The sequence below is a fragment of the Nonlabens dokdonensis genome, assembly GCF_002162835.1.
GTDB classification, from domain to species: domain Bacteria; phylum Bacteroidota; class Bacteroidia; order Flavobacteriales; family Flavobacteriaceae; genus Nonlabens; species Nonlabens dokdonensis_B.
The window spans coordinates 1-41,602 of record NZ_MAAX01000018.1 but is presented as its reverse complement, the minus strand read 5'-3'; the positions used below and the strand labels follow the sequence as shown (position 1 = coordinate 41,602).

Genomic DNA, 41,602 nt, shown 5'->3' with positions numbered 1-41,602 from the left:
TCAATTTGATCTATAATGGCCGCTACTAATTCGCCTACATATATTAATTTTAAATTGCCATCGATTTCAATTTTGGGTGTCTCGTTATGTGTTACTTGATGGGCAAATGTAGCCACTACAGAATTATAATAAGGATCACCGAATGGTCCATAAACATTAGGAATTATCATTCCTGTAAAAGTAGATTGTCTCGCTTTCGCGAAAGCGGAAAACATCTCACGACCTTCTTTTTTAGATTTGCCGTAAAGGTTATCTCTTTCTTCTTGAGATGAGGAAGAGAATATTACATGAGGAGCACTCTCTGTGCGCTCAAATGAGTCAATAAGCTTTTTAACTAAAGAAGTGTTTGTGTTATAAATTACATCAGGATCATTATGTCTATTTAATGCCGCTAGATGCACTACAACATCACACTTTTTTACAAAATCGTCTAATTGTGCTTCATTTTCAAAGTGTGCCCTTTCAAATGGGATCACGTTATATTTTTTAGGTTCTAAAAGTAATGTGTTTTTCAAATGAGATCCTACAAAACCTTTATTACCTGTAATTCCTATGTTGATCATATATTGTTAATTATGACTTAGAGAAATAATCTAACTCTAGTCTGTATTCATCATCTATTTCTTTGAGAAAGTAGTCTGCAAAAACCATCAAAGAGCCTTTTATGCTTACTTGCTCAATTCGAGTTACATGTCCTTCAGGTACATAAAGTACGTCTGCATTATTCTCTAACGTAAAAGAAGAAGGATTTTGATCTCTATTTATTAATGGCCAATCTCTTATTGCAGCAACATTTATCTTAAAAACACCATCTACCGCCATAAACCATCTTTTTTCTATCAGATGACCTTGCCATCCTCTTACATTATTGATTTGACTATTAGAAATACTATAAACTCTCTTTACTCGAGTGAGGTCAAAATCATTATTAAATTTTAATACACCGCGAGAATCAGAATGGGAATTTCCTTTTATTATAAATGGTTCTTTTAAATACACTAGTGTGGATATTGTGTCACATCTTCACCATAAACTTCCTTACGTATTAAAGGTAACTTTGATAAAAGCATTTTCATACCTTCTACGTCTTGCTGCTCTGTGTTGTGACTGTTGTAATCCTCTACTTCAGATATAGCGCTTTCTCCTTCAGAGAAAAATTGCGCGTAGTTAAGATCACGATTATCAGCTGGGATCCTATAAAAATCTCCCATATCTTCTGCTTTTATCATTTCTTCTCTAGTACACAACGTTTCATACAACTTTTCACCATGTCTAGTTCCTATAATCTTAATCTCATTATCAGACCCAACCATCTCCTTTAAAGCTTGAGCAAGGTCTCCTATGGTACCTGCAGGTGCTTTGTTTACAAATAAGTCTCCTGCATTACCATTTTCAAAAGCAAACAATACCAATTCGACAGCCTCCTCTAATGACATCAGAAAACGAGTCATTTTAGGGTCGGTAATAGTAATGGGATCTCCGTTTTGAATTTGCTTTAAAAATAAAGGGATTACAGAACCTCTTGATGCCATGACATTACCATATCTTGTTAGACATACCGTAGTATCCTTGTTATTACGAGAAGCAGCGACAGCAACTTTTTCCATAAGCGCTTTTGAAATACCCATTGCGTTTATAGGGTATGCAGCTTTATCTGTACTTAAACAAATTACCTTTTTAACCTTATTGAATGCAGCAGCATCGATTACGTTTTGAGTACCCAGCACATTAGTACGTGTCGCCTCGAGAGGGAAAAATTCGCATGATGGCACTTGCTTTAATGCAGCAGCATGAAAAATGTAATCAACACCTCTACAAGCTCTTTCTACACTATCATAATTACGAACGTCACCTATATAAAATTTTAATTTATCATTATTGAGACTGTTACGCATATCGTCTTGCTTCTTCTCATCCCTTGAAAAGATTCTGATTTCACCAAAATGATCAGTATTTAAGAATCTTTGTAGAACGGCATTCCCAAAGGAACCTGTTCCTCCGGTGATTAAGAGTTTTTTATTTTTGATTTTCATAATTATTGGCATAAGTCGTTAAAACCAAACCCTAGTTTGTCTAGGTCCATTTTCAACATTTGATTGTGCATTTCAATTTCCTTTTCGGTAAACCTATCTTTAATAAATTTAGCGGGATTACCTCCATATATTTTATAAGGTGGGACGTCTTTAGTTACAGTGGAATTAGCAGCTATAATTGCACCATCACCTATTTCTATTCCAGTTAAAACTATGGTACCATATCCTATCCACACATCCCTACCAATTTTGGTAGTTTCTAAATTCCCTCTACCGGAAAAAATACTAGGTTTACCTGAAATATCATATTTGTGATCTCCTCCTATAATTTTCACTTTAGGTGCTAACATTGTATATTTTCCAATTGTCACTTTGTCATAGATTAAACAATCGTCAGCAATAAAAACATATTCTTCAGCTACTAATGATTTTGAAATAATTGATTTACCAGCGAAATAAGTTGTCGAGTGAATATACTTATAGCCACGAAGCTTCCTAATTAGAAGCATCCTAGTTTTTCGATATATTTTTCTAATTACTGTTCTCATCAATAATTTGTTTTATAATTTTAAATTGATATTCAGGATTATACTTAGATTCAATAGATTTTCTACAGTCTTTCCTAACAACATCTCTATCTGTATGATTTTCCAACCATTGTACAACTTTCAAAACTAAATTTTGGATATTATTTTCCTCGAAAAAGTCACCGCTCTTACCTGAAATTATAGATTCAAATTCGGGCATTTGATTTTGAAAATTTCCATGTGTGATAATAGGAGTACCATAAACCAACGAGTGCATAGCTGTTAAACCTACATTACCAGGCGAAACACATAAATCAGAATCAAATAGTAACTGGCCGATCTTTTCTTCATCATATAAGTGACCAAAAAACCAGACTTGTTCATTAATATCCAACTCAACAGCTAGCTCTTCCAATTCAGCCCGTGATTCTCCTTCTCCTACTAGGACCAAATTATATTCTTGATCTTGATCTTTCATAATAGAAATAGCTTGAAGAATCATGCTAATTTTTTTTCTATGTTGCAATCTACCAATATATATTAAAGTTTTATTTGAATTTTTAAAATGATCTTTTAATAAAGTGGAGCTTTTTAGATCAGAAAAAATACGAGACTGCTTTACAAAATCTAAAGAATTGTATATAACTTCCAATTTATGATCATTTATACCATCCTTTATCATTAAGTTTCTAGCATACTCTCCATAAAGTAAGTTGGAAGTCCCCAGTGAAAAAAATAGCCGTTTGATTCTTTTTTTAAAATAACCTTCATTTCCATAATAGCCGTGACTCCACAAATAGGTTTTTTTACCAGCAATTTTATTTAGGATTAACAATGCCCATGTACTCAAACAAAAGTATTCACCTAAAACAATAAAATGAGTATATGAACGGAGTTTCGGTGATAATGATCCTTTCAACCAATAAAAAGGTTTTATAAGATAAATAGGTTCTAATTCTCTTTCAAAGTTTGAAAGCAAATTATAATTAAACCCTTTAATATCACTACTATTCTTTCCAAAATAAAAATGTACACCCAGCCGATCATTCAGTAATTGAAAAATAGGTAAACGATAGTGTTGAGCATAATTATATATGCAACAAATTTTATTATTTGATCTCATACTTCTGTTTTACATTATAATTCATCAGACCTAAAGAAACAAAAACAAGAATAGCGCTCCATAATGCCCCACTAAACATATGTTGACAAAAACTATTAATAAATAAAACGAAAATCATATGTTTATTTACACTTTGAATTTTGGAAAAATTAATCAAAGTGATGCTAATCGAAATGAGAAAAATAAATAGTCCTAAAAAACCAGTTGCCATTAATATTTCCAAAAAAAGGTTATGTGGATAAATACCTGAAACTTCTATATCTCCACCAAAAAATGGGGAGTTTAAGAATTCAATCCATGCATCATTCCATAAGGAATCCCTTCCACTATTATCTCCTTTATCAATTGAACTTTGTGTCCTTTCTAATAAATTACTGCCCGATAAGTTAAATAAGTAAACAAGTACTGGGGCTAGAAAAACCCCTGAAATCAAATATTTAACCTTACTGATTCCTTTTCGAGTAATTAATAAATATAAAAGTGATAATGCAAGTGCTAATAATGCTCCTCTCGTTGATCCAATGAAAAATATAAAAAGACTGAGTATTAAATTGATTAAAATATAAACTTTAAAATTTATATTCTTCCACTTCAAATCAGATATATAACAGAATATTAACGATAAGTTCAGGGCTGCTCCGTAAGCCAGAGATAAAGGACTCACAGTTGATAAATTATCAACTGTTGAATTTGTTAAACGGCCAACTCCAGAAAATATAAATTCACGATAAAGAAAGATAGTAGCTACACACATTAAAATTCCTGAAAACATTACAATATGGAAAAAATGTTTCCTGATATTAATATGCTTGAGTCCCCCAAAAAATAAATAAGGAAACAAACAAAATGCTAGATAGTAAAATACATATTCATACCACGCTTTGCTCAAGTTTGCATTAAACGCTTCAGATATAAATATTTTTAATATATATAAGAATGTGAATCCTATTATTATTAATTCACTTAAGTTCAACTTCGAATTATTAAGTCGTATTCCAAATAGCAAAGAAATGACTAATAATAGTCTTAACGGAATGGAGTAAAATCGGCTCATTTCCCCACCAAAAAAAGCTAGGATAGCAATTAGCCCCACATAATATCCCGAGAACAAGAAAAATGCATTCAATTGAACAATATAATTTGACAATTTAGTTTCCAATTCTGAATATTAAAATTGTTTTAAATAATCTATCCATCTTTTACCCCAAATGTCATATGAAAAACTTCCTATCACTGTTTCATACGCATTAGTAGATAAAACATCTAGTAAACTTCTATTTTCTAGTAAATACTCAATACTCTGTACAAAATCTTTAGCATTTGGCTTACACAGAATACCGTTAAATCCATTCAAAATGATGTTTGTCATTCCACCAACGTCAGATGCGATTGGAACCGTCCCACAAGCCATTGCTTCTAACAATGAAAAAGATGTACCTTCACTTCCATATGTTGGAATTAATGAGATATGATGAGATAAATTGTATACTTCAGACTCCCCAATTCCAAAACTTGTAATAGTCACCTGATTAAACTTACCAAATTTTTTAATTAAAGACTTTTTATACGGGCCATCCCCACAGAAAGTAAATTCTACATCATCGTGAGAATTTAATATGGTTTCCACAACTTCAAACATGATTTCCATACCTCTTTCAAAAGAAAATCTTCTAGCAAATAAAATTTTTATTTTTTCTTTATCGACTTTATTAATATTTAATTCTGTTGAAGGAATAGAGTAATTTGGAATAACTTGAATTCTATCGCTCAAGTTTCTCGGTAGCTGAGTCCTTACCCAATTTTGATAATTATAATCAACACAAACTATTTTTTGTGGAATCTGAAAACTTTTACGTGCTTTGAGGCATTGTAATTGTTTATATACTTTACCAAAAAAGTTTTTTCTCCAAAGTCCACGTAGATTATTGTAATAAATTAAATCAAAAGTTATCCCATGTTGAATAGCGATAACATTTTCAAATTTTACAGGAATGGCCAATGTATCAGAACCCCAAATAATAATATCATCTTCTTCAAAACCTTGAGAAAATTTATCAAAAATAAATTTCATCGCTTTTTTAACATTGTTGGAATTTCTATACTCTAAAGAGTGAATTGAAATATTTTCTATAACCGTTTCAAAAGTTGTATTACCATACTGATATATATTACAATTATAACCTGCCTTAGAAGTAACCGAATGAAGAGATTTAATATAATTCTGTATGCCTCCAATTAAAATTTCATCGCCTATTTCGTTACAAAAAGCGATATAAAATATCCTGATATTTCTCATTTATTTGCTATTTGTTTATATAATGCCTCAAATTGAAAATGAGCATTCTTTTTGTTTTCCAAGGTTTGATGATGAACATTCTCGACGTAGGTTGAATAATTTTCATCAATTTCCTTAACAAGTTTTAAAACATTTCTTTTCTCAAAAGGCATATTCCAGCAATGACTACCTTCGGAATATAACGAAGAAATCATTTCCAATTTCGGCTCAATTCCAATTGTAATAAAAGGTTTACCTATTAACGAAGTAAAAACAGCTCCGTGAAACCTGGCGGTAATTACCAGATCAAATTTATAATGACTTTCAATGAATTTGTCAATAGTGTTGTTATTTGGATCCCATTGTAGAATGTTTTCCCTCTGATCTTTGAAATATTTTAACCATGTCAAGTCTGAATACATATCATACGATACATATGTGATATTATACCCTAGAGTTCTCAAATCTTTAACCGCATCCATAATTGAGTTATAATATTCTTTACCTTCAATGTTATGGTTCCAGTCTCTCACAATTATCGCAATATTTTTAACACTTGAATTATGTTCCTTTTGCACGCCGACATCCAATCCATAACAAATATCAGGAGACTTAATAAAATGTTCTATTCCCCAGCTTTTACATTTACCTTCTGCAAATTCATCCCGTACGCTAATAAATTCAGCACTTTTAAACAATCTTTTTGTTTTATTTTCGATGGTAGTATCATTTGCAGAAAAAGGACCTAAACCTACACCCAACAAGTGATGATGATTAACATTGGTTGTAATTTCAAATTTATTTTCTAAAAACTTATTAGAAACAAAGAGGTTACGAGCTTTAAAAAAGGCATTTTTCAAAGTTCTTTTTGGATGATTTAAAAACTTTTCAATTTTACTTTCTTTAATTGGATCAAAAGAATAAAATTGTGTTCCACCCCCATAAATTAAATGATTAATTTTTAAATCTTTAGGTAAATAATTATAATTAAGAACATTTACATCAATCAATAACTTATGTAAATATGCCTCATTTCGGCATAATAGAACCACTTTTTTTGGGTCAATACCTTTATCCTTTGTTAAATAATTAAAGAGAGAATGTATGAGAGCGTCATCTCCAAAATTATAAAGTCCGTAGCCTCCTCTTATTGCTATATCAATATTTTTTACCATGTGTAGTTGTATAATTTAAAAACCATTTATATAAGATGTAAGCGATCAGAACCACACTTAACAATAAAATAATTATTCTAGGAAATACAGAAGATAGATTAATGAAGCTGAATAAAATGGAACTTAATATCATTAAAATAAATAAATTAAATTTATTAAAAATTAATTTGGGATCTACGAGTCTTTTTCTAATATAAAACGGAACAAATAAGAGAAAATTTAACAGATAAGCAGAAAAATAGGATAGTGCTCTTCCTATAGCTCCATAGTCTACAAGAATATAACTTAAAAGTAATACCAGAATACCCCAAAATAAATTACTAAAGACACTGTACCACATCAAATTTCCGGCAGCAAAATTTCTACCTATTCCAACCTTTAAAGAATTAACTATAGTAAAACTGCCGATTAAAATTGTTGTCAAATACATGTCGTCATTACTATACTTATTTCCAAATAGTTGAGCAAAAATATCAGGTAATATTAAAATAGGAATGACCAAAAACAAACCTATTGCGAAAGGATGGACGATATTAATAAAATCAAAAACTTTATTTGATTTACCAAAATTACGCATGGCTAAAGGATAAAACACTTGACCTACTATCCCAATTAAAAGAGTAACTATTTGAGAAAAGTAAAAGCTAGCATTATAAATACCGAGATGATAGTATCCATTTAAATTATATTTTGTCAAAATTACATTAGTTGATAATATTATAGGACTAATCATCAAACTACTAACAAAAGCCGGCAGACTGAAATTGTATAATATAGATTTATGCTGAAAAAGACCAGTAAAAACAATTTTAATTTCTGCTTTCTTCAACTCCTGATGGAGTAATATCTGTGAACATATCCAAGTTGAAAGATTGGTTATTGCAATAGCAACTACAACTCCCAAAATTCCAAAATATTTAGTTCCGAAAAACATTAACGGTAGGACACATATGCCATTTACAATATTGACAATTGATATCTTTTTAAAACTTTCTAACCCAGCCAATGCCCCTACCTGAAGACCGTTTAAAGAAGCAAAAAATATAGCAGCTATACAAACTAATAATTCAAAATAAAGGCCATTTCTGCCGATTACAAAAGACTCTAATTGATTTATAAATACGATTGATAAAATTAACACTAACAAACTAATTGACCATACGAATAAACTAGTAAGGGATAATATTTCACTAGCTTTAACTTTGTCTGTTTTACTGTATTTAGCTAAATATTTAGTAGCAGTTACACCAAAACTAGCCAAACTGAAAAGTGTAAAGGTATTGATAAAAGATTGAAGTAATCCAATCAATCCATAATCGTCAACAGAAACCATTCGAGCGACTAAGAACATACCTAAAAAAACAAATCCCTTAGAAATAAATGTCCCTAAAAAAGACCAAATTACACTTTTGATAATTTTGTTTTTAAAGAGAGTTCTAATAAAATATTCTCCTTTTTGAAGGGAATTGATCATTTACTGGATTGATTTAATAAAATCCACAATTCGATCACATGCATTACCATCTCCGTAAGGATTATGGAGTTTGCTCATTTTAGCAAAGCGCTCTGAATTATCAAGCAAATCTAAAGTTTCTGACACAATTAATTCTTTATCTGTACCAACTAAGATTACCGTACCTGCTTCTACGGCTTCTGGTCGTTCTGTGGTATTTCTCATGACTAAAACTGGTTTACCCAAACTAGGTGCCTCTTCTTGAACTCCTCCACTATCAGTAATAATGAGCTTCGCTTTATCCATTAACCAAATAAAGTCTTGATATGCTAAAGGGTCTATCAGCATTATATTTTTAACATCCGCAAGAATTCTTTTAACAGGCTCTTGTACTTTAGGATTTAAATGAACTGGATAGATGATTACACAATCGGGCCTTAGAGTCGCTATTTCCTTTAGAGCTTGACAAATCTGAACAAAACCTTCACCATGATTTTCTCTACGATGTCCCGTTACCAATAACACCTCTTTATTATTAATTTTCGAATCTAGCGTTTTAACAAGATCGCTTGGATTAATATTTACCTTTTCAACACTTTTTATTAAAGCATCAATTACGGTATTTCCGGTGACTAATATTTTTTCAATGTCTATATTTTCATTGAGCAAATTATTTTTTGATGTTATAGTTGGGGCAAAATGTAAATCTGCTATCCTTCCTGTTACTTGTCGATTGATTTCTTCTGGAAAAGGAGACCATTTATTGTTAGTTCGTAACCCTGCCTCTATATGACAAACTTTAGACTGATTATAAAAGGCTGCAATACTAGCCGCCATAGTTGTTGTAGTGTCTCCATGGACAAAAACATAATCAGGATTAAAAGTTTCTAACACTGGCTTCATACCAGCAATAATATCTGTTGTCAATGAATTAAGATTTTGACCAGCTTTCATTATATTTAAGTCATAATCTGGTTGAATTTCAAAAAAATCAAGAACCTGATCTAACATTTCTCTATGCTGAGCTGTTACACATACAGCGGTCTCAAATGAAACTAATTCATCCTTAAAAGCCTTTACTAAAGGCGCCATTTTAATAGCCTCTGGTCGTGTTCCAAAAACTATTAAAATCTTTCTCTTTCTTGACATTCCCCTAAAATTATTCATTGCTTCACATTAAAAATTTAAATATAAGCTATTTAACAAACAAAAAATTGAAAACCATTCTATTAAGCAATAAAGAATCACCCCTTACCGATACCATAAAAATCAAATCCTAAATCCTTCAGTTTATTTTCATCTAATATGCGACGACCATCAAACAAAAAAGCAGGTTTAAGCATTTTATCATTTATCGTTTCCCAATCGTAATCAATAAACTCATCCCATTCAGTTAATATTGCTGTTGCATGAGCATTATTTACTGCCTCCATTGGGTCATTTACTACTTTTAACAAATTTCTATTTTCCTGACTTGATCTGGTACCTAAATAATCGAGGTCACTATATATTTGATCAACCGTAACTTTAGGATCATATATGACTACTTCTGCTTGCTCATTTAACAAATAATCTGCAACGTAAATTGCTGCCGACTCTCTGGTATCGTTAGTATCTTTTTTAAATGCCCAACCTAAAATAGCTATTTTTTTGCCTGACACTGTATTGAATAAGGTTTTTACAATTTTTTTCGCAAACCTTCTTTTCTGATGATCATTCATTATAATTACCTGTTCCCAATAATCAGCGACTTCTTTTAGTCCATAACTTTGTGCTATGTAAACTAAATTTAGAATATCTTTTTGAAAACAAGAACCACCAAAGCCAACAGATGCCTTTAAAAATTTAGAACCTATTCTAGAATCAGATCCTATTGCTCTAGCTACTTCGCCTATGTCTGCCTCAGTTACCTCACATAGTTCTGATAAGGCATTAATACTACTTACACGCTGAGCCAAAAATGCATTTGCCGTAAGTTTAGATAATTCTGAAGACCAAACATTGGTAGTCAAAATCTGATCCTTAGGAACCCAATTAGAATAAACATCAACTAAGGCTTGTTGTGCTGCTCGTCCTCTTTCTGTATCTTCTCCACCTATCAACACTCTATCAGGGTTTAACAAATCAGATACTGCTGTTCCTTCTGCTAAGAATTCTGGATTAGAGAGTATATCAAAATTAACTCCGTTTCCAGTGTTATCTAAGATGCTTCTCAAAGCTTCTGCTGTTCTGACCGGAAGTGTAGACTTTTCCACAATAATCTTATCACTCTTAGCAACAGAGGCTATTTGTCTAGCGCAAAGTTCGATATATTTTAAATCGGCTGCCATACCTTTTCCTACCCCATAAGTTTTAGTTGGAGTATTAACAGATATAAAGATCATATCAGCTTCGGTAATAGCCTTATTCACTTCAGTTGTAAAAAATAAGTTTCTTCCCCTAGTTTCTGCAACTAATTCAGATAGCCCAGGTTCATAAATAGGAATATTATCTACGTTAGGATCATTCCAAGCCGCAATACGCGCTTCATTGATATCAACCACATTAACTCGTATACTAGGACATTTTGCGGCTATCATAGTCATAGTTGGTCCTCCTACATAACCTGCACCTATACAGCAAATATTCTTAACTTCCATATTATAATTTTTGATGAGCAAAATTACCTAAAATACCCTTAACATCGTATATCACACCATTGTAATTTAAAAGATTACCTAAATCAATATCTTTATATTCAGAATGAGCAACCGTTAAAACTATTGCGTCATATTGATCACTAGGTAATGATGTAAAACATTCTATCCCATATTCATTTTTAACATGTTCTGGATTTGCAATAGGATCGCTTACAGTAACAACCGTTTCATAGGTTTGTAAATCTCTTACAACATCAATGACCTTAGTATTTCTAACATCTGGACAGTTTTCTTTGAAGGTAATTCCTAAAACGAGAATTTTACTCCCCTTTACTTTAATATCATTTTTAATCATGAGCTTCACAACCTCGCTAGAAACATAAGAACCCATGCTATCATTAATACGTCTTCCCGCCAAAATTACCTCTGGATTATAACCCAATTCTTGAGCTTTATGGGCTAAATAATAAGGGTCTACTCCTATACAATGTCCTCCTACTAATCCTGGTTTAAAATTTAAAAAATTCCATTTAGTACCAGCAGCTTTCAGTACATCATTGGTATCGATTTCCATCAGGTTAAAAATCTTTGCAAGTTCATTTACAAATGCTATGTTAATATCACGTTGGGAATTTTCTATAACTTTTGCAGCCTCTGCAACTTTGATAGAAGGCGCTAGATACGTTCCCGCCTCAATAACACTACTATAAAGATTATTTACTAAAACTCCTGTCTCAATTGTACTACCAGAAGTTACTTTCAATATCTTTTCAACCGTATGCTTCTTATCTCCTGGGTTGATTCTTTCTGGAGAATAACCTACAAAAAAATCTTCATTATACTTTAATCCACTGTGTAACTCTATAATAGGCACACAATCCTCTTCAGTAGCTCCAGGATAAACAGTTGATTCATAAACAACTATATCATTTTTAGTCAAAACTTCACCTACTGTTTCACTTGCTTTATATAATGGTAGTAATTCTGGTTTATTATTGTTATCAACCGGAGTGGGGACAGTAATTATGTATATATTAGAATCTTTTATCTCGTTAACGTCTGATGTACAAAATAACCCCTCGCCATTAGAATTTTTTTCCTTCAGAACTTCTTGCAATAAATTTTGCTCCACTTCTAAGGTTTTATCAATTCCCGCTTGTAACTCTTCTACTCGAGTCTTGTTGATGTCAAAGCCTACAACCGCATATTTGGTAGCAAACAGCCTTGCTAATGGTAGCCCGACATAGCCCAGTCCTATTATGGTAATTTTATCTTTTTTCATTTTTTGATTAGTTTCTCGCTTTCGCGAAAGCGGTTATACTTACAGATTTTCCCAATACCAATCTACTGCAAGGTTCAGACCTTCTTCTATATGAAAAAGCGGCTCATAACGTAAAATCTCTTGAGCCTTTTTAATAGACGCTAATGAATGTGGAATATCACCATCTCTATGTGGTCCATAAATTATTTCTACATCAGCGATTGATTCATTATATTTTATAAGTGCTTTCCTCAAAAGTTTTACTAATGAATTAAGATTCGTTTGATCACCACAAGCTACGTTAAAAACATTGTTTTCAGATCTGGGGTCAGTAGATAGCATGGCTTTCTCATTAGCCTGAATGACGTTATCAATATAGGTAAAATCTCTAGAGAAAGAACCATCACCATTTATTACCGGCGATTCTAAATTCATGAGTTTTTTAGTAAAAAGTGGAATAACCGCTGCATAAGCACCTTCTGGACTTTGCTTTCTACCGAAAACATTAAAGTATCTTAATCCGATGGAATTGAAACCGTAAGACTTATAAAAAACATCAGCATACAACTCATTTACAAATTTGGTTACAGCGTATGGGGAAAGTGGTCTGCCGATTTTACTCTCCACTTTGGGTAATTCTTTAGAATCACCATAGGTTGAGGAACTAGCTGCATATATCATTTTTTTTACACCTGCCTCTTTACATGCTACAAGCATATTTAAAAATCCTGATACATTAACTTCATTTGAGTTAATAGGATCCTTCAATGATCTAGGTACGCTTCCTAATGCTGCTTGATGTAAAACGTAATCTACCCCATTAACTGCAGCACGACAAGTTGCTTGATCCCTGATATCTCCTTCAATAAATTTAAAGTTGGAATAACTCTCTAAATGCTCTATGTTTTTATAAAATCCTGTAGAAAGGTTATCTAAGGCTACAACATCATAGCCTTTATCGCAAAAATACTCAGATAAGTTACTACCTATAAAACCTGCGGCTCCTGTTATTAGTAATTTGTTTTTCATTCAAGCAAAAATATATGTATTAAAACTTCAAATATGACAAAATGAAGTTTAGAATTTTTGATAATTAAGTTCATAAACTTTTTACATAGTCATAATAATCACCTTTTAGATCTTTGACTTGCTCAAATAATGTTTTTTTGTTAATCCATCCATTTTTTAATGCGATCTCTTCTATACAAGCTATTTTTAATCCTGTACGTTTTTCAACAGCTTTAACAAATTCTGTGGCTTCGGTAAGAGCTTCATGTGTTCCAGTATCTAACCATGCAAAACCTCTACTCAACATTTGCATTTCTAAAACTTCTTGACTTAGGTATTCTTGATTTACAGACGTGATCTCTAATTCACCTCGTTTTGATGGTTTTAATTGCTTAGCTATTTCAATGACAGAATTAGGATAAAAATATAGTCCTACTACTGCATAATTAGATTGAGGTAATAAAGGTTTTTCTTCGATGGAAGTTACTTTACCATTTGAGTCAAAAGATGCAACTCCATAGCGTTCTGGATCTTTAACATAATTACCAAATACAATGGCTTTTTCTTTTGAAGTCACATCATGTACAGCGTTTTGTAATTTTGCTTGAAAACCAGCGCCGTAAAATATATTATCGCCTAAAACTAAAGCAACAGGATCTTCACCGATGAAATCTTCACCTAAAATAAATGCTTGTGCCAGACCGTCTGGACTAGGTTGTTCTTTATAAGACAATTTTAAACCTACCTGACTTCCATCTCCCAAGAGCCTTTTAAAGTTAGGTAAGTCGTGAGGCGTTGAAATAATAAGAATTTCCTTAATACCAGAAAGCATAAGCACCGACAGCGGATAATAGACCATCGGTTTATCATAAATAGGTAATAATTGCTTACTTACTGCTAAAGTTAAAGGATGTAATCTTGTTCCTGAACCTCCTGCTAATATAATTCCTTTCATTATTGTAGGTATTGCTGGTTGTAATAATTTAAATATTCACCACTAGCAACATTCTTTAACCATTTTTGGTTTTCTAAATACCACTTGATCGTTTTATCAAGACCTTCTTCAAAACTTAAAGATGGTTTCCAGTTTAAATTTTGATTGATTTTTGTCGCATCAATAGCGTATCTAAGATCGTGACCTGGTCTATCCTTTACAAAGGTTATCAACATTTCACTTGCTCCCTGTTTACGATCCAAATAAACATCCATTTTGCTACAAAGCAATCTAACTAAATCTATATTTTTCCATTCATTATGACCTCCTATATTATATGTCTCTTGATTTTCACCTTCATGAAATACAACATCAATTGCATTTGCATGGTCTTCCACATATAACCAATCTCTTGTATAATTACCGTCTCCGTATACAGGTAGAGGAAGATTATTTATAATATTATTTATAAATAATGGTATAAGTTTTTCAGGAAACTGGTAGGCACCATAATTATTTGAGCAGTTAGAAATAACATAGCGCATGCCATAAGTTTCTCCATATGCCCTTACAAAGTGATCTGAACTTGCTTTAGAAGCAGAGTATGGCGAATTGGGATCATATGCAGTTTGCTCAGTGAATAAACCTTCATTTCCTAAACTACCATAAACTTCATCTGTACTGATATGATAAAATAATCCGTTTTGAAAGTCGCTAAATTTCTTAAACGATTCCAGTAGATTTAAAGTTCCAAAAACATTAGTTTTTGCAAAAATTAACGGATCTTTTATAGAGCGATCCACGTGAGACTCTGCCGCTAGATGAATTATACTGTCAAATCTGTACTTCTTAAACAATAAATTCATTGACTCTGCATCTGTTATATCACCTTTAATAAAATGATAATTAGAACAGCTTTCTATGTCCTTTAAATTTGACAAATTCCCTGCGTATGTCAAAGCATCTAAATTGTAAATGTTATATTCAGGGTATTTTCTCACAAAGTTCCTTACCACGTGAGATCCTATAAATCCAGCACCACCAGTAATTAAAATTTTTTTTGCCATGTAATTTTTAATAACAGATAACAAACTTACAAACATGAAAACAAAAAAAAGCTGTATAGGATAAAAAAGAACTTACAACTTCAAAAACATCTCATAATGAAACGATTAAGTTTCATTATTAAGAAACTAATAAATCAATTAATAATTATAAAAATTACTTAATAAAGAGTGAGTCTTTTTAATTAATTTATATCTTTGCCCTGAAAGCAAGAAATATACTTATGAAAAAATTAATTACATTATCGTTTTTAGCATTAGGCCTAATGGTAAATGCACAAACAACAGAAGAGGCAGAGTCAGACTCAAAACAGTACAAGCAATGGGCACTAGACTTTGGTGCTGGTGTACACAAACCTGTAAGGCCAGTTGCTGCAGGTTATTTTACTAACACTCCAGATCTTTTTCAAGTTGATCTAGGTGTGAGGTACATGTTCAATGAGAAATTTGGTCTGAACCTAGATTTAGGTTACAATTCAATTGAATCAGATGATGAAAGCCTTGATTTTTCTTCTAACTATTATAGAGTAACATTAGAAGGGGTAGTAAACGCAAGAAATTTTTTCGGTCTAGAAGCTATAGGTGATAGATTTGGTCTATTGTTACATGGTGGTATGGGAGCTTCTGCATTAGACTTCGAGGAGCCATTAGACGATAGAGACTGGATGTTAAACTTTCAAGCAGGTATTACACCTACGTATAGACTAACGAATAGTTTAGCCATTTTTGGTGATCTTTCAGCTATAGGTCATGTACGCCAAGACAGAACTTTTGATGGTTCTAATCAAGTTGTTCTTCGTGGATTTGATGGTTTCTTAGTAAATGCATCCATTGGACTGACTTTATATTTAGGTGAAGGTACAATGCCTATCGATTATGCACCAAATGCTTTAGAAGCTAAAGTAGATGAGCTTGCAGCTCAAATGGAAAAAATGGCAATGGAGAATGCTGATGATGATCAAGATGGTGTACCTAATTATTTAGATAGAGATAATACTACAGAAAGTGGTGTACGTGTTGATAATAAAGGTAGAGCTCTTGATTTAAATAAAAATGGTATTCCTGATGACATGGAAAGTGGTTTAGATTCAAGATATGTTACTTCTTCTGATCTTCAAGCTGCTGTCGCAGGTGATAACGGAGCAAATGGTGATTTGATTAAACAACTAATCAATGAAGGTTATGTGAATGTTTACTTTAAATTTAATAGTACTAAACCTGCTACTTATTCTTTAAGTGCAATGAATACTATTGTAAAGTATATGAAAGACAATCCTTCAGCAAATGCAACATTAACAGGTTATGCTGATGAAATCGGTAGTCCGGAATACAACAAAAACCTTTCTGAGCGTAGAGCAAAAATGGTTTATGATGTATTAATTGCTGCTGGTATAGATGCAGGTCGTTTATCTCACAATGGTGATGGTGAAGATGCTTCTGTAGATAAAAGTAGTGCTGAAGCTAGACAATTAGTAAGACGTGTTACTTTCAGAGTAAACTAATTCTAAGGAAATAATATTTACAAAGGGTCGCAGTTTGCGACCCTTTTTTTATGTTCTTATTTTAACATGTTTGCATAATAGTAGACCTTTAATAATAGCACTATAACAACAAGACTCAAAAGTCAACATCCTTAATAATATGTTGACTCAATTGTAAGTTCGTTATTTGGTTAAGTTTGACCTAGAATACTTATATTTCTGATATGAACAGTCATCAAACAGTTGCTATTAGAAAACAATTTTTATTTGACTAAAATCATGAGGTTTAAAACGGGAAATTAAAGGTTTTACGACAATAAATTCACCATTGACTTATGATACTTCATTTCTTATTGTAAGGCTCATTAAGGTTGATTCCAATTAATTCTAGACTGCATTAAGTTTCAAAGAGTAGTAATCTCTAAGTGAATCGGAAATACTTTCAACGTGATTTTAAAATATCTGCAAACAATTATAAAAAAATCACATTGTTTCGAATTTAAAATGGACTAACAATTTTTGAAAATTGGTTATAGACTTTTGTATTTAAACTAAATGAAGAAAATAAAAAACCGACTTCTTACAAAGTCGGTTTTTTATTAAACTTTAAAATTTATTTAATCTACGCCATTTCTGAGCCAAGCCTCATAAATATCAACCTCAGGAGTGTAATCTATAGGTTTTCCTATATCATTACCTTTAGAATCTTGAATGACATAAAGCGGTTGGGCAGCAGTTGCATAATTATTTCTTTGAAACTCCATCCATTTGTCACCAATTGTTCTCACTTTTTTTCCTGTCACCTCTGAAATATACTGTTCACTTTCGGGCAGGCGATTTCTATCGTCCACATAAAGTGATATGAGAACAAATTCATTTTTAAGCATATTTAATACTTTGGGATCACTCCATACACGCTCTTCCATCTTACGACAGTTCACGCAAGCCCATCCAGTAAAATCTATTAATATAGGTTTATCAACTATTTGAGCATATGCAAGACCTTTTTCATAATCGTGGAAAGCTACGATATCATGAACTGCTAAGTGAGCTCCTTCAGGCAACTGTTTAGTAGATTCAATTTTAGTATATCCAACACCATAAGGTGATTCAGCATAATTTAATGGTGGTGGAAACCCTGAAATAATCTTCAATGGCGCTCCCCAAAGACCAGGAATCATATAAATAGTAAAAGTGAGAACTATTAAACCCATAATTAGCCTACCTACTGAAATACTATTTTCTGGACCATCATGAGGCAACTTTATTTTACCCAATAGATATAAAGCGAGCACACCAAAAATCGCTATCCATAAAGTTATAAAGACTTCTCTTTCTATCAAATGAGTTTGATAAACTAAATCTGCAGCAGATAAGAACTTAAGCGCTAGAGCAAGCTCTAGAAATCCTAAAACTACTTTTACAGTGTTCAACCATCCGCCAGATTTAGGAAGTGAATTCATCCAACCTGGAAAAATCGCAAACAGTGCAAAAGGTAATGCAATCGCAAGTGAAAACCCTAACATCCCTATAACCGGTGCAATTCCTCCTTTAGATGCTGCTTCAACAATAAGCGAACCTACAATAGGTCCAGTGCATGAGAAAGAAACTATCGCAAGAGCTAGTGCCATGAAGAAAATTCCCGCAATTCCACCACGATTAGCTTTTTCATCGGCTTTATTAGCCCAAGATTGTGGTAATCTAATCTCAAATGCTCCAAGAAATGATATTGCAAAAATCACCAAGATTATAAAAAATGCAACATTAAAATAAACGTTGGTACTCAATTCGTTCAGTGACTCAGAACCAAATATTGCTGTGACAACAGTTCCCAATAAGACATAAATAACTATTATAAAAACGCCATATAAGATAGCATTAGAAATTCCCTTTGCTCTATTTTTACTCTGCTTAGTAAAAAAACTCACCGTAAGAGGAATCATTGGGAAAACACACGGCGTTAACAACGCCGCAAAACCTGATAAAAAAGCAATAATAAAAATAGTCCAAAGACTTCTATCTTTATCATCATCAACAACTATATCGTCTTCTTTATCTTTTTTTTTTGAAGATTCTACTTCCTTATCTGAAGATTTATTTCCTTCTTTAAATGGTATTTCTGATGCTGGAGCTCCCTTTGCTACCAGAGGTTCACGCTCTTCGTCTAAATAACGCTCTATTATATTTTCTGCACCTTCTGGAATTTGAGCACTAGAATTTATTTTATAAAACAAAGGTTTACCTGTAGGTCTTAAACATCTTTCTTCATCACAAGTCATAAAAAAAGCCTCTCCCACAATATATTGTAAATCAGTGTCTAATAACTTAATTTTCTGTTTAAATACCGCTATATCTGAAAATTGATACACGTTAAATTCCCATACTGGAGAAAACTCTGCATAAGAACCTATTTCCTTATTTACCCCAATGAGCTCAATCTTCTCTTCTACTTCATAGAAACTTATAGTGGTCGCAACTGGTCCTAGATCATCACCTACAGAAGTTTGAGAGTATAGATGCCATCCAGGCTCTAGAATCGCCGTAGTAACTAGCTCATATTCTGTGTCAGAAATTTTATTAACTTCAGTGGTCCAAGATGCAGGATCTTCTTGCGCATATAGGTGTAATGAAATAATGGCTGTTAATACAAAAAGAAGCTTTTTCATAATTCAATAGTTATTTCTAAAATAGTTGTTGTCTTTTCTGTAACAGTATAATGTTTGCTTGTCCTTATTCCTAGAAGCCAGATGATGTCGCTATCACATGTCAATACTAAGGATTTTTCTCGTTTTAATGAAGTAATTTTAAGATCTGTTAAAAAATCACTTATTAATTTAGTTCCTTTCATCCCATAAGGACTCATGCGATCACCTTTTTCCCAGTTCCTAAGTACTAATGGGCCAGCAATACCATCACTATCGATAAGTAATTTGTTTTTATCAGGTAATACTGATTTTAAATAATCTAAAGGTTCCTGCGTTTTCACTAGTTGAACTTGAAGACGACCTTCAGGAAGCTGTAATGATCCATTTTTTACATCTATTTTTTCATACAAATTCTGGTGTGTTACCATCTTAGTTAGTTCTAAATCAGAGTTATTCTTAATTAATTTTACGTCTCCTGACTTAATAAATTTACCGTTTTCACCATCTAAAAGATTCATTGCATCATCGATATGAAATGAGTATTCTCTAAGTAACTCAAAAAGATAAGCACGAGGCTGGACGGTAGCTTTTAACTTTTCAATATTTATAAAGAGATTACCATTATTAATTGTAGTTCCGCTTTCGCGAAAGCGGGCTACCTCAACATCTAATAATACTTCTGAATCTTTTAGATAACTAAGAGTTTTTGAAAAGTTATTATCTAGATGAGGCAAAACATCCTTAAGTAAAGGAATTAAGTCGTGACGTAGTTTATTGCGCAGGTATTTTGTTGAGGTGTTGCTACTGTCTTCTCGCCATTTGATTTTGTTTTGAAGTGCATACTCCTCAATTTCCTTACTAGAAAAATCTAATAAAGGGCGTAAGATGATGCCATTGCGATCTCTTATACCGGTTAAACCATGAATTCCAGCGCCACGACCTAAGTTAATTAGAAAAGTTTCTAATTGATCGTCCATATGATGCGCTACTAGCACATGCTTTATATCGTTCTCTATAGCTATTTCTTCAAAAGCCTCATATCTCAAATCTCTAGCTGCCATTTGAATACTTATTCCTCGTTGTTGTGCAGCTTTTTCCGTATCAAAATGTAAGGTGTAAACTTTATTCTCTAAGTGTATTGCTAGTTCAGTTACGAAGTCTTCATCTTGATCACTCTCTGCTCCTCTTAAATTAAAATTACAATGTATGATATCAAACTTAAGCTGGCAGGCATGTAATAAATGTACTAGAACAGTACTATCCTTTCCTCCACTGCAAGCAACAGCTACTTTTCTTGAAAGAATCTCGGGATAGTTCTTTTTAATATGTTCTTTGAACCTTTCTAACATTACACCTTTTCTTCAAATTCAAAACCTTGTTTTGCTAGCACCTCAAAAAGAGCTTTTGCTTTAAGCAAGCATTCTTCATATTCTTTCTCTGGACTTGCAGCAGCCGTAATAGCACTTCCCACAGAAAATGAAAGCGTATTCTTTTCTTGATTATACAAAATGGTTCTAATGACTACATTGAAATCAAAGTCATCATCAGGTGTAAAATAACCTATAGCACCACTATACAAACCTCGTTTAAACGATTCATTTTGTTCAATGATTTCCATAGCACTAATCTTGGGTGCTCCAGTCATACTACCCATAGGAAACGTGCTTTTTATCGCATCAATTGCGGTATATTTTTCATCTAACTCAGAAACTACAGTACTGATCATTTGGTGTACTTGCTTAAACGTATAGATTCCAAAAAGTTCCTCAACCTTAACAGAGCCTTTCACAGCTGTTTTTGAAAGATCATTTCTTACTAAGTCAACAATCATTACATTTTCTGATCTTTCTTTTGGATCATGATAAAGTTGATCCTTGAAAATATCATCTTCAATGATGTGAAAAGATCTTTTTGCTGTTCCTTTGATAGGTTGAGAAATGAGTTGCTTCCCTATCTTTTTTAAATACCTCTCTGGACTTGCACTCATTATATGATAGGAACCTAATCGAGCATAAACAGCAAATGGTGGTTCACTAATATCATTAAGGTCGTAGAATGCCTGTTGCGGATTTAAAGAAGCCTCTCTTGCATAAAACTGAGTACAAAAATTTGCTTCATAGATATCTCCTCGATGAATATGATCTAGAAACCTTTGCGCTTTTGCAAGATAAGCTGCTTTAGAATCTCTAGCAATCAACAGTCCTTGCTCTGGAAAATTTGCATCAACTGGAACTTTATAATTCTTAATATTCTCAATAAGTCTATTTGCCGCTGGTTGAGATGTGATATAACTATGAATCTTTACTTGAGATTCTGTAAATTCAAAAACCAGTTCTGGGACAAAAAAATACAAATCTGGAAACTCAGTAACATCTTCATGAACACTTTTTAATTGCTCTAGTTCATTTTTAAGATCATAGCCTAAAAATCCAAACATCCAGTCTTGATATTCTTTCCTAAACACCTCTAAACGTTCAAAAGCATTACCAGAGTCACACTTTATGTAATCTATGGCTCCTACAGCAATAAGCGCAGAATAAGTATCGTTCTTCAGGTTTCCATGATTACTTTCAAGGTATATCAAATGTTTTTCTGAAGCATAAAAAGCCAGCAATTTCTTTTTAAAAATCGCTGGCTTTTCAATTGTACAACTATGAATTTGTCTTTGCTTCATGATCTCAAAGGTAATATTTGTGAAGAAAGCAAAATGCTATTTTAATTAAAAAATAGCACTTCAAAGAACTTAATTATTAAAACGAATACTGCAAAGTACCTCTTATGAAAAAAGGAGTTCCCGGAGTAAAATGTATTTCTTCTACAGACTGTGATTCATTTGCCAGTCTAGACTCTGTAGCAAATTGAGTTTCATTCCATTTTACATCAAAAAGGTTTTGTACTGCAATTCCTAATCTTAAGTTATTAGATAAATCATAGTTGACATTGAAGTCTGTCACAAAATAGCCTTCAGCAACAATAGAATTATCTTCGTTTGCAGCTCGATCTCCTATATAGCGATATCTTAGACCTGCATTAAATTTTTTATAATTTTTTAGACTTATTCCACCTACTAGAGTAAGCTCAGGAGCCAGTGGTATAAAATCTTCATCATCTGGTTCTTCAATTGCTCTTGCATGAGCATAATTGATGTTACTGTCTAAGAACAAATACTCTGATAGTTGATATTTAAAACCTAGATCAAATCCATAACGTTCCGTCTTGCCGCTAGGCTCTACAATTCCTGCGTCACCTACATAGACAAATTCTTGTTCTAAAAACAGATACCATATTGCACTGTTTAAAATGAATTTATCACTTACTTTCCAGATAGAGCCTAAATCACTTCCATATGATTTTGGTAATATCTTATCGGCACTATTTTCTAATACTACTCTTGTATCATTACTGTGCAACCCTACTCCATTTCTCAAGTACAACTTTAAGCTATTACTAACTTCGTAATTAAAATTTAATTTAGGTAATAAAGCTTCAGCAGTTTGTGATTGAGTATCGTATGTAGCTGCTAGAGCATCCTTGTAATTAAACTTAAATCGTTCAAATCTCAGACCAGCATCTATCATTAAATTGTCAATAAACCACTCTGCTCCTACAAAAGCTGATGCATTTGTTTCATTAATATCACCTAACTGTATATTTTCAAGAGTTTCTCTTCTGTTTAAAGTTCGTGATAATCCAGAAGATTCAGTTCTATCATTACGCAATCCTAGACCAGCTTTAATATTGAATCGATTACCTGCAAGCTCTGTTTTATATTTGTAATTTGCTTTGAAACCTAGTATGTCACGAGATTCTTGTTGTCTTATTTGATCGCCATTAATAGGGTCTTCAAGAAAAAACGTGAAGTTAGAAAACAGCAAGAAGTCGTAGTGAGAATAGTATAGCGTAGTTTGCAACTCTTCCTTATCGCTTACATCCATGTCGTAATTAAGTACTAAACTTGTTCTAGAGGTCTCTCCACCTTCTGTATCATCAATAGCACCAAAACGATTAATTATTCCCTGATCAACTGCTCTTTGAGGAATTTGTCCACTAGCGTCCCATTCACTGTCAAAATGAGAAACACTCATACTGAAACGGTCTCCATTATCTGCAGTATGTTGAAGCTTTCCAAAAAGATTAATCCTATCAAAATTCTGCGGACTTTCAAAAGGACCGTCAAAGGTTAAATACTCAGTAGCCACAAAAGCTGAAGTATGTGAGTTATCAACTAATTGCACTAATCCTAAATAACGTTGATAATTGAAATCTCCTATTTCAAATGTAATATTGCTTTTATCTAAATAATTTTTAGTTCTAAAATCTACATGTCCTGCAGTAGCAAAATTTCCTACCGTTTCATCATAACTTCCTATACCGTATGAAATGTTATTAATGGTCTCTGGTATTACAAAGTGAAGATCTGCATATCCTTGTCCGTGAGCATGAGATACCATATTTACTGGCATTCCATCTACGTTAATAGCTACATCAGTACCATGATCGATGTCAAAACCTCTCAGAAAAATTTGTTCTGCTTTCCCGCCACCAGCGTGTTGACCAATAAAAAGTCCTGGTACCGTTCTCAGTAATTCTTGAGTAGAAGTTACTGGATTAATTTTTAAATCTACATTAGCAAGTACATTAAGCGTTTCTACGTCATTACTAATAGTTATAGCGTCTAAGTCTAGAGAAGCTAAGGAAAGGACAATTTGTAAAACCTCGTTCTCCTCTTGCACAATGGTGCTGCTCGCTTCATAACCGATGTGAGAAAAGCGTAATTCATCCCTACTTTCAACATCGACTAGTGAAAAATATCCTTTTGCATTAGTATGTGTGTGGTTGCCAGATTCTACATGTAACACATATACATCCTTAAGGGGTTTACCTGATTCGTCCTTTACAAAACCGGTAATGTTATGTGCGATTGTAGCGTATGAAATGAAGAAAAAGATTGTTGTTAATATCGCTTTCGCGAAAGCGGAACATTGAAAAGGTGTTAGCATGTTTAAAGTTTTGTTAGTCGCTCTAGATACGTAAACATGAGGAGTAAAAGATGTAAATAATATGTTAACAGAGGAAAAATTTAGAAACAAAAAAACCGACTTTCTTAAAGAAAATCGGTTTAATAGTATATCTAAATGATATTACACGTGAAGTGCTCTGTCTTCAGTCGCAGCAAGTGCTGCTTCTTTTACTGCTTCAGAATAGGTAGGGTGAGCGTGAGACATTCTTGCAATATCTTCTGCACTAGCTCTAAATTCCATTGCGGTTACTCCTTCTGCAATAAGGTCTGCTGCGCGAGCTCCTATCATGTGAACACCTAGAACCTCATCAGTAACTTTATCTGCCAGGATTTTTACAAGACCGTCTATATCTCCAGAGGCACGAGATCTTCCTAATGCGCGCATAGGGAAAGATCCTGCTTTATATTCAATTCCTGCTTCTTTTAATTCTTCTTCGGTTTTACCTACGCTAGCAACTTCTGGCCATGTGTATACTACGTTAGGAATTAAATTGTAATTAATGTGTGGCTTTTGACCGGCGATCGTTTCTGCTACAAAAACACCTTCTTCCTCTGCTTTATGTGCTAGCATGATTCCTCTTACTACGTCACCTATTGCATAGATATTAGAAACGTTAGTTTGCATATGATCATTAACTTCAACCTGACCACGTTCATTTATCTTTACACCTGCTGCAGTTGCATCTAACTTATCTGTATAAGGTCTTCTTCCTACAGAGACTAAACAGTAATCTCCTTCAAAAGTAACTTCTTCTCCTTTTTTGTTTTTGGCAGTTACAGTTACGGTATCACCGTTGCGTTCAACCTTATTAACCGCGTGAGATAAGTGAAATTTAATTTTTTGCTTTTTGAGAACTTTCATTAATTCTTTAGAGAGAACTTTATCCATGGCTGGCGTGATGCGATCCATATACTCGATTACAGTAACTTCAGCTCCGAGTCTTTTGTATACCTGACCTAATTCAAGACCTATAACTCCACCACCTATCACGATCATGTGCTTAGGAATTTCTTTTAAAGAAAGTGCTTCTGTAGAAGTGATAACTCTTTCTTTATCTAGGGTAATAAAAGGAAGTGAACCTGGTTTTGAACCAGTAGCAATAATTGTATTTGTTGCTTCAATAGTTTCCGTTTTCTCTCCTTCTATTTTTATGTGTGTAGCATCTACAAAAGATCCCATACCGGTAAAAACATCTACCTCGTTCTTTTTCATTAAGAAATCGATTCCTGCGCAAGTCGTATCAACCACTTGCTTTTTGCGAGCAATCATTTTCTCAAAATTGATTTTCACCTCTCCAGGAATTTCTATACCATGCTCTTCAAAGTGCTTCATAGCATCATCATAATGATGTGAAGAGTCTAAAAGTGCTTTAGAAGGTATACATCCTACATTAAGACATGTACCACCTAATGTGTTATATTTTTCAATAATGGCAGTTTTCATACCTAATTGTGCGCATCTAATTGCGGCTACATATCCACCAGGACCTGATCCTATTACTGCAACATCATACTTACTCATAAGAGTTGTTTTTTATTATACAAATTTGAATTACAAAGGTAAGAAAACAGTCGCTATTTGTTGAGATGATTGTATTTTAAATGATATAGAATCCTATGGAATTCTTCTTGATAAGATAAACAGTTTGCTCTCTTTATTATCCACAAATCAAAAACTGTTTCTATCTCAAACAATACACTACAACTGCGACTGTAATTCTATAACTTTTTGTAAGGTCTTATGATTAAACGTGCAGCACGATCAAAATTGAAGTAATTATAAATCCAATTTAAAAATACCACTAATCTATTTCTCACACCTACTAAAAAGTAAAGGTGCACACCTAACCAAGCAATCCATGCAAGGAAACCACCTAGCGTATAAGATTTAATATCTGCGACGGCTCTATTTCTACCTATGGTAGCCATACTTCCTTTATCAAAATAACTGAACTCTTTAAGAGACTTATTTTCTAGAAGTCTTTTAAAGTTTTTGATCAGTAGTTTACCTTGTTGTATAGCAGGTTGTGCTACCTGTGGATGACCTTCTGGGAACTCTGGAGTTTTCATGAGCGCAATATCTCCGATGGCAAATAGATCCTCATAGCCTTCTACTCTATTCATTCTATCTACTATAAGTCGCTGTGATTTTTTATCAACACTTTCTTCACGTATTCCTGCTACAGGACTACCTATTACTCCAGCACTCCAGATAAATGTGAGTGCCTTAATTTTTAAATCAGTATTGGTGATAACAGTTTCATCTTTATATTCTTTAACCATGACATTAAGATGGACATTCACTCCTAACTCTTTCAAGTATTTTTCGGCTTTTTGAGATGCCTTTTTACTCATACTTGCGAGCACTCTATCAGATCCATCAAGAAGATGAATTTCCATATAATCTGGATTAAGGTCTGGATAGTCGTTAGGTAAAACACCGTTTTTAAACTCTGCAAATGCTCCGGCAAGCTCTGCTCCTGTAGGTCCAGCTCCAGAAAGAACAATGCGCATCAACTTTTTTTGTTCTTCCACATCACTAGTAAGAGTCGCTTTCTCTAAGTTTTGCAGCATGTAACTTCTTATATTAAGCGCTTGAGGGACGCTTTTCATTTTCAATGATGCTTTTTCCAGCTCTTCATTGCCAAAGAAATTAGTCCTAGTACCAGTAGCTAGAACTAGATAATCATAACTCACTTCACCTATTGAGGTCTTAAGTTTTTTAAGTACAGGCTCTACGGACTCTACTTCAGCCAGACGAAATATGAAGTTTTTACGGTTTTCTACCAGGCCTCGTAAAGGAAATGCGATGGAATCTGGTTCTAATCCACTTGTAGCCACTTGATACATAAGAGGCTGAAAATTGTGATAATTATGACGATCTATAAGTACGACTTGATATTTTTGATTGGTAAGCTTTCGCGAAAGCGTAATACCACCAAAACCACCGCCTACAATAATTACTCTAGGTAGGTCTGACTGCGGTATATTCATTAGATTTTCTTTTAACAAATATAAATTTAACACCTCTAATTATCGAGTAGTTAACATTCTTTTCTAAGTTGTGTAACGTTTCTAAAAAACGAATGACTTATCGTTTAACCATTCCATTAAAAAGTGAGTAAAAAACTCGAAAAAGAATTTGTAAAACAGTTAAATGAGAATCAGAATATAGTGCATAAAATATGCCGCCTATATACTAATGATCAACATGCGCACAATGATTTATTTCAAGAAGTCACGGTGCAGCTATGGAGAGCGTATCCAAAGTTTAGAGGAGATTCAAAATTTAGCACCTGGATGTATAGAGTTGCTTTAAATACAGCAATTACTTTATATCGCAAATCTACAAGACGAGTTAAAACTCAAGACTATGATTCTGTTCAATTTAAAATTGAAGATCAACAAGAAGATGATGAGCAAATGGAGCAGCTTACTTTACTCTATGGTGCAGTTAAACAACTCAACGATATAGAAAAAGCACTTGTCTTTTTATATCTAGAAGACAAAAACTATAGAGAAATAGCAGAAACCATGGGAATCACTGAAGTTAACGCGAGAGTGAAGATGAACAGAATCAAAACTAAATTAACTAAAATTATTAATCCATAAAGTCATGGATCAACTAGATATACTTAAAAAGAACTGGCAATCGCAAACTAGCGATACACCACACTTCTCTACGGAGCAGTTAAAAGGCTTACTTGCTCATAAATCAACAGGTATCGTTAAATGGTTATTCATCATAGCGATGATTGAATTTTTTGTATTTATAATTTTAGGAGTGATTTCTCACTTCTACAATCAAAGTAGCGATATAGATGTGATAGGAATTATGGGGAAACCATTTTATTACGGTACTTCCATTTTACATTACACTGTAATCATAGGGTTTATTTATCTGTTTTACAGAAATTACAGAAATATATCTGTGGCACAACCTACTAGGTCGCTTATGAAAAATATCTTAAAAACGAGACGTACTATGAAATGGTATATCTGGTACAACCTTATTTATATAATGGTTGTAGGGATGATAGGTATGACTTTAGTAATTCCTAATGATCCACAAATTGTAGCTTTAATGAATAGGCCTGAAATGGCTGGTAAAGAAACACTTATGTATTTTGTGTTCTTAGGAGTTTCGTTTGTAGTGTTTTTATTGATATGTATAGTAATGTACCTTATCTATTTACTGATTTACGGTATTTTATTAAAAAGGCTCAACCGTAATTATAAAGAACTAAAGCGCATGGAAGTTTAATCATTTCCTTTTTATTAACGCATCAAATCCCTAATAGCTGTTAATGCATTAGGGATTTTTTTGTAACTAATAAACAAAATATTTTAATTTATTACTGAATAAAATCTTTACTCTCGCTTTAGAATAATAGCGTTATTTTCTGTAAAATCTATAGGTCTTTGATTATTGAAATTCATCGCAAATAACATCTCATTGTCATTTATAAATCGAGCAATACAAAGTAACTTCTTTTGCTCTCCTGACTCTAATTTAGTCACAACAAGGTCTATTTTTATAGGAAGAACCTCATCACTTACTACATAAGTCATACTTCCTTTTTTACCTCTTAAGGTAAATTCTTTTCCTCCCATAACTTTATTACCGATACCTAATGCAGCATATCCTTCTTCTTGAAATTCAATAAAGCCTATTTCTTTTCCATCATCTGCCGTCCATTTACCTACAAATTTATCTTGAGCAACTGCGCTTATAATAGAAAGCATTTGTACTAGTACTGTTATTACCAAAAGTTTTTTCATTGATCTTTTTTAAATATTAATATCATTCAAAAAAAAATGCACCTTAACGAGTGCATTTTCAAATATATAAAAGCTTGATTAGTACCTTAGAACTTATAACCTACTGATAAATGAACTGTACCTGGTAGTTGAGATCTATCTTCTCCATCAGTTACATTATCTATAATATCAGAAAATCCATAAGTAAGCGTTCCTTTAAGGTATAAGTTATACTCTCTCAAGTCATAGCCTAAACCAAAAGTTCCTGCAAAACTTGTATTTACTGTGTCTTCAATTTCTTCATAATCTGCATCGTCAATTGAAACGTCTCCTTTAAGTAAAAAACCTATTTGTGGTCCAAAGTGTATGCTTAGATTTTTGTAAGCATAATATTTGAACTGAAAAGGAACATTGATATACTGAAGTCTCACGTCTGAATTAACGCCACTTGTTTCAAATTCTTCTCCTTCTACAGAATATAGTAGACTTGCTTCATAAGACCATTTCTCTGCAAAAGGTAATTCGGCTACCGCTCCTATATGAAAACCTAATCGGGCATTTTCAAATAGACCATCTTCACCAGAGCCAAAATTATCAATTTTTGAAAAGTTAACTCCACCTATAACCCCATAGGAAAAGTCTTGAGCTGTTACAGTAAAGCTTGCTAGAAATAAAGCAACTAAGGAAAAATAAATAGTTTTCATTTTTATGTTTTTGGTATAGATGTCAAATATATAAAAATGCTTTTGTTTATTAGTTTTTTATTTTAATAGATGTTAAAGTTTAAAAATACAGATATTTTGAACAAAAATTAATATTATGTTAAAATTTTTAGTTTTTAGTTTTTAGTTTTATAAGGAACTTAAAATTAAATAATTATGGTAAATTTACTTTTCTTTTTATCCTTTTTCTTTCAAAATGATTATAAATATTGCAATTGTGGCAATTTTGAAGATGGAATTGTAACTTATCAAGTGATTGGTGCAGAAAGCGGTTGCTGTAGTGGTGAAGCTGGCGAATTTGGACAGATAAGCTATTATGAACCTTCTGGAGGAGCTTGGAAACTTGTTGGTTTTACTGCTGTAGGTGGTGCAGGTGGTCAAGAAATATGTTGTCAAAATCAAAATTCTTAAAACTTATTAAACATGAAAAAAATAATATTTTTACTTATCGCAATTACATTAATAGGATGTACTTCAGAAAATGATAAAGCTTCAAACGAAGCTCCACTGACAAAAGAGGCTTTTAAAACCCCTTTAGATTCTAATGTATGGAAAGCTTTATCAGGAAATCAATTCAAAAATGCAAATGAAGTTTTTTTAGCCTATGAGAAGGAAAAAAAAATGTATAACAGTCAATTACATTTCGACAATACAATGTCCATGTGGCACAAAGCACTGTTCAATTATTCTAAAGATTTGAAAATAGAACAAGTTAATGTAATTCTTAATGATATGGATTCAATGGAATTTAATTCTGTTTCTTTTAGGACTTATTATAGATTACTTTATCATCATAACAAAGAAATTACAAACTACCGAAGTAAAGTAAATGATTTCTACAAAAAAAATATTAACTATTTAACTTCAGCTGATTGGAAAAATGTAGAATTGAAGGAACAAATTATCAAAAATTTAAATAAGGAACATTTTGTTTTTAAATAATTAAACCTATGAAAAATTTAATATTATTGTTTTTTCTTACTTACGGAATCTCGCTAAATGCTGTCGAAAACCATTCTTGTGGATGCGGGAGTTTTGAAGATAGTATTGTCCACTATCAAGTACAGGAAGGTCAAGGTTGTTGTGGAACTTTATCAAGTGATACCGCTTTAGAAGGATTTTATGAACAAAATGAAGGTCAATGGGAATTGGTTGAAGTAAATTCTATTTCAGCTTCAAGTGCTCAAAAACGGTGTTGTCCTTAATTTATAACGTTAAAAAGACTGAAATAACCTTTTAAAACTATTTCAGTCTCTTTTTTCTATTCGCTTCGTAATCGGTAAAAATCATTTCGCCTAATCCCTGAAGTCCCGTAAAAAATGCCTTTCCTTGATTTGCTTCGGTAAAATTATCTACAAAACGCTGTAAATAGGGATCGTTTGCGATCATAAAAGTTGTAATAGGAATATGCAACCTTCTAGCTTGAGCAGCCATGGTATAACATTTATCTACTATATATTCATCGAGCCCGTTTGAATTTTTGTAATAAGTTCCATCTTTTAAACGCAGGCAGCTAGGCTTTCCATCTGTAATCATAAAGATTTGCTTATTGGTATTCCGTTTTCTTCTTAAGATGTCCATTGCTAGTTGCAATCCAGCGACTGTATTTGTATGATAAGGACCTACTTTAAGGTAAGGAAGGTCAGCTATTTTAATGGGCCAAGAATCATTACCAAAAACAATAATATCCAGTGTATCTTTAGGATATCGAGTTGTAATTAATTCTGCTAACGCCATTGCTACTTTCTTTGCTGGTGTGATTCTATCTTCTCCATAAAGAATCATGGAGTGCGAAATGTCAATCATTAAAACGGTGCTCATTTGAGCTTTAAATTGAGAATCTTCTACCACAAGATCATCTTCCGTCAGGTTAAAATTACCCATTCCATGATTGATTTGAGCGTTGCGCAAACTCTCTGTCATTGAAATACGATCCAGTCCATCACCAAACCTATATGGACGGTAATCACCGCTATGCTCATCTCCTTGACCTAATTTTCCTGTCTTGTGGTTACCGCTCGCACCTTTACGCATATTACCAAAAATCTGATCTAGTGCATGCTTACGAAGTAACTGTTCTGTTTTGGCAGTAATAGAAAATCTTCCAGGTCTATCTCCATCACCTTCTTCTCCTTCTTGATTCTCATCATTAGGATCAAATTCTTCCCGTATATAACCTCGAGCTTTTAAATCTTCAATAAAATCGTCTATTGTGTACTCTGGAGTGGTAAGTTTATATTCCTTATCTAATTCTCTTAACCAATTAATAGCCTCGTCAAAATCGCCCGATGTATGTGTTATAAGCTCTTTAAATATTTCAAATAATTTATCAAAAGGATCTTTCTCTTCTGGATTATAATATTCAAACTTAAAACCTAATCTTTCTTGTGCCATGATTTAAAAATAAATTACAAAAGCTTTAGTGCCATTGTAATTTCCACATTTAACATTGGTTTGTGTTTAAATAGATAGATTTACCGACTTAGAATGATTGTTTACCATAAGTTAATGCTGTTTCGCTTTCGCGAAAGCGGAATAGAACTTATTTTTGCAGCCGCTAAAAAAACAAAGAAGATGAATAAACATGCTTGGCACGATGTAAGTTATGGAGCAGATGCTCCTGGTCATGTAACTGGAATAATAGAAATCCCTAAAAATACTAGGGCAAAATATGAATTAGACAAAGAATCTGGAATGCTTATTCTTGATCGAGTAATCTATTCTTCTATGTATTATCCTACTAATTATGGTTTTATTCCTCAGACTTTTTGTGATGATCAAGATCCACTGGATATTCTTGTGTTATCGCAAATAGAAATAGTACCTATGTGCCTTGTAGAAGCTAAAGTTATAGGCGTGATGCAAATGCTAGACGGTGGTGAAATGGATGATAAGATTATCGCTGTAGCTGCAAACGATATGTCTGTAGCTCATTTTAATGATGTAAGTGAATTACCAGAATACTGGAAAAAAGAAATGCGTAACTTTTTTCAAGATTATAAAAAATTAGAAAATAAAACGGTGGAAGTAGAAGAGTTCCAAGGTCGTGACAAAGCACTTGCTATCGTAAATCAAGCAATTGAAGATTACAAAAAAGAATTTAATAAATAATTCTAAAGTCATACGTACACATTATTTAAACTATTACTTAAAGCTGACTCATCATGAGATGAATCAGCTTTTTTTTTGCTAGTCATTGAAAACTGTGATTTGTTAATATTGCTTTAACACAATCCATAATTGAGCTCGTAGTGATTATATTTATTACATAAAATTTAATATATGATTAGTCAAAAAATTAAGTGGTCTTTGGGTTTATTGTTAGTGGTAGCTTTAATTATCGCTACTAATTTTATAGATAGGAATAACTATCAACGCATACAGGATTCTGTTGCCTCGATATATGAAGATCGATTAATTGCAAAAGACTACATATTTGATATGCAAATAGAAGTGCATGAAAAAGAATTATTGCTGGCAAAAGGTAATGACTCTACATACCTTAAACAAGGTAATGGCTCTAAAAACAGAATTAATGAATTGATTGATGGATTTTCTGAAACGAAGTTAACTAGGGAAGAACAACGTGTTTTTACAAATCTTCAAGAAGAAATAGAAGCCCTATTTGCAATAGAAGCTTCCTACGCTACTACTCCAGAAAAACTTTCGATTTCTTCACGATTAAGCGCACAATTGAATAGTATTAATAATAACCTTCTACAACTAGCCGATATTCAAATTAACGAAGGAAAAAGACAGATGCAAGTAGGTAAAAAAGCCATGGAATCTGTAGATTTATTGACACAACTAGAAATATGGATAGTTATTATTATCGCTATTATTATTCAAATTGTAATTCTCTACCGTCCTACCTCTACTGACTAATACGTTATCACTTAATAACTCTATTTACTTTGAATTTGTTGCAAAGAATCATGAGCTGTTCCTGTAACGCTTCTTTCTATCTCATTTACTTTTACGTTATAAGATTTCAACCTGTACTGCAACCAGTTAGCTAGACGTTGTTTGATGTCAAGCCTTCTCTCTACTGCTAGCGTTGTATCGTTAAAAACTATATTATAAACAGATATAGTATCTGTTCTTTGCGTTATAAAGTCCTTGTTTACAGACTCTGCATAACTCATACTAGCTATCTCTGGATAATTGAAACGTACTTCTTTACTGATAATATCAAAGTCTTTACCTTGCTGACTTAATCTACGTAATTCATTTTCTAAGGCCGCAATACGTACATCTTTATTTTGAATTTGCTTCATTTGACCTATGAGTTCTTCTTGAACTAATTCTACGTCATCATTATTATTAGATAGAATTTTAGAACCCTGAAAAAACTCAATCTCGCTTCCTTCTAGTTCTTCAATAGTATAAAATTTATTTTTCCATGCTTCAATGGTAGGTTGTGGAACTATTTCTCCTAACATTACTATGTCAAGTTTATTAGTCTCTTTATTCCATTCTTTTGTAGGACGCATCCCTACATAATCTATCGTATTTTTAAAATATTCATCTACGGCTATTTCTTTTACTTGTGCAGAGTAAAGCTGGTAAAATAAAACTACTGAAGGTAATAATACAAAAACTCCAATTGCTGTTGCCCATCTAGAAACACGTTTACGCTTAGCTTGATTTGCATATTTTACCATAGGAAACTTAAGTAGTTTACAAACTACAAAAGTGGCTAATGCTATAAAAACCGCATTAATACAGAATAAATACATCGCTCCTCCAAAAACTTTTAAACTACCAGTAGCAATCCCAAAACCGGCTGTACACAATGGTGGCATTAATGCAGTTGCGATAGCTACACCTGCGATGGCATTTGAGATCGTACCTTTCTTTGCTTTAGCAACTATTAACGCGAGTCCACCAAATATTGCAATAAGTACATCTAAAATGGTAGGAAATGTTCGAGCATCAAGCTCACTGGTAATTTCTTTTATAGGTGTAATTAAAAAATATAACGAAGCGGTAAGCAAAGATAAACCTACCATTACTAGCAGGTTAGTCCAAGAACGACGCATCATAGTGTCATCATTAATAGCTGTTCCTAATCCCATTCCTACGATAGGTCCCATAAGAGGAGATATTAACATGGCTCCTATTACGACCGCGGTAGAGTCAGCATTTAATCCTATAGAAGCTACAAAAATGGAGAAGATAAGAATCCACGCATTATGACCTTGAAACGAGATATCTTTTCTTACGGCTTCAATGGTTTCATCTCTATCAGAATCTTGTCGTATATCCAGTAAATCGTGCAAAAACGCCATCGTACTTTCCCATATTCCCGAAATGCGTTGTTGATTTGTATTCAGGTTATTATCTGAAGATGTTTCACTATTAGTTTGTTGCGTCTCCATTACCCTATATTATTACCGTACTTTGCCATAGCTTGATTGCGTATTTCTTTTATTTCTTGTTCAGCGGTAATAGGTATGATCATTAGAACATCGTCTTCATCTACAATAATATAATTCTCTAATCCTTGCACTATTACTTTTTTTCCAGCAGCGGTTCTTATCATATTACCACAAGATTTAAATGACATCAAATCTGCATTTACCACTGCACTTTTATTATCATTTTTATCAAGCTTGTCATATAGAGAACCCCAAGTCCCAAGATCGTTCCAAGAGAATCTTGCTGGTAACACATAAACAGCATCACTTTTTTCCATTATGGCATAATCTACTGAGATGTTTTCAGCATTTGGGTAATTTGTTTCTAACCACTCTTTTTCCTCACTAGTATTAAATACAGGTAATCCATTTTTAAAGTGAGAAGTTAATTGAGGTTGCGCTTTCGCGAAAGCGGAAACAACACCATCTACATTCCATATAAAAATCCCGGCATTCCATAAAAAGTTACCTGCTTGTATGAAGCTTTTGGCCGTTTCAAGATCTGGTTTTTCTCTGAATTGTGAGACTTTTTTAAGTTGATCATCTTCTTGATTATATTCAATATACCCAAAACCAGTATTAGGTGAAGTAGGTTGTATACCTAATGTTAACAAAGCATTCTTATTCTTATCACAAAAATCAAATGCCGTTGTAAGGTCTTCATTAAAAATATCTTCTTCCTCAATATAATGGTCACTAGGTGCTACGATCATATTTGCAGTAGGATCCATTTTCTGAATTTTCAAAGCAGCAAGTAAAATACACGGTGCTGTGTTGCGCATAGCTGGCTCTGCCACTATGTTTTCAATAGACACTTTAGGTAGTTGTTGTTTTACTAACTGGACATAGTCTGCATTTGTAAGAACGAGAATTTGTGAAGGTGGAATTTGTTCTTTTAAACGGTCATAAGTCATTTGCAATAATGATCTCCCTAAACCTAACATATCATGAAATTGTTTAGGAAATGATTGTTTACTCACTGGCCAAAATCTAGATCCTACTCCACCAGCCATGATGACTGCATAATTATTACTTTTCATACTTTGCTTACTTAATCTACTGTTTAAAATAGAAACGTTTAGAACCTTAAGTGTCCACCACTCTAAGTTTTAACTAATACCACTTGTGCATTAGGCTGAAATAAATAAATCTTACCAGAATCTATTTCAAGGCAATTATAACGCTTACGTAATTTACTTCCTTTTTGATATTTCTTACCGTTAGAATGTAAAAAAATTGCGCCTTCTTGCAATTCAAAGATATAGCTTTTATGAGTTTCTGGATCATAACTTTTTAAGGCTACACTCATCATTGCATCTGTATCGCTACTGGCCTTGGGGTTTTTAAAATGCCTCGCAAGGATAGGTAATAAGTCTGTAGGGAAAATTTCTGGTCTTAAAAATGGTAACATGAGTTGCTGGAATGTATACTTCCACTCTACTCCATGTGGTTTTATCGATCTACCATATTTTTGAAACGCAATAAGATGAGCTATTTCATGAATTAAGGTAATAGTAAATCTATACTTATTTAAATTTGCATTAATGGTGATAACATGTGAGCCATCTTGATTCTTACGATAATCACCATGTCTAGTCTTTCTTTCATTAACTATTTTTAAATGAATATTATTTTGCTCTATTAAAGCAGTCAACGGTGAGACAGCTACTGGAGGCAAATATTTATTTAAAACACTCATATAGTAAAAATTCAAAAAAGATGGAATATATTAAAATCTAGGCAACTGAGCTAGACTCTACAGGTGCAATTTTACATACAAATTTTTTTATAAAATTTACGATTCTTAATTCATTGTCGTTATGTTTGTAAGCTTGATATAGATTGATAAAAAAGTACTAAAATATTATTGTAGTAGAGAAAATATGAGAAAAGAAGCTAGAGAAAAAGGATGGAATGAAAAGAAGACTAATGATAGCTGGGCTACCTTCAAAATATTATCTGAATTTGTAATGGGGTTTGAGCGCATGAGCCGTATAGGTCCGTGTGTTTCCATCTTTGGAAGTGCTAGATTAAAACCTGAAAATGACTACTATAAACTAGCGACAGAAATAGCTGGTAAAATAGTAGATAACGGTTATGGTGTTATTACTGGTGGTGGACCAGGTATTATGGAAGCAGGAAATAAAGGAGCACACCTTGCTGGTGGTACCTCAGTAGGTTTAAATATCACTTTACCTTTTGAACAACATGACAATCCATATATAGACAGTGATAAAAGTCTTGATTTTGATTACTTTTTTGCTCGTAAAGTTATGTTTGTAAAATACTCACAAGGCTTTGTAGTGATGCCAGGTGGTTTTGGGACTCTGGACGAATTATTTGAAGCTATAACTTTAATCCAGACTAACAAAATAGGAAAGTTCCCTATCATCTTAGTAGGTACTGACTTCTGGAGTGGACTTTTAGACTGGATCAAGAACACACTTGACAAAAAGTTCTTCACTATTTCTCCTGAAGATATAGATTTATTGCACGTAGTAGATACGAGTGATGAAGCCGTAAACATCATCAACGAGTTTTATGCTAAATACAGCTTAAGTCCTAATTTCTAAAAACCACATATACTTTAAGTACGTTTATATAGTTATGTTATACATACTGTAACGTTAAGTGTTATAAATGTCATAACTGTACAACCGATAGTATCCAACTTTCTGACCAAAGGCAAATCAATTTTTTATATGATTAAGAAGTTAGCACTTATTTTGCTTTTGTTTTCTTGTTGCATAAATGCGCAGCATACCACTAATATTATCGCTACCCTAGATAGTGAGAACGATCAATTGAATATCAAACAGACATTGATAATTAATAATGAAAGTAGCACTACATGGGACCATATAATTCTTTTAGATTGGGCAAATGCGTTTTCTTCAAATCAAACGCCGCTTGCCATAAGATTTGCAGAAGATTTTAAAAATAGGTTTCAATTCTCAAATGTAGAAGAGCGAGGTTACACGTCCATAGATGCTAGTAGTAAACTCAATGAAGATATTAAATTAACTCGTTTACCTGAGCAACAAGATATTATCAAACTTGCTTTCACAAATCCTATTAAATCTGGTGAAACACGCACGGTAGAATTAAATTATGTTACTAAAATACCAGAAGATAATTTCACAGAATACGGTAAGAACAGTAAAGGAGAATACAACCTTAAATACTGGTATTTACATCCTGCACCGTTTATAGATGGTGCCTTCCAGTACTATTCTCATAAAGATTTAGATGATTTTCATGGTGCTCCATTGAATTTTTCAGTTTCATTACACTTACCAGCGTCGCATCGTGCAATTAGTAACCTTACCAAAAAAATTGAAGCACCTCAAAACAATGGAAATAGTTACCTCTTTACAGGTGAAAATTATTATGAGGCTGTTCTACACATCCTTAAAGACGTAGATGTTTATAAAACCTATAGCGTGCCAGGTATAAATATTGTTACCGATATTGAAGATAAAAGTGTACCGTTAGAAATTAAAGTTGTTTTTAACGATCGCATAGCTAGTTTTCTACAGAATAAATTAGGAGGCTATCCTCACGATAACTTATTTGTGTCAGATCGTTATTACCGAGAAAACCCAGTTTATGGATTAAGTTCATTACCTAGTTTTATAAATCCCTTTCCTGCTGGGTTTACCTATGAGATAAAAGTACTTAAAGCCTTAACTCGTAAATGGGTAGAAACTGGAATCCACGTAAATCCTAGAGAACAGGCGTGGATAGAAAAATCTCTCATTACTTATTTAATGATGGAGTATCAAAAAACATATTATCCAGATCTTAAAATAGGTGGTAAATTAAGTAACATTTGGGGTATACGAGGTTTTAATGCTGCAAACCTAAAGTTCAATGATAGTTATGCGCTTCTTTATCTCAATAGCGCAAGACAGAATCTCGACGAGGCTATCAACACTCCAGCAGATAAGCTGGTTAAATACAATCAGCAAATCGCAATTCCATTTAAAGCAGCTATAGGCTGGAGATTTCTAGATGATTATTTAGGAGAGTCAAGCGTTGAAAAATCTATTCAACAATTTTACGTTGCAAATCATCTTCAATTTACAGATACAGAAGATTTTAAGCAAATTTTAAGCAGTAATACTTACAAAAAAATAGACTGGTTCTTTGATGATTATATCACGACACATAAAAGGCTAGATTGGAAATTAAAAAAAGTAAAAAAGAATAAAGATTCTGTCACCTTTGAAATAAAAAATAAGTCATTATTAGAAATTCCAGTACCTATTTACCTCTTAAATGAGGATAGCATTGTGACTAAAAAATGGATAGAAGGAATTAAAAGTGATAGTATGATATCGCTTTCGCGAAAGCGTGCTACAAGAATAGCTATTAATCATGAAGGGCTTATCAGTGAGTTTAACCCTAGAGATAATTACAAAACTCTTAAAAGTTTTCCATCATTGAACAGGCCTTTAGAGTTTAGGTTATTTAAAGACATTGAAGATCCAGAAAGATCTCAAGTATTTCTTATGCCTGATGTTGAGTTTAATATTTACGATGGTATTACATTAGGAACGAGGTTTTACAACGGTAATTTACTTCCTAAACCTTTACGTTATAGTATCAAACCTGGTTATGGAACAAATTCAAATAAACTGGTTGGCTCCATAAGTTTAGGTTACAATCACCCTATTCAAGATCGAGAAGAGCGATTATTTTCTGTACGATATGGAATAAGCGGTAACACATTTTCTTATGCTGATGATTTAATGTTCCGTAGAGGAAGTGCATGGTTACAATTTGGATACCGTCCTGAAGATTTAAGAAGTAATAAAAGGCAAAGTTTAAGTTTCAGAAACGTTTATGTAGATCGTGACCGCAATCCTTTGAGTCCAGTGGATGAGCCGGACTACAATGTTTTTGCAATTAATTTTGCGCAATCTGATAATAATCTGAGACGTGTGTTTAATTATAATATAGGAACAGAAATCTCAAGTCAATTTACTAAGGCTACTTATAGATTTAACTGGCGTAGATTATTTAAGAATAATAGGCAGCTAGAGTTTAGAGCATTTGGTGGTGCTTTTTTGACTAATAATTCTCAATCCAGTGGTGATTATTTTTCATTTGCACTAGATCGACCTACAGATTACCTATTTGATTATAATTATTACGGAAGATCTGAAGACAGTGGTCTTTTCTCACAGCAGTTAATCATAGCAGAAGGTGGTTTTAAATCTCAACTAGAACCAGCATTTGCAAACCAATGGATCACTACAGTTAATGGATCCTATAGTATATGGAATTACATCCATGTTTATGGTGATGCTGGATTTGTAAAAAACAAAGGTCGCAGTGCAAAATTTGTATATGACTCAGGAATCAGATTAAATTTACTTCAAGACTTTTTTGAATTTTATTTTCCTATTTACAGCAACAACGGCTGGGAAATTGCACAGGATAATTACGACGAGAAAATACGATTTATCGTTACTCTAGACATTAACACTTTTGTAAAACTATTTAGTCGCCGTTGGTACTAGCTTTGCAATTGTAATTAGAAGGTTAAAAACGTACCTTTGCGATAAGACCCAAAAACAATGCAAAACACAGTGAAAGAACCACAACAACTAGCTAAAGAAGATTTCAAAGAAGAACTTATCAAGGACTACAAGCTTGCTGTCACCAGTCGAGAATGTAGCTTACTAGGTCGTCGAGAAGTACTTACAGGAAAAGCTAAGTTTGGAATTTTTGGTGATGGAAAAGAATTACCACAACTAGCATGGGCACGTTCTTTTGAAAATGGTGATTTCAGGAGTGGATACTACCGTGATCAAACTTTCATGATGGCCATAGGTGAGCTTAACATCCAGCAATTTTTTGCTGGACTTTATGCAAACACTGATATTAATGAAGAACCTATGAGTGCTGGACGACAGATGGGTGGTCATTTTGCAACGCATAGTTTAAATGAAGATGGAAGCTGGAAAAGATTAATAGATCAAAAGAATTCTAGTGCTGACATCTCTCCTACTGCTGGTCAAATGCCTAGACTTCTAGGTCTAGCACAAGCTTC

Annotated in this window: 36 protein-coding genes and 2 pseudogenes; 11 read left to right on the top strand and 27 right to left on the bottom strand. The window is 33.0% G+C overall.

What is annotated here, in order from left to right; translation table 11 throughout:
* The 15 genes and pseudogenes from A9Q93_RS01095 to rfbB form a co-directional block, all read right to left on the bottom strand.
* Positions 1-563: NAD-dependent epimerase/dehydratase family protein (locus tag A9Q93_RS01095; protein WP_303685533.1), on the bottom strand; the 563-nt coding region annotated here is incomplete at its 3' end.
* Positions 564-573: 10 nt separating this feature from the next.
* Positions 574-999 carry a WxcM-like domain-containing protein gene (locus tag A9Q93_RS01090; protein ID WP_303685532.1) on the bottom strand — a complete coding sequence of 142 codons (426 nt, stop codon included), beginning with the start codon at positions 997-999 and terminating at the stop codon, positions 574-576.
* Positions 999-2,033 (bottom strand): polysaccharide biosynthesis protein, encoded by a 1,035-nt coding sequence (locus tag A9Q93_RS01085; RefSeq protein ID WP_303685531.1) that lies wholly within the window; start codon positions 2,031-2,033, stop codon positions 999-1,001. The genes A9Q93_RS01090 and A9Q93_RS01085 overlap by 1 nt, the downstream gene beginning before the upstream one ends.
* Before the next feature lie 2 nt (positions 2,034-2,035).
* Positions 2,036-2,287 (bottom strand): annotated as a pseudogene (locus A9Q93_RS01080) (DapH/DapD/GlmU-related protein); the annotation flags it as partial.
* 277 nt (positions 2,288-2,564) lie between these two features.
* Positions 2,565-3,683 (bottom strand): glycosyltransferase, encoded by a 1,119-nt coding sequence (locus A9Q93_RS01075; RefSeq protein WP_303685530.1) that lies wholly within the window; start codon positions 3,681-3,683, stop codon positions 2,565-2,567.
* Positions 3,670-4,842, bottom strand: a complete 1,173-nt coding sequence (locus A9Q93_RS01070; protein ID WP_303685529.1) for an O-antigen ligase — start codon at positions 4,840-4,842, stop codon at positions 3,670-3,672. The genes A9Q93_RS01075 and A9Q93_RS01070 overlap by 14 nt, the downstream gene beginning before the upstream one ends.
* A gap of 9 nt (positions 4,843-4,851) precedes the next feature.
* Complete coding sequence (locus A9Q93_RS01065; RefSeq protein ID WP_303685528.1) at positions 4,852-5,979, bottom strand: glycosyltransferase family 4 protein; 1,128 nt, start codon at positions 5,977-5,979, stop codon at positions 4,852-4,854.
* Positions 5,976-7,133: a polysaccharide pyruvyl transferase family protein gene (locus tag A9Q93_RS01060; RefSeq protein ID WP_303685527.1), complete on the bottom strand. Its 1,158-nt coding sequence runs from the start codon at positions 7,131-7,133 to the stop codon at positions 5,976-5,978. Before A9Q93_RS01060 ends, A9Q93_RS01065 begins: the two co-directional genes overlap by 4 nt.
* Complete coding sequence (locus tag A9Q93_RS01055; RefSeq protein WP_303685526.1) at positions 7,117-8,607, bottom strand: oligosaccharide flippase family protein; 1,491 nt, start codon at positions 8,605-8,607, stop codon at positions 7,117-7,119. Before A9Q93_RS01055 ends, A9Q93_RS01060 begins: the two co-directional genes overlap by 17 nt.
* The gene (wecB, locus tag A9Q93_RS01050; protein ID WP_303685525.1) at positions 8,608-9,735 is read right to left on the bottom strand and encodes a non-hydrolyzing UDP-N-acetylglucosamine 2-epimerase; all 1,128 of its coding nucleotides are present in this window, start codon (positions 9,733-9,735) and stop codon (positions 8,608-8,610) included.
* A gap of 95 nt (positions 9,736-9,830) precedes the next feature.
* Positions 9,831-11,225, bottom strand: a complete 1,395-nt coding sequence (locus tag A9Q93_RS01045; protein ID WP_303685524.1) for a nucleotide sugar dehydrogenase — start codon at positions 11,223-11,225, stop codon at positions 9,831-9,833.
* 1 nt (position 11,226) lies between these two features.
* Positions 11,227-12,507 (bottom strand): nucleotide sugar dehydrogenase, encoded by a 1,281-nt coding sequence (locus A9Q93_RS01040; RefSeq protein WP_303685523.1) that lies wholly within the window; start codon positions 12,505-12,507, stop codon positions 11,227-11,229.
* Positions 12,508-12,546: 39 nt separating this feature from the next.
* Positions 12,547-13,515, bottom strand: a complete 969-nt coding sequence (locus A9Q93_RS01035; protein ID WP_303685522.1) for an SDR family oxidoreductase — start codon at positions 13,513-13,515, stop codon at positions 12,547-12,549.
* 70 nt (positions 13,516-13,585) lie between these two features.
* Complete coding sequence (gene rfbA, locus A9Q93_RS01030; RefSeq protein WP_303685521.1) at positions 13,586-14,449, bottom strand: glucose-1-phosphate thymidylyltransferase RfbA; 864 nt, start codon at positions 14,447-14,449, stop codon at positions 13,586-13,588.
* Positions 14,449-15,495, bottom strand: a complete 1,047-nt coding sequence (gene rfbB, locus A9Q93_RS01025) for a dTDP-glucose 4,6-dehydratase (protein ID WP_303685520.1) — start codon at positions 15,493-15,495, stop codon at positions 14,449-14,451. Before rfbB ends, rfbA begins: the two co-directional genes overlap by 1 nt.
* Positions 15,496-15,716: 221 nt before the next feature.
* Here rfbB and A9Q93_RS01020 point away from each other — a divergent pair, with 221 nt between their 5' ends.
* The gene (locus tag A9Q93_RS01020; protein ID WP_303685519.1) at positions 15,717-16,994 is read left to right on the top strand and encodes an OmpA family protein; all 1,278 of its coding nucleotides are present in this window, start codon (positions 15,717-15,719) and stop codon (positions 16,992-16,994) included.
* 596 nt (positions 16,995-17,590) lie between these two features.
* On the opposite strand, the gene A9Q93_RS01015 is transcribed toward A9Q93_RS01020, so the two are convergent.
* From A9Q93_RS01015 to A9Q93_RS00990, 6 genes are all read right to left on the bottom strand, one after another.
* Positions 17,591-19,639, bottom strand: coding sequence for a protein-disulfide reductase DsbD (locus A9Q93_RS01015; RefSeq protein WP_303685518.1), 2,049 nt, complete (start codon positions 19,637-19,639; stop codon positions 17,591-17,593).
* Positions 19,636-20,967, bottom strand: a complete 1,332-nt coding sequence (tilS, locus tag A9Q93_RS01010; protein WP_303685517.1) for a tRNA lysidine(34) synthetase TilS — start codon at positions 20,965-20,967, stop codon at positions 19,636-19,638. The genes A9Q93_RS01015 and tilS overlap by 4 nt, the downstream gene beginning before the upstream one ends.
* The gene (locus A9Q93_RS01005) at positions 20,967-22,292 is read right to left on the bottom strand and encodes an anthranilate synthase component I family protein (protein WP_303685516.1); all 1,326 of its coding nucleotides are present in this window, start codon (positions 22,290-22,292) and stop codon (positions 20,967-20,969) included. Before A9Q93_RS01005 ends, tilS begins: the two co-directional genes overlap by 1 nt.
* Before the next feature lie 76 nt (positions 22,293-22,368).
* A complete protein-coding gene (locus A9Q93_RS01000) occupies positions 22,369-24,618 on the bottom strand; it encodes a TonB-dependent receptor (RefSeq protein WP_303685515.1) in 2,250 nt (749 codons plus the stop codon).
* 141 nt (positions 24,619-24,759) lie between these two features.
* Positions 24,760-26,160, bottom strand: a complete 1,401-nt coding sequence (gene lpdA, locus A9Q93_RS00995; RefSeq protein WP_303685514.1) for a dihydrolipoyl dehydrogenase — start codon at positions 26,158-26,160, stop codon at positions 24,760-24,762.
* Between the two features lie 197 nt (positions 26,161-26,357).
* Positions 26,358-27,632, bottom strand: a complete 1,275-nt coding sequence (locus tag A9Q93_RS00990) for an NAD(P)/FAD-dependent oxidoreductase (protein WP_303685513.1) — start codon at positions 27,630-27,632, stop codon at positions 26,358-26,360.
* A 123-nt stretch (positions 27,633-27,755) separates the two neighbouring features.
* Here A9Q93_RS00990 and A9Q93_RS00985 point away from each other — a divergent pair, with 123 nt between their 5' ends.
* Positions 27,756-28,250 carry an RNA polymerase sigma factor gene (locus A9Q93_RS00985; protein WP_303685512.1) on the top strand — a complete coding sequence of 165 codons (495 nt, stop codon included), beginning with the start codon at positions 27,756-27,758 and terminating at the stop codon, positions 28,248-28,250.
* A 4-nt stretch (positions 28,251-28,254) separates the two neighbouring features.
* On the top strand, positions 28,255-28,902 hold the full coding sequence (locus A9Q93_RS00980; protein ID WP_303685511.1) for a hypothetical protein: 648 nt from the start codon (positions 28,255-28,257) through the stop codon (positions 28,900-28,902).
* Positions 28,903-29,009: 107 nt separating this feature from the next.
* On the opposite strand, the gene A9Q93_RS00975 is transcribed toward A9Q93_RS00980, so the two are convergent.
* Both A9Q93_RS00975 and A9Q93_RS00970 read right to left on the bottom strand, forming a co-directional pair.
* Positions 29,010-29,420 (bottom strand): hypothetical protein, encoded by a 411-nt coding sequence (locus A9Q93_RS00975; RefSeq protein ID WP_303685510.1) that lies wholly within the window; start codon positions 29,418-29,420, stop codon positions 29,010-29,012.
* Between the two features lie 86 nt (positions 29,421-29,506).
* Positions 29,507-30,103, bottom strand: coding sequence for a porin family protein (locus tag A9Q93_RS00970; protein ID WP_303685509.1), 597 nt, complete (start codon positions 30,101-30,103; stop codon positions 29,507-29,509).
* Positions 30,104-30,277: 174 nt separating this feature from the next.
* Here A9Q93_RS00970 and A9Q93_RS00965 point away from each other — a divergent pair, with 174 nt between their 5' ends.
* Genes A9Q93_RS00965 through A9Q93_RS00955 form a run of 3 tightly spaced genes read left to right on the top strand, consistent with a single transcriptional unit; the run spans position 30,278 to position 31,326 of the window.
* Positions 30,278-30,532, top strand: a complete 255-nt coding sequence (locus A9Q93_RS00965) for a hypothetical protein (RefSeq protein WP_303685508.1) — start codon at positions 30,278-30,280, stop codon at positions 30,530-30,532.
* 12 nt (positions 30,533-30,544) lie between these two features.
* The gene (locus A9Q93_RS00960) at positions 30,545-31,063 is read left to right on the top strand and encodes a hypothetical protein (RefSeq protein WP_303685507.1); all 519 of its coding nucleotides are present in this window, start codon (positions 30,545-30,547) and stop codon (positions 31,061-31,063) included.
* Positions 31,064-31,071: 8 nt separating this feature from the next.
* Positions 31,072-31,326 carry a hypothetical protein gene (locus A9Q93_RS00955; protein WP_303685506.1) on the top strand — a complete coding sequence of 85 codons (255 nt, stop codon included), beginning with the start codon at positions 31,072-31,074 and terminating at the stop codon, positions 31,324-31,326.
* Between the two features lie 37 nt (positions 31,327-31,363).
* Here A9Q93_RS00955 and A9Q93_RS00950 read toward each other — a convergent pair whose 3' ends face one another.
* Complete coding sequence (locus A9Q93_RS00950) at positions 31,364-32,515, bottom strand: VWA domain-containing protein (protein WP_303685505.1); 1,152 nt, start codon at positions 32,513-32,515, stop codon at positions 31,364-31,366.
* A 93-nt stretch (positions 32,516-32,608) separates the two neighbouring features.
* Here A9Q93_RS00950 and A9Q93_RS00945 point away from each other — a divergent pair, with 93 nt between their 5' ends.
* Both A9Q93_RS00945 and A9Q93_RS00940 read left to right on the top strand, forming a co-directional pair.
* Positions 32,609-33,232 (top strand): inorganic diphosphatase, encoded by a 624-nt coding sequence (locus tag A9Q93_RS00945; protein WP_303685504.1) that lies wholly within the window; start codon positions 32,609-32,611, stop codon positions 33,230-33,232.
* Between the two features lie 171 nt (positions 33,233-33,403).
* Positions 33,404-34,006 carry an MCP four helix bundle domain-containing protein gene (locus tag A9Q93_RS00940; protein WP_303685503.1) on the top strand — a complete coding sequence of 201 codons (603 nt, stop codon included), beginning with the start codon at positions 33,404-33,406 and terminating at the stop codon, positions 34,004-34,006.
* Between the two features lie 20 nt (positions 34,007-34,026).
* Here A9Q93_RS00940 and A9Q93_RS00935 read toward each other — a convergent pair whose 3' ends face one another.
* The 3 genes from A9Q93_RS00935 to A9Q93_RS00925 all read right to left on the bottom strand — a co-directional run bounded on the left by A9Q93_RS00935 (position 34,027) and on the right by A9Q93_RS00925 (position 37,240).
* Positions 34,027-35,502, bottom strand: a complete 1,476-nt coding sequence (locus A9Q93_RS00935) for a DUF389 domain-containing protein (RefSeq protein WP_303685502.1) — start codon at positions 35,500-35,502, stop codon at positions 34,027-34,029.
* The gene (locus A9Q93_RS00930) at positions 35,502-36,581 is read right to left on the bottom strand and encodes a mannose-1-phosphate guanylyltransferase (RefSeq protein WP_303685501.1); all 1,080 of its coding nucleotides are present in this window, start codon (positions 36,579-36,581) and stop codon (positions 35,502-35,504) included. Before A9Q93_RS00930 ends, A9Q93_RS00935 begins: the two co-directional genes overlap by 1 nt.
* Before the next feature lie 62 nt (positions 36,582-36,643).
* Entirely contained in the window at positions 36,644-37,240 is a 597-nt protein-coding gene (locus A9Q93_RS00925) for a SprT-like domain-containing protein (protein ID WP_303685500.1), read from the bottom strand.
* Between the two features lie 184 nt (positions 37,241-37,424).
* Between A9Q93_RS00925 and A9Q93_RS00920 the strand changes: the two genes are divergently transcribed.
* From A9Q93_RS00920 to A9Q93_RS00910, 3 genes and pseudogenes are all read left to right on the top strand, one after another.
* On the top strand, positions 37,425-38,114 hold the full coding sequence (locus A9Q93_RS00920; RefSeq protein ID WP_303685499.1) for a TIGR00730 family Rossman fold protein: 690 nt from the start codon (positions 37,425-37,427) through the stop codon (positions 38,112-38,114).
* 129 nt (positions 38,115-38,243) lie between these two features.
* Entirely contained in the window at positions 38,244-41,069 is a 2,826-nt protein-coding gene (locus A9Q93_RS00915) for an aminopeptidase (RefSeq protein ID WP_303685498.1), read from the top strand.
* A 57-nt stretch (positions 41,070-41,126) separates the two neighbouring features.
* Positions 41,127-41,602: pseudogene (locus A9Q93_RS00910) on the top strand (transketolase); the annotation flags it as partial.

Coding starts and splice junctions, on each gene's coding strand:
- A9Q93_RS00950 (WP_303685505.1), bottom strand. CDS start 32,515: ATGGCACAAGAAAGATTAGGTTTTAAGTTTGAATATTATAATCCAGAA.
- A9Q93_RS01065 (WP_303685528.1), bottom strand. CDS start 5,979: ATGAGAAATATCAGGATATTTTATATCGCTTTTTGTAACGAAATAGGC.
- A9Q93_RS00970 (WP_303685509.1), bottom strand. CDS start 30,103: ATGAAAACTATTTATTTTTCCTTAGTTGCTTTATTTCTAGCAAGCTTT.
- rfbA (WP_303685521.1), bottom strand. CDS start 14,449: ATGAAAGGAATTATATTAGCAGGAGGTTCAGGAACAAGATTACATCCT.
- wecB (WP_303685525.1), bottom strand. CDS start 9,735: ATGTCAAGAAAGAGAAAGATTTTAATAGTTTTTGGAACACGACCAGAG.
- A9Q93_RS00920 (WP_303685499.1), top strand. CDS start 37,425: ATGAGAAAAGAAGCTAGAGAAAAAGGATGGAATGAAAAGAAGACTAAT.
- A9Q93_RS00945 (WP_303685504.1), top strand. CDS start 32,609: ATGATTGTTTACCATAAGTTAATGCTGTTTCGCTTTCGCGAAAGCGGA.
- A9Q93_RS00990 (WP_303685513.1), bottom strand. CDS start 27,632: ATGAATATACCGCAGTCAGACCTACCTAGAGTAATTATTGTAGGCGGT.
- A9Q93_RS00935 (WP_303685502.1), bottom strand. CDS start 35,502: ATGGAGACGCAACAAACTAATAGTGAAACATCTTCAGATAATAACCTG.
- A9Q93_RS00925 (WP_303685500.1), bottom strand. CDS start 37,240: ATGAGTGTTTTAAATAAATATTTGCCTCCAGTAGCTGTCTCACCGTTG.
- A9Q93_RS01005 (WP_303685516.1), bottom strand. CDS start 22,292: ATGAAGCAAAGACAAATTCATAGTTGTACAATTGAAAAGCCAGCGATT.
- A9Q93_RS00915 (WP_303685498.1), top strand. CDS start 38,244: ATGATTAAGAAGTTAGCACTTATTTTGCTTTTGTTTTCTTGTTGCATA.
- A9Q93_RS01085 (WP_303685531.1), bottom strand. CDS start 2,033: ATGAAAATCAAAAATAAAAAACTCTTAATCACCGGAGGAACAGGTTCC.
- A9Q93_RS01055 (WP_303685526.1), bottom strand. CDS start 8,607: ATGATCAATTCCCTTCAAAAAGGAGAATATTTTATTAGAACTCTCTTT.
- tilS (WP_303685517.1), bottom strand. CDS start 20,967: ATGTTAGAAAGGTTCAAAGAACATATTAAAAAGAACTATCCCGAGATT.
- A9Q93_RS01000 (WP_303685515.1), bottom strand. CDS start 24,618: ATGCTAACACCTTTTCAATGTTCCGCTTTCGCGAAAGCGATATTAACA.
- A9Q93_RS01020 (WP_303685519.1), top strand. CDS start 15,717: ATGAAAAAATTAATTACATTATCGTTTTTAGCATTAGGCCTAATGGTA.
- A9Q93_RS00975 (WP_303685510.1), bottom strand. CDS start 29,420: ATGAAAAAACTTTTGGTAATAACAGTACTAGTACAAATGCTTTCTATT.
- A9Q93_RS00980 (WP_303685511.1), top strand. CDS start 28,255: ATGGATCAACTAGATATACTTAAAAAGAACTGGCAATCGCAAACTAGC.
- A9Q93_RS00955 (WP_303685506.1), top strand. CDS start 31,072: ATGAAAAATTTAATATTATTGTTTTTTCTTACTTACGGAATCTCGCTA.
- A9Q93_RS00930 (WP_303685501.1), bottom strand. CDS start 36,581: ATGAAAAGTAATAATTATGCAGTCATCATGGCTGGTGGAGTAGGATCT.
- A9Q93_RS01075 (WP_303685530.1), bottom strand. CDS start 3,683: ATGAGATCAAATAATAAAATTTGTTGCATATATAATTATGCTCAACAC.
- A9Q93_RS00965 (WP_303685508.1), top strand. CDS start 30,278: ATGGTAAATTTACTTTTCTTTTTATCCTTTTTCTTTCAAAATGATTAT.
- A9Q93_RS01045 (WP_303685524.1), bottom strand. CDS start 11,225: ATGGAAGTTAAGAATATTTGCTGTATAGGTGCAGGTTATGTAGGAGGA.
- A9Q93_RS00960 (WP_303685507.1), top strand. CDS start 30,545: ATGAAAAAAATAATATTTTTACTTATCGCAATTACATTAATAGGATGT.
- A9Q93_RS01060 (WP_303685527.1), bottom strand. CDS start 7,133: ATGGTAAAAAATATTGATATAGCAATAAGAGGAGGCTACGGACTTTAT.
- rfbB (WP_303685520.1), bottom strand. CDS start 15,495: ATGGCAAAAAAAATTTTAATTACTGGTGGTGCTGGATTTATAGGATCT.
- lpdA (WP_303685514.1), bottom strand. CDS start 26,160: ATGAGTAAGTATGATGTTGCAGTAATAGGATCAGGTCCTGGTGGATAT.
- A9Q93_RS00940 (WP_303685503.1), top strand. CDS start 33,404: ATGATTAGTCAAAAAATTAAGTGGTCTTTGGGTTTATTGTTAGTGGTA.
- A9Q93_RS01035 (WP_303685522.1), bottom strand. CDS start 13,515: ATGAAAAACAAATTACTAATAACAGGAGCCGCAGGTTTTATAGGTAGT.
- A9Q93_RS01015 (WP_303685518.1), bottom strand. CDS start 19,639: ATGAAAAAGCTTCTTTTTGTATTAACAGCCATTATTTCATTACACCTA.
- A9Q93_RS01040 (WP_303685523.1), bottom strand. CDS start 12,507: ATGAAAAAAGATAAAATTACCATAATAGGACTGGGCTATGTCGGGCTA.